Genomic DNA, 57,671 nt, shown 5'->3' on the forward strand with positions numbered 1-57,671 from the left:
GAGTAACCGCTGCGGTACACCAGGCCCTTGACGGCGGAGTTGTCGGAGGGCTTGAGCGTCGCCGTCGTGCCGTCGGCGATCAGGCTCTTGGTGACGGTGCCGAAGGAGCCGTTCAGCACGGCGTCGCTGCTGTCGCTGATGGCGGCCGGGTAGCCGGAGCTGATGTCGAGCGAGTCGATGGAGAAGCCGAACGGGTCGGTCGAGTCCACGCTGTTGTTCGTCATCAGGTCGTTGAGGATCTCGACCGCGTCCTCACCGTCGCTGTTGCGGTCGGCGCCGGTGTGGTCCGAGATCATGAAGAGACCGCCGCCGTTCTTCACGAAGTTCATGATCGCCGTCTTCTCGGCGGTCGTGAACAGCGTGTTCGGCTCGGGCAGCACCAGCGCGTCGAAGTTCGACAGGTCGGTCGTCGACGAACCGCCGTAGCTGAGCGCGCTGGTCGCCGTCTTCATGCTGTAGCTGCCGGTCTTCTGGAGGGCCACGCCCCACGAGGAGAGCGCGCCGGTCCAGTCGGTCTCCGAGGACGGGGAGGAGTCCTGGGAGAGCGGGTCGGGCTTGCTGGTGGAGATGATCCAGTCCGCGTTGCCGGCCTCCTCGGCGTGGCCGTCGTCGAACAGGACACGGTAGGTGGTGGCCGCGTGGGCGGGGGCGGCCGCGGTGCCGACCTGGAGGGCGGCTCCCGTGACGAGCAGTCCGAACCCGGCCAGGGCGGTGGTGAGTCTGTGGCGGGATCTGCTGGATCCAAGCATCCGGCGAACCTCCGTGAGGGGGTGGGGTAGAGGCGGTGCGGGCGCCAACTCTGCGCGCGTAGAACGTGCTTGAGATTTCTACACGCGTCGACTCATTGAAAGGTACATGGCATGTCAGGTCGGTGAACAGAAAACCGCTGTAACAACCGGACGGGACTGCCGCCGGATTCAGCGGGCAGATTGGACAGCAGCGGGGTACAGACGAAGAGGGGCGGACATGGAGATCTCGGGCATCATCAGCGCCATCGTCATCGGACTCATCATCGGTGTGCTGGGGCGCCTGGTCGTCCCGGGCCGCCAGCACATCGGCATCCTGTGGACCATCGTCGTCGGCATCGTGGCGGCGCTGCTGGGTTCGGCGCTCGCGGCGGGCTTCGGCGTGGCCGACACCAAGGGCCCCGACTGGATCGAGTGGTTCATCCAGATCGCCCTGGCGGCGCTGGGGATCGCGGCACTGGACCGCACCAAGGGACGCCGGTGACCTGAGCGCGCCCCGGGCGCGGCGGGGCCGCACCGAGGAGTGGTGCGGCCCCGCCGCGCCGGCGGCGCCCGGTGGCGGTCAGCCGACCGAGCGTCGGCCGACGGCCTTGCCGCCTACGCCGGAGAGAGGTACGGCGTGGTCGTGGTCAGGGCATGGAAACCGAGCCGTTCCAGGATCGGCCGGCTCGTGGGCAACGCGTCCACCTGCAGGTACCGGCAACCGTGAGCGGCGGCGACCCGGGCCCGATGGGCGACGAGGGCACGGTACACACCGCGCCCGCGCCAGCCCTCCACCGTGCCGCCGCCCCACAGGCCGGCGAACCCGGCCCCGGGCACCAGCTCGACCCGGGCGGCGCTGACCGGCTCGTCCCCGGCCAGCGCGACGATCGCGACCACGCTGTCCGGCTGCTCGGCGAGCCGCGTCAGCAGCCGGTGCCGCAGCCGCGAACCGTCGGTGCCGAAGGCCTTCTCGTGCACGTCCACCACGAGTTCGATGCCCGCCCGGTCCGTGGCGGGCACCACGCGTACGCCGTCGGGCAGCCCGGCGTCGAGGCTCAGCCGGGCGACCTCGCCGACCATCAGGGTCTCCTGCGGCTCCGGCGTGAACCCGGCCGCGGTCAGCCGGTCACCGAGGTCCGACGGCTGGTCGTGGCCGTAGACCTTCCACTCGAACTCCCGCCCCTGGGCGGCGAAGAAGTCGATCTGCCCGGCGATCGCACGATCCGCGGTCGCCTCGTCCAGGTCCGACCAGAGGATGCCGTTCCATCCCTCGGCGTCCGCCACCTGGCGCACCACCGCGCCCACGCGCTCGATCCGGGCGCCGGGTTCGTCGGGCCGGGCGCCCTCGCGCATGTCACGGTCGTACAGAGCGAGCACGGCTTGATGATCCATCCGAGCACTCCACCATCCGGGCGCGACGGCGGCAACACCATTTCCCGTGGCCGCCGGATGCCCGGGGCCGAAGGTCAGCCCAGTTCGAGCGTCGTCACCCCGAAGACCCGCTCGCGGGCGTGGTCGCGGACCGGGCCGGTGTACATGCGGGCGGTCTCGAACGAGGGGGCGAAGCCGGCCGCCTCGGCGAGGGCGACCCCCGCCGTACTGGTCTCCGGTACGTCGATGGCGACCTGGTCGCCCGCCGCCTCGGCGGTGAGGGCGGTGAACAGGGCGCGGGCGTCCTCGGCGGTGTCGGCGAAGAGGGGGCCGATGCGCAGGGTGTCGCGGCCGGGGCGGATCACGCCGTAACCGGTGAGGCGGTCCCCGTCGTGGCGGACGAGGGCCGTGTGCCCGGTGGTGGTCAGCCACGCGGCCACGAAGCGCGGCCGGTCGGCCGGGCAGCAGGCGCTGTCGTACGCCGTGATGGCGGCCAGGTCGGCGGCGCGGGCGGGCCGGACGCCGGCCGGGGTCTCGGCGGCGGGGGCCTCGCCCACGAACCGGGCGGTGCGGTAGGCGAGTTCGAAGCCGGACTGGCGGTAGTTGTCCTGCTGGGCCACCACGCCGTCCAGGCCGACGGTGCGGTTGCCGGCGTGGGCGAGTGCGGTCTTCCAGGTGGTGAGGCCGTGGCCCTGGCCGCGCAGGTCGGGGCGGACCAGGTACCAGCCCAGGAAGGCGTAGTCGGCGCCGTAGTTGACGACGGAGACGGCCGACACCGGTTCGCCGTCGACCCGGCCGACGAAGAACCCGTCGGGGTCCTGGGCGAAGAAGGCGGCGGTGTCCGACAGCCCGGGGTTCCAGCCCTCGTCGGCCGCCCAGCCGACGATCACCGGCCAGTCGTCGGGGGTGGCCCGGGTGACGACGAGGTCCTGGGGGGCCGGAGAGGTCATCGATGCGCTCCATTCCGTAACGGGGTCCGACAGCGCGGCGACCGGCGCCGCGCGCCCGCAGCATCCTTCCCGATCACCGGGGGCCGTGCCACGACGGGATCAAGCCGTTGACGTGCCACGTGCCGTTCCGGTCCACCGGCCGGCCGCTCGGCGCCGGGCGACCCGCGGGCACGGCGGAGGCCCCACCGGTCGGGCCGGTGGGGCCTGCCGATGCGCGGCGTGTCAGCCCGCCCCGGTATCACGCCGGCCGGTCAGCGCGTCCGGCCCGGGCGGAAGCGCCGGTGCAGGGCGGTCCCGGTGAGCAGCAGCGCCGCGCTGCCCGCCACGGCGGCGCCGGTGAGGTCCGTGCCGGTGTGGGCGAGGGTCGCCCGGGCCGGTGGCGCGGCGGGGTCGTGCGCCTTGGGCTCGTGGTGGGCCTTCGGCGGGGCCGGCGGCTTGACGGTGGGCGGCTCCGGGGTGGTGGTCTTCGGCGGGCTCGGGTGGTCGCCTGAGGCGTTCACCGAGGTGTTGCCGGTGGCCGGGTTCAGGACGCCGACCACGTTGACGCTGTTGCCGCTGACGTTCACCGGGAGGTCGACCGGCAGCTGGATGCCGTTGCCGGAGACCACCCCGGGCGAGCCCTCCTCGGCGCCCTGCGCGGACGCGCCACCGGACGTGGCCGAGCCGCCGGGCGCGCCGTCGGTGGCGTCGCCGCCGCCCTCGTTCACGCAGGTGTTGCCGGCCGCCGGGTTCAGCAGCCCCACCACGTTCACGGTGTTCCCGCACACGTTCACGGGGAGGTCGACCGGCAACTGGATGCCGTTGCCGGAGACCACCCCGGGCGAACCGGCCGCCGTACCGTCCGCGCCCGCGTCGGCCCAGGCCGGAACCGCCACGGCCATCGCACCGGAGGCGGCAGCGACGGCGATCACACCGTTTCGGGTAACCCGTTTCATAGGTTCCCTGCCTTCCAGACATGATTGCGGGCGCTCGCCCGCAGCGGTTAAAACGCAGACGAACCATGTGAGTTATGGCTTATCCACATTTCACCCCACCGAGTGACACTGGTATCGAACCGGCGGCAAAAGTATGCAAGGGCTCCGAAAGGTGATGGTCGCGCGCACGGTAAGGCGCCCCGGCCCGCCCCGCCCGCCGGGAGGCGGGCCTCACGGAGCCCGCCTATGGTGAGCGAAAGCCCTGTATCCGGTCCGCCACGGAGCGTCCCTGGAGGCCCTCGATGCCTGCCGTGCCCCGTACCCGGCCCGCCCTGCGGCGCTGCGCCGGCGCCGGTGCCGTAGCGCTGGCGCTGCTGGGCGCCGGGCTGCCCGCGACCGCGACGGCCGAGGGCGGGGACCAGCCGGACCTGACCCGGTTCTACCGGCAGAAGGTCGGGTGGACGGCGTGCAAGGACGTGGCGCTGCCCAAGGACATGCAGTGCGCCAAGGTCACCGTCCCCCTCGACTACGCACGGCCGGCCGAGGGCACCCTCGACCTGGCGCTGTCCCGCTACCGGGCGACCGGGACGTCGCGGGGCTCGGTGCTGCTGAACTTCGGCGGCCCGGGCGGCTCGGGCGTCAGCCAGCTCGGGCAGGACGGCAAGAAGTTCATGGGCCTGACCAACGGCTACGACGTGGTCGGCTTCGACCCGCGCGGGGTCGGCCGCTCCTCCCCCGTCAGCTGCGGCGAGGGCACCGGCGGCGCCCCGGACGACGCGGGTGTCGACGAGCCGCCCGACGTCGCGCGTCCGCAGGCCCTGATGAAGGCGCTGAAGCAGCTCACGCTGCGGTGCACCAGGAACTCCGGGCCGGTACTGTCCCACATAGGCACCGTGAACGCCTCCCGGGACCTGGACGTCATCCGCCAGGCGCTCGGCGACAAGAAGCTGAACTACCTGGGCTTCTCCTACGGCACCAGGCTCGGCGCGGTCTACGCGGCGCAGTTCCCGCACAACGTCGGCCGGATGGCCCTGGACGGCGTGGACACGCTGACCGAGTCGCTGGCCGAGCAGGGGGTGGCCGGGGCCCGCGGGCAGCAGACGGCGCTGGACGACTTCCTGGACTGGTGCGTCGCCGACCGGGGGTGCCCGTTCGGGCAGGACCGGCGCAAGGCCGGCGAGGCGGTCCTGAAGCTGGTGCGCTCCCTCGACGAGGACCCGGTGCCCTCCGACTTCGGCGGCCCGTTCACCGGCCAGGACCTGGTGGACGCCCTCGGGCAGGGGCTCTACGGCAGGGAACTGTGGCCGCTGATGGAGCGGGCGCTGGCCTCACTGACCGAGGACGGAGACACCCGGGGGGTGCAGAACCTCGCGTCCGGCGGCTACGCGCTGCCGCACGGGCACAGGCCGGCCGGCGGGCTCGTGGACAGCGCGGACATCCCCGTGGACAACCTGTCGGCCGCGCTGATGGCGATCAACTGCGCCGACGACCCGGACCGGCCGAGCGCCCTGCGGCTCACCCAGGATGTCGCCCGGCTGCAGAAGGAGTACCAGCAGGCGTCCCCGGTGTTCGGCCGGTACCGGCTGACGCAGGTGCTGCTGTGCTACGGCCGGCCGCGCGGCACGGACTTCATCCGCGACGAGGTGAAGGACGTGCCTTCCGCGCCGATGCTCCTGGTGGGCACCCGTGGTGACCCGGCGACGCCGTACAGCTGGACGGTCGAGACGGCGAAGCGGCTCGGTCCGTCGGCCGTGGTGCTGGACAACAGGGGCGACGGCCACACCGGGTACACGTCGTCCACGTGCGTGCACGGCAAGGTCGACGACTTCCTGCTGTACGGCACGCTGCCGCCCGACGGCAGTTCCTGCCCGGCGGACGGTGACGGCCGCGCCGTCACCGACTCGCCGGGCTGAGACCCAGAGCTCAGAACCCAGAGCCCAGAGCTCAGGACAGGGTGAGCTCCGGGTCGTAGAGGTCGATCCAGTGGGCCAGGTCGAGGGTGCGCTCCAGGCCGCGCCGGTCCGCCTGGGTGCTCAGCTCGGCCCGGTGGGCCGCCCGGTCGGCCTTCTCCCGGTCGACGAGGTCGAACACCCGGTGGTCGGGCCGGGCCACCAGGTCCTTGACCTGCTCCTGGAGGGCGCGGCCGTACTCCGGGTCCTGGGTGGACGGGTAGGGGCTCTTGACCCGGTCGTACACGGACTGCGGGAGCACGTCCCGGGTGGCCTCGCGGAGGAGGGTCTTCTCGCGGCCGTCGAAGGACTTGAGGGCCCAGGGCGCGTTGTAGACGTACTCGACGAGCCGGTGGTCGCAGAACGGTACCCGGACCTCCAGGCCGACGGCCATGCTCATCCGGTCCTTGCGGTCGAGCAGGGCGCGGACGAACCGGGTGAGGTGCAGGTGGCTCATGCGGCGCATCCGGTACTCGAAGTCGCTCTCGCCGTCCAGGCGCTGGATGGCGGCGACGGCGGAGTGGTAGGCGTCGGCGATGTAGTTCTCCAGGTCGAGGGACTTGGCGAGGTCCGTGCGCAGGACGCCGGCGTCGTCGCCGAAGTGCCGGGCGAACTGGAAGAGCCAGGGGAAGGTGTCGGCGGTGCGGGCCCCCTCGTCGAAGAACTGCAGGTAGCCGCCGAACACCTCGTCGGCGGACTCGCCTGACAGCGCGACGGTGGACTGGTCGCGGACGGCCCGGAACAGCAGCAGGAGCGAGGTGTCCATGTCGCCGAACCCGGCCGGCAGGTCGCGGGCCCGGATCACCCGCTCGCGGACCGCGGGGTCGGCGAGGCTGGCCACGTCGAGGACGATGTCCTGGTGGTCGGTGCGGGCCAGGCGGGCCACGTCGTGCACGAAGGGCGTGTCGGGGGTGGTGCGCAGTTCGTCGGCGACGAAGTTGTCGGTCCGGCCGACGAAGTCGACGGCGAAGCTGCGGACCTTCTCGCCCTGCACGGCGAGCTGCCGGGCCGCGAGGGCGGTCATGGCGGAGGAGTCGAGGCCGCCGGAGAGCAGGGTGCAGCGGGGCACGTCGGCGACCAGCTGGCGGCGCACGATGTCGTCGAGGAGCTCGCGGACGGTGGCGACGGTGGTGTCCCGGTCGTCGGGGTGCGGACGGGTCTCCAGCCGCCAGTAGACCCGGGTGCGCAGGCCGTGGCGGTCGACGGTGACGACGGTGCCGGGTTCCACCTCGCGCATGCCTTCCCACACGGCCTGCCCGGGGGTCTTCACCATGGTGAACAGCTCGCGCAGACCGTCCAGGCCGACGCGGGGGCGGACCAGCGGGTTGGCCAGGATCGCCTTGGGTTCGGAGCCGAACAGGACGCCGTCCGGGGTCGGGTACATGTAGAAGGGCTTGATGCCCATGCGGTCGCGGATCATCACGAGCTTGTCGTGGCGGCCGTCCCAGACGGCGAAGGCGTACATGCCGTTGAGCCGCTCGGCGATGGCGTCGCCCCACTCGACGTAGCCGCGGAGCACGACCTCGGTGTCGGAGTCGGTGGCGAACTCGTGGCCGCGGGCGGCGAGTTCGCGGCGCAGCTCGGTGAAGTTGTAGGCCTCGCCGGAGTAGACCATCGCGACGGTGCCGTCCGGGGTGCGGACGGTCATCGGCTGGCGGCCGCCGGGCAGGTCGATGATCGCGAGCCGGCGGTGCCCCAGGGCGGCGGGGCCCTCGCTCCAGGTACCCCGGTCGTCGGGGCCACGGCAGGCCATGGTCTCCGTCATTGCATCCAATGCGCGCTTCTCGGTGGTGAGGTCACGGTCGAAGGAGACCCAGCCGGTGATGCCACACATGCGCTACCTCCTGCTGCCGGTCAGCCGGGCAATGCGCGCCACCTGCGGTTCCGTGGCGCCGGCAATTGCCCGAGCGAACCACTTGTATTCAGCACCTATATGACGAGCGTGCGCCCGGGAACTCGGCCGGTCAACCTGGCCGTAACACGAACGGAGTACCCCACCCCCTCTTTCGGACGCCTTTTGCCCGCGCGAGGCCCGCAAACCCGCCTCACACCGGGCTCCGTCCGGCCCGAACAGGCCAAGCGCAAAAAGTTCCCCAAACGGGTCGGCGCCTCGGCTTTCGCCGGGCGCCGGTCACCTGGTGCTGTCGTGGGTTCGCGCTACGCGGCCGGCGTCAGGAACCGGTCCAGCACCGCCGTCAGCTCGGCCGGCCGCTCCACCGGGAGCTCGTGGCCCGCGTCGACGATCCGGACCTCGGCGTCCGGGTAGGCCTTGGCCATCCGCAGCATCTGCCCCACCGGCAGCTGGATGTCGTGGTAGCCGTGCACCATCAGGGTGGGCGCGGTGATCTCGCCGGCCCGGTCGAGGACGTCGAACGCCCGCATGGCGCCGTACAGCGTCATGACGACCTCGCGCGGGGTGCCGGCGGACGCCCGGACGTACTCCCGGATCTGCTCGCGCGGGTAGCCCGGGGCGAAGGCGCGCTGGATGTTGGCGGCGACGAACAGCTTGAACGGCACCAGGGTCGAGGCCGCCATCAGCAGCCCGCGGCCGCGGCTGTACGTCATCCGGCCGATGGAATTGACCAGGACCATCCGCTCGACCCGCTCGGGGTGGGCCAGTGCGAGGGTCTGGGAGATCATGCCGCCCATGGAGTGACCGACGGGGACGAAACGGTCCACCTCCAGGTGATCGAGGAGCGCGACCACGTCCTGGGCCAGTTCGGCGACCGTCTTCACGCCGGCCCCGGTGCTCTCGCCGTGGCCGCGCAGGTCGAGCCGGATCACCCGGCGTTCCTGGGCGAAGTGCGCCACCTGGTGGTCCCAGCGGTGCCGGTTCGCGGTCCAGCCGTGGATGAACACCAGGGGTGCGACGCCGCCGTCGCGAGGGCCCTCGTCGTCGTACGCCAGTGCCGCTCCGTCGACTTCGAACTGCGGCATGGGGGCCTCCTGGGGCGTGATCCGGTTACTGCCGGGTACGGTAACCGGCCGTCCGGCCCGCCGTCACCGGCTGCCGGGCCTCAACACGGTTACGGCGCACCCCGGATCCGACGGCGTCCGAGAATTACCCCAAATGCCGCAATGGCGAATCGGTCCTATGGTGCTGATATGGAGCACGCACTCAGTCCTTCGACCCTTGCCGAGCTGCGCCGCCCGCGCCCCTATCCCGCTGTCTCCGTGCTGACGCCGACACACCGTCGTGAGCCGGACAACGCCCAGGATTCCGTCCGGCTGCGCAATGTCGTGGCCGAGGCGAAGAAGCAGCTGGAGTCCGATCCCTCGGTCACCCGGGACCGCCGCTCCGATGTCGTCAGGCAGCTCGAACAGGCTCTCGCCGAGGTCGACCTGACGTACACCGAGGACGGTCTGGTGATCTTCGCCGCGCCGGGTGAGCACCAGGTGTGGTCGCTGGCCCGCAGCGTGCCCGAGCGCGTGGTGCTCTCGGACACCTTCCTGACCCGCAACCTGGTCTCGGCGCACGCCGCCGAGCGGCCGTTCTGGGTGCTGTCGATCTCGGCCGACCGCGTCGCCCTGTGGAACGGCGGCGTAGACCGGGTCACCGAGAGCCGGGCCGGTGGTTTCCCGCTCAACCGAAGCCAGGAGAACTTCGACGCCGAGCGCCGGGAACAGATCGGCGACATGCCCAGCACCTTCCGCGACGAGGACACCAAGCACTTCCTGCGGGAGGCGAACACCGCGATGGCAGCGCTGCTGCGTGAAGAGCCGCGGCCGCTGTACGTCACCGGCGAGCAGGCCGCCCTCTCCCTGTGGGAGGAGCTCGGCAACGTCGCCAGGCACAGCATCCCCGTGCAGCACGGCGGTCTCGCGCACGCCGGCCCGGAAGCCGTGTGGCAGGCGATCACCCCGCTTCTCCAGGCGGAGAACCGCCGGAGCACCGCGTCGGTGACCCGGGAACTCGAGTCCGCGCGCGGTCACAAGACGTTCGCGGCCGGTGTCGACGAGGTCTGGCAGAACGCCCGCGAGGGCCGGGTCCGGCTGCTCGCCGTCGAGGAGAACTACCGCACCACGGTCCGCGACGACGGCGACCACCTGATCCCGGCCGTCAGCGGTGACCTCGACGCCCGCGACGACATCGTGGACGAGATCGTCGAGCAGTGCCTGGAGACCGGCGCCGACGTCCGCTTCGTCCCGGACGGCACCCTGGGCGACGAGAACGGCATCGCCGGCGTGCTGCGCTACTGACGAGCCCCTCATCCGGCCGACGTAGGCTCTGGAGCGTGATCGTCGGCCGAGAGGGAGTGCGTGGGCGTGGCTGAGTTGCTGGGCGTCGCGGTGCTGGGTGCCGGACACATGGGGGCCGACCACATACGGCGTCTGGACCAGGTGGTGAGCGGCGCGCGGGTGGCCGCGGTGGCCGACCCCGACCTCGACCGCGCCAAGGAGGCGGCGGCCGGTCTGGACGGCGTCACCGTGCACGCGGATCCGCTGGCCGCCCTGGCCGCGCCGGGTGTCGACGCCGTCCTGATCGCCTCTCCGGGCCCGGCGCACGAGGAGCCGCTGCTCGCGTCCTTCGAGCGCGGGCTCCCGGTGCTGTGCGAGAAGCCCATGGTGCCGGACTCCACCGGTGCGCTGCGGGTGGTGGAGGCCGAGGCGAGGCTCGGGCGCAGGCTGGCGCAGATCGGCTTCATGCGCCGCTACGACGCCGAGTACGGGCGCCTGAAGTCGCTGCTGGACGGCGGAAGCCTGGGCCGGCCGCTGATGCTGCACTGCACCCACCGCAACGTTTCCTCGCCGCCCGGCTTCACCAGCGCCATGCTGATCAACAGCTCGGTGTCGCACGAGATCGACGCGGCCCGCTGGCTGCTCGGCCAGGAACTGACCGCGGTGACCGTACTGCGGCCCCGGCCCTCCTCGGGCGCCCCCGAGGGGCTGCTCGACCCGCAGCTGGTCCTCTTCGAGACCGACGGGGGCGCCCTCGTCGACGTCGAGGTGTTCGTGAACTGCGGCTTCGGCTACCAGGTGCGCTGCGAGGCCGTGTGTGAGAAGGGCAGCGCCCGGATCGGCGAGGACCACACCATGCTGGTCACCGCGGCCGGCGGCGCCCGCGAGGAGGTGGCCCAGGACTACCTGGTGCGGTTCGCCGACGCCTACGACCGCGAGGTGCAGGCCTGGGTGGACGCCACCCGGCAGGGCCGGGTCACCGGACCGGGCGCCTGGGACGGCTACGCCTCCTCCGTGGTCGCCGAGGCCGGGGTCCGGGCACTGGAGAGCGGCGGCCGTACGGCCGTCGAGCTCGCCCCGCGCCCGGACCTGTACGCGGACCTCAGCCGCTGACGGAGGCGGCGCCCGTCTCCAGGTGGCCGGTGAACCGGCGCGACCAGGTCGTGTCGGAGTCCACCGTGATCGTGAAGTCGTACCAGCCGCCCTGGTACGCGACGGCGTTGAAGTAGTCCTCGGTGGAGGATCCGGCGGCGACCGTGTACGTCCAGGGGCCGTCGGTGCGGTAGTTGTTCGAGGTGATCGTGAACTTCACCGACGTGGAGCCGGTGTTGGCCATCTTGAACCAGACGGCGAGCTTGCCGGTACCGGACTCCACGGCGTAACGGGTGCTCACCTCGGCCGACTTGCCGGCCTTGGTGGCGTCACCCTGGAAACGGCGCAGGAAGCGGTTGGGGCCGACCATGGTGATGTCGTACTTGCCGGCGCCGTACCCGGTGCCGATGTTGAAGTAGTCGGAGGCGGTGGAGCCGGCGTCCACCGTGTACTGCCAGGGGGTGGTGTCCCGGTAGGCGTTCGGGTGGATGGAGAAGTGGGCCGGCCGGGTCGCCGGAGTGCCCTGGTTGGCCATGGTGAACCAGGCGCGGATCGTGCCGCTCGTCCCGAACTCCAGGTGGTCCAGGTAGCCGTTCGGCTGGTAGGGCAGCGCGCGGGCCGGGCGGGTGCCGGTCTCCTGGGCGGGCAGGGCGTTGGTGGTGGGCACCGGGTTGGGCAGCGGGCCGCAGGTGGAGTAGCCGATGACACTGGTCGCGGGCAGGGACACGGCGCCGTAGACCGGGTTGGCGAAGTCGAAGACGCCGGTCAGGTCGCCGCTCACGGCGCGCCGCCAGGCGCTGATGTTGGGGCTGTTCGCGGGCTTGCCGAGGGCCGCCGTCCAGGTCTCCAGGAAGCGCAGCACCGAGGTGTGCTCGAAGACCTCGGAGGAGACCCAGCCGCCCCGGGTCCAGGGCGAGATGACGATCATCGGGACCCGGAAGCCGAAGCCGTAGGGCACACCGTTCAGGAACTCACCGACCGTGCCCGCGGGCGCGGCCGGCGGCGGGACGTGGTCGAAGTAGCCGTCGTTCTCGTCGTAGTTGAGGAACAGGACGGTGGAGTCGAAGACGTCCGCGTCGGCGGCGAGGGCCTGGTAGACCAGGTTGACGAAGTGGGCGCCGTCGCCGGGCGGGGCGTAGGGGTGCTCGGAGAACGCCTGGTTGGCGACCACCCAGGAGACCTGCGGGAGGGTGCCGGCCACGACGTCGGCCTTGATCGCGGCGGCGATGTCGTCGGGGGTGGAGCCGGTCACCGCGGGGACGGAGGACATGCCCCGGTCGTACAGCGGGTTGCCCGCTTTGGCGTTCGCGAAGTTCTTGAAGTACGCGCAGCCGTTGTCCCCGTAGTTGTCCTGGGCGTTCTGGTAGACCTTCCAGGTCACTCCGGCGCTCTGCAGGGCCTCGGCGTAGTTCTGCCAGGTCAGGCCCGACTCGTCGCCGCCGTCGTAGCTGGCGGAGTCGACCTTGCCGCTCCACAGGTAGGTGCGGTTGGGGCCGGTGGCGCTGAGGGTGGAGCAGAAGTAGGCGTCGCAGATCGTGTAGTTGTCGGCGAGCGCGTAGTGGAAGGGGATGTCGGCGCGGTCCAGGTAGCCGAGGGAGCGCACGTTGCCGACGCCCGCGACCCAGTTGTCGAGCCGGCCCTTGTTCCACGCGGAGTGCTGGGAGGACCAGGAGTGCGGGAGGTCGCCGTTGCACTGGGCGAGGGTCTCGCCGTCCTTGCCGCCCGCGTCGGGGGTGGCGCTGAGCTTCCACGGGTACTGGCGGCCCGTGCCGTTCGGCTGGTTGAAGACCGGATAGCCGCCGCTCAGGGTGATGCCGCTGCGGTCGGCGAAGCCGCGGACGCCCTTGAGGCGCCCGAAGTAGTGGTCGAAGCTGCGGTTCTCCTGCATGAGGATCACCACGTGCCTGACGTCCGAGATCGTGCCGGTCGCCGTGCTCCGGGCCGCGGCCGCGGCCACGGTCCGTGGACCGGCGGCGCCCACCGTCATGCCCGCCGCAACGGAAGCGCCCAGTCCCACGAAGCCTCTTCGGCTGATCGGTGTCATTCGCCCCGTCCTCGTCACCGGTGCGCCCGTGCGGCACACCGCGCGCCAGGGTGCACGGGGCGGTCGGCAGGCTCCGGTCCGGATCGGTGAGGCGGGAGTGAACAAAAGTCAAAGTACGGGTCGGTAGCGCCCCGTGCGCCTCACACGCCCCCGAACAGCGTGCTCAGACCTCGTTCCACGACGGCCTCGACGTCCTCCCGCCCCGGGGCCACCACCTCGTGGGTGCGCTGCAGGAACCGGAACAGCGCCTGGGTGTCGAACTGGAGCAGGGCGAGGCCGTGCGGCGAGTGGAACTCCACGGCCGTACGGCCCGGGCCGCAGGGCCAGATGTGGACGTCCCCGCGCCCGGCCGGCGCGCTGAGCCCCTGGTCCAACAGCGAGCGGGCGAAGGTCCAGGTGACCTCCTCGCCGCCGAGGGTGACCTCGGCCGGGAAGTCGACGAAGACGGCCAGCGGATCACCGGAGGTGTACCGGAGCGTGGCGGGCACCGGGACCTCCTCGTCCTCGGCGGTGATCAGCCGGGCCCGGGCGGCTTGCTCGAAAGTGATGTCCATGCCTGTAGGACTCCGGGAATGCCCCTCGCATGACGCGAAATCCGGACAGAGTTGCCGCGGTTGGCCGAGACCGCGACACTGTGAACACAGAGGCGTCGAACAACCGCCCGAGCGCGACACCGAGATCCCGCGAAGTCCACCAAGTCACGTAGCGGTACTACGACTTGCGCCACCGATCGCGTACACCATTCATGGGTGCCGACCAGCCCATGAAGACTCTGGCATATGCCAGAAGCACCACCGTATCGTGTGTTGCCAAATCCCTTACAGGGCGTCGCAGGCTGTGCAACAGTCGTAACCGGTCCCACCGTCCGCCTTGGCCGTTCAGTCCCCGCATCGGAGTGCGTCATGCCGTCCCATGTCTCCGCGGACCGCCCCGCAGCCCAGCCGCCCGGGCGCGGCTCGGTCGAGGCGTTGATATCGCAGACGCGGCGGCTGAAGGGCGACGTGGACGCGGTGCGGCGGGACACCCCGAGCTCGGGTTCGGACCCCGAGGAGCGCTGGCAGCGGGCCCTGTACGACCTGGCACTCCATCAGCTCAACGACTTGGACGAGCACTTGGCCCAGCTGCGGGACGGACCGGCACCCCTGCCGGCCGGTGTGGAGGCGGCACCCGCCCGCAGCTCCGCGCCCGCGCCGGGCTCACTGCTCAGCCGGGTCGGCAGCGCGGAGTGGAACCTCCTGACGGACGAGGCCAGTTGGTCCGGCGAGCTCTTCCAGATCCTCGGCCGCGACCCGGCCGCGCCCGCGCTCACCCTCGACGAACTGCCCGCCCTGGTACTGGACGAGGACCGGCCCTGGCTGACCGCGATGGTCACCGCCTGCCTGGTCGACGCCAAGCCGATCGACGGCGAGTTCCGCGTCCTGCGGCCCGACGGGAACGTGCGGACCGTCCACATGATGGGCGAGCCGGTGCTCGACGGCGACGGCAGCACCGCCTCGATGTGGGCCGTACTGCGGGACGTCAGCGAACTGCGGCTCAGCCAGCGGACGGTGCGCGAGAGCCGGGACACGATGCAGCGGCACCGCCGGCGGGCCGAGACCGAACAGCGGCTCGCCGTCGAACTCCAGGAGGCCGTGCTGCCGCCCGGGCGCGGTGCCCTGCGGCTGCCGCGCCGGGGACCGGGCACGCTCGACGTCGCCGCCCACCACCTGCCGTCCGGGACCGGAACCCTGCTGGGCGGCGACTGGTACGACGCGCTGGAGCTGCCCGACGGCGACACCCTGCTGAGCGTCGGCGACCTCACCGGACACGGCGTCGCCGTCGCCTCGGGCATGACGATGCTGCTGGGCGCCGTACGCGGGATGGCGATGGCCGGCACCCGGCCGGGGCAGCTCATGTCCCTGCTGAACGGGTTACTCGACGCCACCGTGCAACCCGCGCTGGGCAGTGCGGTCTGCTGCCGCTACCACCCGGCCACCCGCACCCTGACCTGGGCACAGGCAGGACACCCCGCCCCACTGCTGTTCCGCGGCGGGACGGGGTGCGCGCTCAGCGCGCCGGACGGCGTGCTGCTCGGAGTCACCTCGGGAGCCGGTTACGGGCAGGCCGAAGTGACCCTGGAACCGGGCGATCTGCTCCTGCTGCACACCGACGGGGTGGTGCCCGGGCACAGCGGAGCCGACTCTCTGGGCGCGCTCCTCGGCCTGGCCCCCCGGTTCGGGGCGGCACGCACCGCCCAGGACTGTGTCAGGGCCGTGGTCGAGGAGTTCGGCGAGAGCGAGCGCGAGGACGAGGCCTGCGTGCTCGTCGCCAAGGTGGGTGAATAGGCAGACCGCAGAACGCAGCACAGGGACGGGCAACGGTTGCCGCCCTGATGCGATCAGCCGGCTCGTGTCGAGCGCACCGGCCCCCTATGCCTGTGCGCTGTTGTGGTTCCCCTTGCTCCTGGCCTTGGGCAGGGCCAGCTTGATCTCCTCCCGCAGCTCCTGGATCCTCGGGTAGCCGGCGTACTCGGCGGTGAGCCGGTACATCTCGCGCAGCCGGTCCCAGGTGCGGTGGGAGGAGTTCGACCCCATCGACATCAGGGCCAGCCGGGCGTAACGGTCCGCCTGCTCGGGGTCGTCCGCGATGAAGCAGGCGGAGGCCATGGACAGGAAGTCGAAGATCTTCGACCGCTGGCGGCCGTCGATCCGCAGGGCCAGGGCCTTCTCCGCATAGTGCTGGGCGTGCACGGCCGCGGCCGGGTCGTGCTCGGCCAGCGTGCGGTAGGCGAGGGCCTGCATGCCGTACAGGTCCTCTTCCCTGAACATCTGCATCCAGCTCGGCGGCGGCACGTCGCCCCGGTCGGAGACGAACAGGTCCTCCGCGTGGCCGAGGGTGCGGCGCATCGCCTGGCCCTTGCCCATCGACGCCTGAGCCCAGGCCTCGATGGTGTAGAGCATCGCCCGGGTGCGCGGCAGCACCTCGTCGCCCGAGCCGGACTTGGCGAGCTTCATCAGGTCGAGTGCGTCGTCGGGCCGGCCGAGGTGCACCATCTGGCGAGCCGCCCTGGAGAGCGCCTCCCCGGCACGCGGCCGGTCGCCGCCCTCACGGGCCGCGTGGGCGGCGATGACGAAGTACTTCTGGGCCGTGGGCTCCAGGCCGACGTCGTGCGACATCCAGCCCGCGAGGACGGCGAGGTTGGCGGCGACGCCCCACAGGCGCCGCTGGAGATGCTCGGGGTGGCGGTAGGCGAGCATGCCGCCCACCTCGTTGAGCTGTCCCACCACTGCCTTGCGCTGCAGCCCGCCGCCGCGGGCCGCGTCCCAGGCGCGGAACACCTCGACGGAGCGCTCCAGTTCCTCCATCTCCTCGGACCCGATGGGGGCGGCCTCGTAGCGGTCGAACCCAGCGGGGTCGGCGTGCAGAGGATCGTCGAGGACGGGGGCGTCGGCCTTGAGTGTGGGGTCGGTGTGCAGCCACTCGTACATGGCGCTGCTGAGTACGGATCCCGCGGTGAGCGCGGCACCCGCACCCACCAAGCCGCGTCGGTTGAGCATGAGGTCCATTCCCGTGAATTCGGTGAGGACCGCGGCGGTTCGTTCGGGCGCCCACGGCATGCCGTCGGGATGTTCCACGTTCCCGTCGTCCGGCCGTTTTCCCGTACGCCCGTGCCGTACCAGACCGAGGTCCTCGATGGTCACGACACGGCCGAGACGCTCGGTGAACAGAGCCGCCAGCACCCGCGGCACCGGATCGCGCGGGATCTCTCCCGTGTCGATCCACCGCCGCACCCGGGAGGTGTCGGTCGCCAGCTGGGGGTGGCCCATGGCCGCCGCCTGCCGGTTGACCAGCCTCGCGAGTTCGCCCTTGGACCAGCCGGCCAGGCCGAACAGGTCCGAGAGGCGGGTGTTGGGTTCTCCGGTCACGTCAAGCCCCCAGGTTCTCGGCTGAGTTGACAGTAGCCCGGTGCCAGTTGCCGGGCGACTATTCGCCACGGTTCGCCAGGGTGCGCCAGATGGTGTGCCACTGGGCAACGGGTGTCAGGTAGGAACGCGCCACCCCGACCCGGTCGCCACTCGACGGGCACACTCCCCAGGGTGTGCCCGGGCGGCCGGGACGGGTTGGGCGCGAGAACCCCTCACAGGACTTCTCAGGCAGGCACCGCAGGTACACGAAGGGATCTGTATCGCCCATGTACGCAGCATCGTCCTCCGTGTCCGCTCCGCCCCGGTCGCTGCGCCCCCGCCCGGCGGGCGGCGGACCGTATCTCGACCCCGCGCGTCCGGGGGCCGCCGTACCGGTCGTGGGCCGGCAGCGGCGCGCCGCGGGACCCGGCACCCAGCCCCTCAGCGGAAGACTCGACCTGTCCGGCCCCCAGGGTGCGCAGCTGCGCACCGCGATCGCGTCGGTGCACCGGATCTGCCCGGAGTTCGCTCCGGTGCAGGTGCTGCGCCGCACCGGGCGGTCCGTGATCCTCGTCGGGACGACGGGGCGCAGCACGGCCGTGGCGAAGTGTCTACTGGACCACTCCCCCGCCTGGGCGGAGCGGACCCGCCACGAAATAGCCGCATACCGCTCGTTCGTCCGGCACCGGCCGCCGGTCCGGGTGCCGAGGCTGATCGCGGCGGATCCGGACAACTGCACGCTGGTGATCGAGCGGATGCCCGGCCGGGTGGCGGCGGTCCACCGCCACCCGGCGGAGGCTCCGCCCCGGGCGGACATCCGGGCCGCACTGGGCGCGATCTGCCGGCTGAACGCGTGGCGGCCCCCGGCGGGCACCTTCGACGCCCCGGTGGACTACCCGGCCCGGATCGCCCGGTACCACGAGCTGGGTCTGCTCACCGACCGGGACATGGGTGACCTGCAGAAGCTGCTGCACGGCATCGCGGTCGCGGCGGGCCGTCAGGGGATGGGCCAGTTCTGCCACGGCGACGCCCTGCTCTCGAACATCCTGCTGTCCCCGGCCGGTCCAGTGCTGGTGGACTGGGAGCACGCGGGCTGGTATCTGCCGGGGTACGACCTGGCCACGCTCTGGTCGGTCCTCGGCGACGCTCCGGTGGCGCGCCGTCAGATCAGCCAGATCGCCCAGTCGGCGGGACCCGCGTCCCGGGACGCCTTCCTGGTGAACCTGATGCTGGTCCTCACCCGGGAGATCCGGACCTACGAGACCGCCGTGCAGCGTTCGATGCACGACGCGACCCCGGCGGCACCGGGTACGGCCCACCCGGGCGCCGCGCCGACCGGCGAGGAACAGCGGCTGCTGCTCCGGCGGCTGCACGACGACTGCCAGTTGGCCCGCCGGGCCGTGCGCGCGGCGGTCGGCACTCGCTGACGGGGACGAGGATCCGCGGTGCGCTCGGGGCAACTGCGCACCGCGGATCCTCGCATGTCCGGGGATCTCTCCTGGGGTGCAGGGGACGCCCACTGGTGTACGCCACTGACGCCCCGCAGGCCTGCGGGCCGCCACCGCGAAACTCCCACGATCTTCGTATGACATGGGAATTCCGGCCTCTCTGGGCATGATTGACGGATCGTCGGCAAGCCGGTACCACTGAGCCACGCTCAGCCCCGCACGCCCCGTCGCGCCCCATCGCCCCAGGAGGCTGCATTGCGAGGATCCGTCACCGAGCCCGCACCCCCGCACCGCGGCAGACGTACGCGCAGGACGGCCGGAGCCGTCGTCGCCGCGGCTCTGCTGCTGCCGTTGCTGGGCGCGGCACCGCCCCCGGACACGAGCGAGTCGTCCGCCGGACTGCTCCAGCGGGCGTTCGCGTCCGCCGCCACCGAGTACCACGTGCCGCAGAGCGTGCTGCTCGCCGTCTCCTACCTCCAGTCCCGCTGGGACACGCACGACGGCGCGCCCAGCGTGACCGGCGGCTACGGCCCGATGCACCTCACCGACGCGCACACCGCGCTGGCGACGGCCACCGAGCACTTCGCGGACGGTACCGAGGACGCCCGCGGCGACAGCGCCCGCCCCGCCCTCCACCCCAGCGTGCAGGTCCCGCGGAACTCCGTGCTCCCGGCCCGCCTCAAGACCCTCCCGAAGGCCGCCGCGCTGACCGGGATCCCGGCCGAGCGACTGCGCACCGACGCCGCGGCGAACGTGGCCGGCGGCGCCGCCCTGCTCGCGGCCGCCCAGCGGGACCTGCACCAGCCGCTCAGCGCCGATCCGGGGAACTGGTACGGCGCGATCGCCCGCTTCTCCGGCGCCGACGACACGGCGACCGCGGGGGCGTACGCCAACGACGTGTTCGACGTCCTCCACACGGGCGAGGAGCGCACCACCGACGCGGGGCAGTTCGTCGCCCTCGCCGCCCAGCCGGAGCTGCGGGCCGACACCGCGCAGCTGAAGCTGACCGGGCTGCGCACGACGGCTGCGGACGACGAGACGGAATGCCCGACAACGGTGTCGTGCGAGTGGATCCCCGCGCCCTACGCGCAGTTCGGGGACAACGACTACGGCAACCACGACCTCGGCGACCGGCCGGCCTCGCAGAGCATCAGGTACATCGTCATCCACGACACCGAGGGCTCCTGGGACACCACCATCGGCCTGGTCCAGGACCCGACCTATGTGTCCTGGAACTACACCATCCGTTCCACCGACGGTCTGATCGCCCAGCACGTCAAGGCGAAGGACGTGGCCTGGCACGCGGGCAACTGGTACATCAACGCCAAGTCGATCGGCATCGAGCACGAGGGCTTCCTCGCCTCGCCGGACGCCTGGTACACGGAGGCGATGTACCGCTCCTCGGCACGGCTGGTGAAGTACCTCTCCGAGCAGTACGGCGTCCCGCTGGACCGGCAGCACATCCTCGGCCACGACACCGTGCCCGGCCCGACCACGTCCACGATCCCCGGGATGCACACCGACCCCGGCCCCTACTGGGACTGGCGGCACTACTTCGAGCTGCTGGACCACCCCTTCAAGCACAAGGCGGGCAAGAAACACCGGGTGGTGACGGGCGGTGTGGTCACCGTCCTGCCGGACTACGCCACGAACCAGCCGACGTACACCGGCTGCGTCACCAAGGGCCAGCCCTGCGCCGCGCACGGGTCCGGCGAGGTACGGCTGTACTCCGACCACGACGAGAACTCGGCCCTGATCAAGGACATCGGCATGGGCACGACACCGACGACCGACGTGAACGACCTCTCCTCACGGGCCTCCACCGGCCAGCAGTACACGGTGGCGGACACCTGGGGGGACTGGACGGCGATCTGGTACCTCGGGCAGAAGGCGTGGTTCAAGAACCCGGCGAGCGCCCCGGCGGCGGTGAGCGCGGCCGGGGTGGTGATCATGCCGAAGGCGGGCCTGACCAGCATTCCGGTGTACGGCCGCGCCTATCCGGAGGCGTCCGCGTACCCCTCCGGGGTACCGGCCCAGTCGATCTCCCCGCTGCCGTACACGATCCCGGCGGGCCAGAAGTACGTGGCCGGCGACGAGGTGCCGGGCGAGTACTACTACGCCGTCACCTTCGACACCGCCTCGCACAGGGTCGTGGTCGGCAAGGATCTGTACTACGAGATCCAGTACGGCCACCGGGTCGAGTTCGTCCGCGCGGCCGACGTCGACGTGGTGCCGGCCGCGAAGACCGGGCGGCACCACGGCCACGGCCACGGGAAGTAGCCGGCCTCAGCCCTGCTGGAAAAGCTCCGCCGGGAGCGGCTTCAGCAGGGCGTACAGGTCGTCGGTGATCGGACGGTCCCAGGCCGCGATGGTCACCAGGACGCCGTCGCTGCGGTCGAACTGGACGCAGGAGATCCGGCTCTCGGAGAGCTTGAGCCGCCGCACGATCAGCAGGTTGTCGCCCTGCAGGACCGGCATGTCCTCGGTGCCGACGACGGTGACGTCCTCGTCGTTCTCTAGTGCGAGGAGGAGCTGGCCGACCTCGAAGGGGATCTCGTCCTCCTCCACCTCGCGGGCCGGGGAGCCCTCGGGGAGGTTGCCGATGATCATCGCGGGGCCGCGGCCGCCGAAGAGGTCGTAGCGCAGGAAGACGCCCTGGCAGGTGCCGTCGGGGGCGGGCAGCAGCCCGGCTCCGAGGTTGCCGGGCCAGTCACCCGGGTCCATGGCCAGAACGTCGAAGTCGGGGCCGGCGGGAGTGGCGCTGCGGCGACGGAGGAACGACATGCGCTCCATGGTACGGGGCCGGGGTTGTGGGGTGGGGATCAGTGCGGGGTGCGGGTCGCCCGGCCCTTGTACGCTCCTGCTCCGCCGGCTCTCCTGCTCGGCCGGCCCTCTTGATCCGCCGCAGCGGTGACCAGCCACGACGGTGGTGATCGGCGGTGCCGTGCCGGGCGGTGTTCGCCGTGGTGGGTGCCGGTCCTGCGCCAGGTGCGGCGCCGTCGTGGCTGGTCGCGCAGTTCCTCCCCCAGCGCCCCTAGGGGGTTGCGCCCTCGGTCTGCTCCATCGCTGCGGTCAGCTCCGCACGGGCCTGTACCGCCAAGGCGTCCGCTTCACACTGCACGGCGGTGTCCAGACCCCTGCGAAGCAGTCCGGCGTCGCGGAGTTCCGTGCCCAGGGACACCAGGGCACAGGCCAGCTCGTAGGCCGCCGGGGAGCGCTCCAGGTGGGCCACCGACTCGCGCAGGTACGCCAGGCGGGCCTCGCCCGTCGAGACCTCTGCCGCGGTGCGCAGAGCCTGGCCGATCACCGACGGAGCGCCGAAGCGGCGGGCGCGGGTCAGCGCGGCCAGGGCCGTGGTGAGGGCGCGTTCCGGGGCGTCGTGGGCTTCGGCGCGGGCCAGGTGGAGCTGCCAGGGGCACCAGGAGGGGTTGCGGATGCCGCGGGGTTCGAGGCGACGGCCGGCCGCGGAGAGCTCGGCCGCCGCGTCCTTCGTGAGGCCGCGGGCGAGCAGCAGTTCGCCGTAGACCGTCTGGGCGTCGGGGAAGACCACGGCCGCCGGGAAGGGCTCCCGGAAGGCATGGTCCTCGGCGAGGCGGGTGGCCTCGTCGGTGCGGCCGCGGGCCAGCAGGGTCTGGATGAGGATGCCGACGGCGTACCAGTGGGCCGGGGTGCCGGGTCCGACGCGTTCGGCGAGGCGGAGGCCGGAGCGGACGTGCTCCTCGGCCTCGGCGAGGCGGCCGCGGCGGTAGCGGACGTAGCCGAGGAGGGTGTACGCGAAGGAGAGGTGGGCGCCGCGCCAGCCCTGGCGTTCGAAGTCGGCGATCCCGGCGGCGAAGAGTTCCTCCGTGCGGTCGGGCCGGTCGGCGTACATGAAGGCGAGGGCGACGAGGACGGGGACCTCGAACCCGCGGTCGGCCTCGGCCCAGCCGAGGCCGCCGGCCAGGGCGCGTTCGGCGTGGTGGAGGGCGACGTCGGCGGGTTCGCCGCGCTGGACGGCGTCCCAGGTGCGCAGCCCGATGACGTACCGCTCGGTGAGGTCGCGGCCGCGGAGCCGGTCGGCGAGCCGGGTCAGGCGGCGGGAGCGGGAGGGGTGGTCGGGTTCGTCGGCGCGGAAGGCGTCCCACATGAACTGTTCGGAGAGCATCCGGAGCCGTACCCGGGCGTCGCCGGTCACGTGGATCTCGCGGGCGAGGGTCTCGGAGGCCTCGGCGAGGCGGTCGCTGTGGGCGAGGACCTGGGAGAGGCGGTAGACGATGTGGTGGCGCAGGGCGGGCTCGGCGATGGGCTCCTGGAGGGCCGCGCGCAGGTGGTTGACGGTGGTGGCGGGCTCGGTGAGGAGGGACGCGCTGCCCAGTTCGTGGAGGACGGCGGCGCGCTCCTTGGCGGGCGGGGGTTCGCGCAGGGCGCGGGCGAGGTAGGCGCGGGCCGTGTCGGGGGCGCCGGCCCGGAGGGTCTCGCCGGCGGCGGCGCGCAGTTGCCGGACGACCCAGGTGTCGCCTTCGGGATGGGTCTCCAGGAGATGGCGGGCGGCGGCGGTGGCGCCCTGGCCGTCGTCGGTCACGCACCAGGCGGCCTGGCCGTGCAGGGCGACCCGGGTGGCGGGCGGGATGGCCCGGTAGACGGCGGTGGCGATCAGCGGGTGGACGAACTCCAGGGTCTCGGCGCCGGTGAGGACACGGGCGCCGCGCAGGGCGTCGGCGGCGTCGGCGGCCTCCTCGTGGCCGAGGCCGGCGACGGCGGCGGCGAGCGCCGGATGGATCTCGGTGCCGAGGACCGCGCAGGCCCAGGCGAACCGGACGGCGGAGGGGCCCAGGCGTTCGAGGCGGGCGAGGAGACCGCTGCCCTTGACGGCGGCGGCGAGGTCGCGCAGCAGGGGTGCGCCGGCCTCGGTGGGGTCGAGGCCCCGGTCGTGGACCTTGGCGGTCAGCTCGACGGCCTCGAAGGGGTTGCCGGCGGTGACGGCCCAGCACTCGTGGCAGAAGGCGTCGTCGGCGTGGTCGCCGAGGCTCTCGCGGACCAGGCCGGCGACGGCGTCGGAGCTGAGTGGTTCGAGGCCGTGGGGGCGGCCGCCGGCCCGTCCGGGCAGGCCGCGGAACGCGTCGGCGTGCTCGGGGAGTTCGTCGGGCCGGTACGCGACGACGACGAGCAGCGGGAGTTGCTCGGCCCGCGGTGCGAACGCGGCGAGCCAGCCGAGGGATTCGGGGTCGGCCCAGTGGGCGTCGTCGAGGACGAGGACCATCGGGGCCTGGCGCACGGCGAGATGGGTGAGCACCCAGTCGAGGCCGTCGCGCAGGCCCTGCTGGTCGGGCGGGGCGCCCTCGGTCGGGGCGCACAGGCCGAGGGCCGGGCCGACGATGTCGTACCAACTGCCCAGCGAGGCGCGGAGTTCGGCCTCCGGTGCGCCGGCGAGGCGGGGTTGCAGGAGCTGGCGGGCGACGTGGAAGGCGACGCGCTGTTCCTGGTCGCCGCCGCGCGCGGAGAGCACGGTGCAGCCCTGGGCGGCGGCCCGGCGGCGGACCTCGGCGAGCAGGGTGGTCTTGCCTATGCCGGCCCGGCCGGCGAAGGCGAGCAGGGCGCCGAGCGGCCGGTCGCCCGGTGCCGCGCGGTCCGCGCCCAGGCCGGTGAGTTCGGCCAACGCCTCGTCGACGGCGGCGAGTTCGCTGTCGCGCTCGTAGAGCGTCCGTCGGTTCCGCAGGACCCGCTGTCCCATGACCACCCCCCGCCACGGTGGTACGCGAGCGCGGGGGGCGGGCGCGCACCGTGGCTTGCAGGCAGCTCAGCGTACGCTTCGCGGCGGTGATCCGCCCCCTACTGACGGTAACTGGGCGAAGGGACTTGACATCACTCCTGCGGTGGCGACGGCGGGACCACCGCGATCGGGGCGGCCGCGTGCAGCAGCACGGCGTGGGTGACCGAGCCCATCATGCGGGCCGGGGCGAGCAGCCGTCGGCGGTGGCGGCCGACGACGACCAGCGCGGCGTCCTTCGAGGCGGACACCAGCAGGCCGGCCGCGTCGCCGGGCAGCGCGAGGACGTCGGCGCGCAGGTTCGGGCGGTCCTTGAGGTGCGGGGCGAGGAAGCCCTCGGCCAGGGTGCGGGTCTCCTGTTCCACCTCGTCCTGGTCGACGGCCGGCGGGACGAGTTCCCCGGCCGCGAACCAGCTCTGCACCGGCCACGGGTAGGCGGCGATCACCTGGAGCCGGGCGCCGCGCCGGTCGGTCTCCGCGAAGGCGAAGGCGAGGGTGGCGTCGTCGGGGCTGTCCACGTCCAGGCCGACGACGACCCGGGGCCCGGGCTCGGCGGGCAGTTCCTCGTGCACCTCCCGCCCGGGCCGGGGTACGACGACCACCGGGCATGCGGCGTCGCGGGCGGCGGCCATGCCGTTGGAGCCGAGCAGCAGGCTGGCGAAGCCGCCGCGGCCCCGGGAGCCGAGCACCAACAGCTGGGCGTCGGCGCCCAGTTCGGGCAGCAGCGCGCTCGGCACGCCTTCCATGGCGACGTACTCGACGGTCAGCCCCACGCCACCGGTGGACAGCCGGTCCCGGACCTCGTCGAGCACGGGGTCACCTCCCTCGTCCGGTTCCCCGGCGACCAGGACGTCGGGCTGCCCCCAGGCGGCGTACTGGCGGACATGGACCACCCGCAGTGGTGCGTCCCGCTGCCGGGCCGCCTGCACGGCCCAGTCCAGGGCCCGCAGGCTGTCGTCCGAACCGTCCGCCGCGGCGATGACCGGCGCAGCGCTCATCGTTCCTCACCTCCGGAATACGACCTTCCCCGTCCGGGGCCAGCCTGTCTCAGGCGGCGGCCCCGGAAGGGCGCTGCTGGTCACGTGTCCGGAAATCCTTGCGGAACACCCCCCGGTTCACCTCTCTGCCGCAACGGCAGGACCGGGGGAGGTGCTCAGGTGAGGTCGAACTCGCCCTCCCGGGCCCCCGACACGAAGGCACCCCATTCGGCGGGGGTGAAGATCAGGGAAGGGCTCTCCGGGCTGCCGCTGTTGCGCATCGCGATGAATCCCTCGACAAAGGCGATCTGGACATCCCCCAGGCCCCGGCTGCTGGACTGCCAATCGGCCCCGCTGAGGTCCAGCTCCGGCTTCTCCCAGCCCAGTACCGGCTGCTGCTGGATGGTGCTCTCGGCCACGTCCGTGCTCCTCCCGAATTCGTCGTCCGCGGCCAGCCTAGCTTTCGGTTCCGGCACTCGACAGGCCACGTGAACGGGTCCTTTCAGTTGTCGGGGGCCGCGGCGCCGACGAGCCACATGGAGAAGAACTGGGAGCCGCCGCCGTAGGCGTGCCCGAGCACCTTCCGGGCGCCGTCCACCTGGTGTTCTCCGGCCTGGCCGCGCACCTGGAGGGCGGCTTCGGCGAACCGGATCATCCCGGAGGCGCCGATCGGATTGGTGGACAGGACACCGCCCGACATGTTGACGGGGAGGTCACCGTCGAGTTCGGTGACCCCCGATTCGGTGAGTTTCCAGCCCTCGCCCTCCTCGGCGAAGCCGAGGTTCTCCAGCCACATGGGCTCGTACCAGGAGAAGGGCACGTACATCTCGACGGCGTCGATGTCCCGGCGCGGGTCGGCGATCCCCGCCTGCCGGTAGACGTCGGCGGCGCAGTCCTTCCCGGCCTGCGGCGACACCGCGTCCTTGCCGGCGAACAGGGTGGGCTCGCTGCGCATGGCCCCGCCGAGCATCCAGGCCGGCGGCTTCCCGGAACGGGCGGCTCCGGCGCGGTCGGTGAGGACCATGGCGCAGGCGCCGTCGGAGGAGGGGCAGGTCTCCGAGTAGCGGATGGGGTCCCACAACATGGGGGACGCCTGGACCTTCTCCAGGGTGATGTCGTGCTCGTGGAGGTGGGCGTAGGGGTTCTTGAGCGCGTTGCGCCGGTCCTTGTAGGCGACCAGCGAGCCGACGGTGTCCGGGGCGCCGCTGCGCCGCATGTAGGCGCGCACATGGGGTGCGAAGAAGCCGCCCGCGCCGGCCAGCAGTGGCTGCTGGAAAGGGATCGGCAGGGACAGCCCCCACATGGCGTTGGACTCGGACTGCTTTTCGAAGGCGAGGGTCAGCACGGTGGGGTGGACCCGGGCGGCGACCAGGTTGGCCGCGACGAGCGCGGTCGACCCGCCCACCGAGCCCGCCGTGTGGACCCGCAGCATGGGTTTGCCGACCGCCCCCAGCGCGTCCGCCAGGTAGAGCTCCGGCATCATCACGCCCTCGAAGAAGTCGGGCGCCTTGCCGATGACGACGGCGTCGATGTCGGCCCAGCCCAACTCGGCGTCGTCGAGCGCACGTCGCGCGGCCTCGCGGACGAGCCCCGCGATGGACACGTCCCGCCGGGCCGCCACGTGCTTGGTCTGGCCGATCCCTACGACGGCCACGGGCTCCTTGCTCATCGCGGATCCCCTTCGAGTACGGCGACCAGGTTCTGCTGCAGGCAGGGCCCGGAGGTGGCGTGGGCGAGGGCGCGGTCGGACTCGCCGCGGTGGATGCGGGCGGCGGCCTCGCCGATGCGGATCAGCCCGGCGGCCATGATCGGGTTGGCGGCGAGGGCCCCGCCGGACGGGTTCACGCGTACGTCGTCGCCGAGCCGCAGCGCCCTGCGCAGTACGACCTCCTGCGAGCTGAACGGCGCGTGCAGCTCGGCGGTGTCCACAGGCCGTTCGAAGGCACCGGCCTTCTCGGCGGCGAGCCGGGCGGACGGCGAGTCGGTCAGGTCGCGGACGCCCAGGCCGTGCGCCTCGATGCGGTGGTCGATGCCCCGGATCCAGGCGGGCCGGGCACACAGCTCCCGGGCCCGCTCCCCCGCCGCGAGGATCACGGCGGCGGCGCCGTCGCCGATGGGTGGGCAGTCGCCGGTGCGCAGCGGCTGTACGACGTAGTCCCCCTGCGGTACCGATCCCCTGAGCTGTGCGTGGGAGTTGGCTGCCGCGTCCGCCCTGCTGCGGGCTCCGACGGCGGCCAGCGCGGGCTCGTCGGTCTCCCCCGCGTCGATGAGGGCCTGGGCCTGGAGGGCGGCGAGGGCGACGGAGTCGGGCCAGAGGGGGGCCAGGTAGTAGGGGTCGAGCTGGCGGGTCAGCACGTCGCGTACGGAGCCGGGTGAGGACTTGCCGTACGAGTAGACGAGCGCGGTGTCCGCGTCCCCGGTGAGCAGCTTGGTCCAGGCCTCGTACAGGGCCCAGGCGCCGTCCATCTCGACGTGCGACTCGGAGATGGGCGGCCAGGCGCCGACGCCGTCGAGGGCGAGGGTGAAGGAGAAGGCGCGGCCGGCCAGGTAGTCGCTGGAGCCGGAGCAGGTGAACCCGATGTCGGCGGTCTTCAGGCCGGTCTGCCCGAGCACGTCGTGCAGCACCGGCATGAGCATCTCGACCTCGGAGAGGTCCTCGGTGGTGCGGCGGTGGTCGGTCTGTGCGAAGGCGACCAGTGCTATGTCACGCATCACAGCAGCTCCTTGTACGTCTCATAGTCCGCGTCGGGTTCGCCGGTGGGCCGGTAGTGGTCGGCGAAGCGGGCCCCGTCGGTCCACACCGGTTCGACCCTGAGCCCCATCCGCACCTGGTCGTAGGGGATCCCGCCGATCCGGCCGTGCAGGGCGAGGCCGGCGCCGTCGAGGGCGATGTGGGCGTAGACGTACGGCACCTCGATGTCGAGGTTCTTCGCCTTGATGTTGACGATGCAGAAGGTGGTGACGGTGCCGCCGGGCCCCACCTCGACCTGTTCCGATGTGGCCACCCCACATGTGGGGCACGCACCCCTGGGCGGGACGTACACCTTCCGGCAGGAGGGACAACGCTCCCCGAAGGTCCGCCGGGACGACAGCGCCTCGATGTAGGCGGACTGGGCACGGCCGGGCGAGTAGGTGTAGTCGAGGCGGGCGTGGGCGACGATGCCGTGGATGGCGTCCTCGAACTCGCCGCCGTGCCCGGTCACTTCGGCAGGTTCACCGTCGTACGGCTCGAAGCAGGCGATGTCGGTGACGGCCCCCGACCGCTCCTCGGCCCAGCGGACCCGGACCCGCATGCCGGTGTGCACGGCGTCGGGCCCCGGTGCGTCGAGGGCGTGCAGCAGGGCGGTGTCGGCACCGTCGAGCCGGACCAGGACCCAGGCGAAGGGGGTGCCGAGGGGCTGCCCGCGGCGGGGCTCGTGGTTCCACGCCCAGGTGGTGACGGTCCCGGTGGGGGCGACCTCGACGAGGTCACGGATCTCCTCGGCGGTGCCGGGGTCGTACTCGACGGGCGGGACGAGGGTGCGGCCGTCGGCGGTCTTCACGCCGAGGACGACGCGTTCCCGCAGTCCGGTGAGGAAGGCGCTCTGGACGGGGCCGAGGGACCGGGTGAAGGGGAACTCGACGACGAGGGGGGCTTTGAGGACTTCGGGCATCGGGGCTGCCTCCTGGACAAAGTAGGTGTGTAGCGCCCCGCAAGGGACGCTGGGGGTACCCCCGGCCGAAGGCTGGGGGAGGCACTACGCGACAAACCCCCACCGGCCCGCGGCTTCCGGACCGGCCCAGGCCGGCGCAGCGCTACGCCCGCTTGTAAACAGGCGCCCGCTTCTCCGCGAACGCACGCGCACCTTCCTTCGCATCGGCCGTGTCGAAGATCGGCCACCCACGCTTCAGCTCCGCCGCCAGCCCGTCCGCCTCCGTCATCTCCGCGGTCTCGTACACCGACGCCTTGACCGCCTCGACCGCCAGCGGCCCGCACGCGTTGATCTGTTCGGCGATCTCCAGCGCCTTGTCGAGCGCGGTGCCGTCCGGGACGACGTGACCGACGAGCCCGATGTCCGCGGCCTCGCGGGCGGTGTACGGCCGCCCGGTGAGCAGCATCTCCAGAGCGTGCGTGCGCGGAATCTGCCGTTGGAGCCGTACCGTGGAGCCACCGATCGGAAAGAGCCCCCGCCGCACCTCGAAGAGCCCGAACGTCGCGGACTCGCCAGCCACCCGGATGTCGGTCCCCTGCAGGATCTCGGTGCCGCCCGCGACGCAGTACCCCTCGACGGCGGCGATCACCGGTTTGCGCGGGCGATGATGGCGGAGCATCGCCTTCCAGTGCAGGTCGGGGTCGGCCTGCAGCCGGTCGCGCAGATGCTCCCCCGCCATGCCCTGTCCGGCCAGCGCCTTGAGGTCCATCCCGGCACAGAAGGCACCCCCGGCCCCGGTGAGCACGATCGAGCGGACGGCGTCGTCCTCGTCGGCCTCGATCCAGCCGTCGTACAGGCCGACGAGCATGGCGATCGAGAGCGCGTTCTTCGCTTCGGGCCTGTTCAGCGTGAGCACGAGTGTGGCGCCCTCGCGCCGCACGGTGAGGTGTTCCGTCCCACCCATGGACCGTCTCCCCTCCGGAAGGGATCGTCCCCCCTCCATCAGAACGAGAACAGGTTGCAGTAGCCGGGGAGGCACTTCAAGGGTTTTCTGACAGGCAGTCAGATTTCTTCGCGTGAACCCTTCACACTTGCCGCGCCCTTTGCTCTGATGACCGGCGAACGGACAGGTGCGCCTTTCTTCGTCACGGTTGCCGGGGTCAGGAGGAGCGGTGGAGTACAACCTTGCCGATCTGTTCGAGTCGGTCGTCGATGTGGCTGCCGACCGCGAGGCACTCGTGTACATCGACCACCCCGGCACGGGTGCGGAACGCCGGCTGACCTACGCGGAGCTGGACGCCGCCGCCAACCGCGTCGGCCACCATCTGATCGACAGCGGCATCCGCCCGGGCGAACATCTCGGCCTGCACCTCTACAACGGGGTCGAGTATCTGCAGACGGTGCTCGGCTGCCTGAAGGCGCGGATCGTGCCGGTCAACGTCAACTACCGGTACGTGGAAGAGGAGTTGGTGTACCTCTACCGGGACGCCGATCTGGTCGCGCTGGTCTTCGACGCGGAGTTCGACGACCGGGTGGCGGCGGCCCTGCCCCGGGCGCCGGGGCTGCGGCATCTGGTGCGGGTGGGGGAGCCGGTGGACGCGGGGCTCAAGGCGCTCGCCTTCACGGAGGCCGAGGCCGCCGGGTCGCCGGGGCGGGGGTTCCCCGCGCGCTCGGCGGACGACCAGTTCATCATCTACACCGGCGGCACGACCGGGATGCCGAAGGGTGTGATGTGGCGTCAGGAGGACCTGTTCTTCGCGGGGTTGGGTGGTGGCGCGCCGACCGGTGAGCCGGTGGAGCGACCGGAGGAGCTGGCCGAGCGGGTCGCGGCGGGCGGCAGCGGGATCACCTTCTTCCCCACGCCTCCGCTGATGCACGGCACGTCCACCCTCACCACCTTCATCGGCTTCAACTTCGGGCAACGGGTGGTGATCCACCGCAAGTTCGTGCCCGAGGAGGTGCTGCGGACCGTCGAGAAGGAGAAGGTCACCAGCATGTCGCTGGTCGGCGACGCGATGCTGCGCCCGCTGGTCGACGCGCTCAACGGGCCGCTGAAGGGCACCGACTGCTCCGCCCTGTTCAGCGTCTCCTCCTCCGGTGCGATCCTCTCCGAGACCGTGCGCCGGCAGTTCAGCGAACTCGTCCCGAACGCCGTGCTGCTGAACAACTTCGGGTCCTCCGAGTCCGGTTTCAACGGCACCGCGACCAATGACTCGGGGGCCGGCAGCGGCTTCCGCGTCCGCGTCAACTCCCGTACCCAGGTGGTCGATCCGGCGACCCACGAGCCGGTGGCGGTGGGCGAGATCGGCCGGGTCGCGCAGAGCGGGCACGTGCCGCTCGGCTACTACAACGACCCGGTGAAGACCGCCGAGACGTTCTTCGAGAAGGACGGCCGGAGGTGGGTGCTCCTCGGCGACATGGCGACGGTCGACGAGGAGGGCGTGGTGACCGTGCTCGGCAGGGGCTCGCAGTGCATCAACACCGGGGGCGAGAAGGTGTACCCGGAGGAGGTCGAACAGGCGCTGAAATCGCACCCGGACGTGTACGACGCGCTCGTCGCCGGGGTCCCTGACGCCACCTGGGGCAACCACGTGGCGGCGGTCGTGCAACTGCGCGCGGGTGCCGAGCCGCCCTCGCTCACGGACATCCAGACCCACTGCCGCAGCCGGCTGGCCGGGTACAAGGTCCCCCGTCAGCTGGTGATCGCCGAGGCCATCCAGCGGTCGCCGAGCGGCAAGGCGGACTACCGGTGGGCGCGGGAGGTGGCGGTGGCCGCCGACCGGTAGCACGTGCGGGTGTGCCACCCGCGCGGGACGGTCCACGGGCCGTACTCTGTGCGCACGATCCGACGTCGATCATGCACACAGTGTCACGACGGCCGCACGGAAGGACCCCCGGTGTCGCACCCCACGCCCGCCCGGCCGCCGGAGACCGTGCCCGCACCGGCGGGTCCGAGCGCGGACGAGGGCCGGCGGCGGAGGCATCCACGCACCGCCCGCGGCATCACGGTCGGGACGACCGCCGGCTCCGCCCTCCTGCTCCTGGCCGCGCTGCTGCTGCCGAACCGGCTGGACCTGCTCACGCCCACGGCGTTCCTGCGCCTCCCGGTCGAGGGGATCGTCCTCGCGGCCGTGCTGCTGATTCTGCCCGGGCGGGCGCGGCGCGTCACGGCGGTGCTCGCGGGCGCGGTGCTGGGGACGCTGACGCTGGTGAAGTGCCTGGACATGGGCTTCTACTCGGTCCTGCAACGGCCGTTCGACCTGGTGCTCGACTGGATCCTGCTGGACGACGCGGCGGACTACGTGCGGGAGTCGTTCGGCCGGACCAGTGAGATCCTCGCGATCGCCGGGGCCCTGCTCCTCGCGGCGAGCGTGCCGGCCCTGACCGTCCTCGCCCTGGTGCGGGTCACCGAGCGGATGGCGCGTCGGCGGCCGCGCGCAGGTCGTACGACCCTTGTCCTGGCCGTCGCCTGGGTCACCTGTGCCACCTTCGGTTTCCAGGCCGGTGGCGCTCCCGTCGCCTCGACGCTCGACACCCAGCTGGTGGACGACCGGGTGCGGGCGGTCCGTGCCGGTCTTGCGGACGCGCGGGTCTTCGCGGCGGAGGCCTCCGTCGACGCCTTCGAGAACACTCCGCCGGACCGCCTGTTGACGGGCCTGCGCGGCAAGGACGTGCTGTTCACGTTCGTCGAGAGCTACGGCCGTACGGCGATCGAGGACCCGGCGATGGCGCGGCAGGTCGGCGCGGTCCTCCAGGAGGGCGCCGCCTCCCTCGGGGCGGCCGGTTTCGCGGCGCGCAGCGGCTGGCTGCGGTCCCCGGTGCTCGGGGCGGGCAGCTGGATGTGCCACGCCACGCTGCTGTCCGGGCTGTGGATCAACAACCAGCAGCGTTACCGCCATCTCGTCTCGGGCGACCGGATGACCCTCAACAAGTACTTCCGCAAGACGGGCGCGTGGCGCACGGTCGGTGTCGTCCCGGGCGTCCGCAAGACATGGCCGGAGGCCCGGTTCTTCGGCCTCGACCGCTCCTACGACTCCACGCACCTCGGCTACCACGGCCCGTACTTCAGCTGGACGCCCGTCCCCGACCAGTTCACGCTGGAGGCCTTCGAGCGCCTGGAGTACGGGAAGCGGAACCGCCGCCCGGTGATGGCGGAGATCATCCTCGCCTCCAGCCACCAGCCCTGGGCGCCCCTCCCCCGCCTGATCGACTGGAGAGACCTCGGCGACGGCTCGGTCTTCGGGCCGATCCAGAAGGCGGGCAAGGATCCGGCGGAGGTCTGGAAGGACACGGAGCGCGTACGGACCGAGTACCGGGTCTCGATCGAGTACTCGCTGCGCAGCCTGTTCGGATTCATGCGGCGCTACGCCCACCGGGACACGGTCCTGGTCTTCCTCGGCGACCACCAGCCCCGCCCGGAGGTCGTCGCCGGCAGCCCGCGCCGGGACGTGCCGATCACGATCGTCGCCCACGACCCGGCGGTCCTGGACCGGGTCGCCGGCTGGGGCTGGACGCCGGGCCCGAAGCCCGCCGCCGACGCGCCGATCTGGGCGATGAACCAGTTCCGCAACCGCTTCCTGAAGGCGTTCGGGCCGCAGGATCCGAGTGCTGCTCAGGCGTCCAGGAAGGCGACGGTACGGCGGACGAACCACTCGGGGTCGTCGAGCCAGGGGTAGTGACCGGCGCCGGGCTGCACGACGACCTCGGCGACCGGGAAGGCCTCGGCGGCGCGCCGGGCCAGGGCGGGGCCGGGGCTGCCGTCGAGTTCCCCGGCGTACACCAGGACGGGGCCGGCGAGGGTGCGCAGGGCGGCTCGGGTGGCGTCCGGGGTGAAGGCGCCCTCGGCGAAGTAGCGGTCGCCTGCCTCGAAGTTGCTCTGCTTCTCGGTGGCCGCGACATGAGCCCGGGCGGCGTCGTCCCAGCGGCCGTGGAAGAAGGGCATGAACACCTCGTCGAACTCCGCGGTGCCGGTCAGCCACGCCTCCAGGGCGGGGAACGCCTCCTCGAACCAGGGCTCGCCCGCCCGCAGTCGGGCCGCCGCCAGCCGGTCCTCGGGAGTGACGCGCAGGCCCAGGGCCGCGGGGTTGCCGGTGATCAGCGCGAGCCGCCGCACCCGCTGCGGATGCGCCGCCGCGTACAGGACGGCAAGGCTCGCGCCGGCCGAGTGCGCCAGTACGTCCATGTGGTCGAGCCCCATGTGGGCGCGCAACATCTCCACGTCGTCGACCAGTCGGTCGCAGCGGTACGACGCCGGGTCGGCGGGCACCGCGGAGTCGCCGGTCCCCCGCAGGTCGAGGAGGATCAGCCGGCGGTGGGCGGTCAGCCCGCCGAGGTCCCCCAGGTAGCCGGAGGCCCGCATGGGGCCGCCCGGCAGCACGACGAGAGGTTCGCCCTCCCCTCTGACGTGGTAGGCGAGGCGGGTCCCGTCGGCTGCGGTGAAGGTGGGCATGGCGCCGATCCTCGGGGACCGCGGCGCGGTGTCGCAACGAATTTCTGCGGACGGCCCCCGGCGTCAGGCAGGCGGAGCCGGCTTGCTCACCCGGAACGCGAACTGGCCACAGAACGTGAGCTTGCGGAGGTTCACCAGGGCGGTGTGCCGCTTGCTCTTGCGGGCCCAGGCGTCGATCTCCGTGTTGAGCGGCGACTCCGTCCGCCAGAACCTGCCGTACTCCTGCCTCCGCGCGCTGCCGTGGTAGGTGCGCATGATCAGTGTCACGCCGTCGAGCGAGGGCCGGATCTCCTCCAGGGCGAGCCCGGCCTCCTCGACCAGCACCCGGAATCCGTAGGGCGTGTAGTTCCACAGGCTGAAGGAGTGGTAGGGCTCGAACTGGGAGGTGCTGCCGATGAACAGCCCGCCCGGGCGGAGCACTCTGCTCACCTCCGCGAGCAGTTCCCTGGGCCGGGCCACGTGCTCGAAGACCTGGTGCGAGTAGACGAGCGGTACCGCGTCGGAGCGGAACGGCAGGTGGACGCCGTCGAAGTACACCACGCTGTCGTCCCCGGGCCTGCGCTGGGCGGCCTCCGGCGAATCGCGGATGTCGACTCCCACCCAGCGGACGCCGGAGTCGTGCTTGCGGAAGAGCTCGGCCGACGTGCCCCGCCCGCAGCCCAGGTCGACCACCCGGTCCGGTGCCCGCGGCGAGCTCATGGCTTCGTCGAGGTAGTAGCGGGAGGTGACCTGACGAGCGTGGTCGTCAGGGATGCAGTCGCGCATGAGTTCCCACAGGGTCGACATGTGCCCACGCTACGGAGATGCCCCTCGCTAGGCCACATCCAGGCGGGGGTTCGGGACGGCCGTCATCCCTTGGGGCGAACGGGACTGGGCGGACGGGGGCACGAGGCGGCCGATGCCGGAGAGGTCGCGGGCGGCCACACTGTTGCGGTCGGCGACCGTACGGCCGAGCGCGTGGTACGGCCAGAGTCCCCCGGCCTGCCGGCGGCTGCGCTCGTTCCACTCCAGGGCCTCGGCGGCGCGCGCCCGGAAGAAGTTGAGCGCGTAGCCGCCGCTGTGGATCCGCAGCAGGAAGAAGCCGCCGGGGTACTCCTTGGCGGCCCCGACCTCCTGCTGGGTCACCTGCGGGGCGAGGGGCACATGGGTGCGCTTGTTGCGGTGGGTGTGGCCCACATGGTGGAGGAACACACCCGGGGCGGTGGCGTAGGCCCGGAGGATCGCGCGGGCCTGGCGGCGCCCGAGACGCTGCGCCGGGCTCACCGGGAAGAGGGCCTCCCGGACGGTCAGCGGATGGTGGCCGAAGACGACGGTGGGCTGTTCCCGGTGGGCCCGCAGGCGGCGCCGGAACCAGGAGAGCTGCTCGGCGCCGAGGCCGCCCGCGTCACCGCCGTTCCCGCGCTTGTCGTAGGTGTCGAGGCCGATGATCCGCAGTCCGGCCACGTCGTGCTCGAACCAGCCGGGCCCGTCCGGAACGCCGAACTCGCGGTGGAAGGCATCGCCCTCGGCCGCGGCGCGGTCGTGGTTGCCCCGGACGACGAAGTAGTCCCGCCGGTGGGTACCGAAGCCGTCGAGGATCCGTCTGGCCTCCGCCAGGTCGCGCGGTCCGCCGCCGGCGGAGATGTCACCGGCGGCCAGCAGCAGTTGGGCGCCGCGGCGGCGGGCCTCGTCCACCACGGCGCGGCTCATGAGTTCGGGGTAGGGGGTCTGTCCCGTCCCCTGAGCCACTCCGCGCAGGAAGGGGACGCCGGCCACGAGACCGGCGACGGTCTCGCCGATGTGCAGGTCGTTGCAGAGGGCGAGGGAGAACAGGTGGCGGCCGGGCGGAGGCTGCGGAGTGGTGAAGGAGTAGGGGCCGCCCGGTGTGTCGAGGCCGTGGCGGGAGGTGCCGGCCGCGTTGCCGCGCACCAGGTGCAGCGCGGTGGGCGTGGCGGGGACGCCCCGGGAACGGGCCTGGTAGTAGTACGTCTGTCCCGGCTCCAGGCCGGTGAGTTCGACGTGGTGGTGCGCGGTGGGCCGGTCCTCGCCGGCGGTGCGGTTGAGGCGGGCCGGGTGGGTGCCGTAGACGACCTCGCCCTCGGTGACGGCGGGCAGCATCCGGCCGGTGCCGTCGTCGGTACCGGGCAGGGCGGTGTGCCAGGTGATGACGGCGCGGTCCTCGGTGAGGGTGACCAGTTCCAGGTGGACGGCGGCGAGGGAACGGGGGTGCCGGGGGCGGGGGGCGGTGGCCGACCGGAGCAGGGCAGGTGCCAGCAGGAAGCCGGAGCGCAGCATCTCGCAGGGGCCGGGGATGCCCGCGAGTGCGCCGAGGGGGACGGGGAGGCAGCAGCGCATGTCTGCTATGTGCACGCCACCGGTGAACGGCGGACGTGGTGCCGGAAGCCGCGCAAGGTATGGAACCAGACTTCTTGGGTCCTCACGGGTACGGCCTCCCGGGTTCTCACGAGGCGGGGCCGAACCGTTCCCGCAGTTCCCGCTTCAGGATCTTTCCGCTGGCGTTGCGGGGCAGCGCGTCCACGAACAGGATCCGCTTGGGTGCCTTGAAGGCGGGCAGCTTCTCCTTCACGTGGGCGATCAGCCCCGCCTCGTCGATCTCGCCGCGCGGTACGACGACCGCGGTGACCGCCTCGATCCACCGCTCGTCGGGCAGGCCGATCACGGCGGCCTCGGCGACCGCCTCGTGGGTGTAGAGGGCGTCCTCGACCTGCCGTGAAGCCACCAGCACGCCACCGGAGTTGATGACGTCCTTCACGCGGTCGACGATCGTGTAGTAGCCGTCGGCGTCGCGCACCGCGAGGTCGCCGGAGTGGAACCAGCCGTCCCGGAAGGCCTCCTCGGTCTCCTCGGGCTTGTCCCAGTAGCCCTCGCACAGCTGCGGTGAGCGGTAGACGATCTCGCCGGGGGTGCCGTCGGGGACGTCCGCGCCGTCCTCGCCGACCACGCGTGCCTCGACGAACAGGACGGTGCGGCCGCAGGAGTCCAGCCGCCCCTTGTGCTCCTCGGGGGCGAGCACGGTGGCGAGCGGTCCGATCTCGCTCTGCCCGAAGCAGTTGAACAGGGCGAGTTTCGGCAGCCGTTCGCGCAGTCGCTCCAGGACGGGCACCGGCATGATCGACGCCCCGTAGTAGGCCTTGCGCAGTCCGCCAAGGTCGCGGGTGGCGAAGTCGGGCCGGTTGGAGAGTCCGATCCACACGGTGGGCGGCGCGAACAGGCTGTCCACGTCCCCGGCCTCGACGAGGTCGAAGAGGGTGTCGCCGTCGGGTCCGTCGAGGATGATGTTGGTCGCGCCCACCGCCAGGTAGGGCAGCAGGAACACGTGCATCTGGGCGGAGTGGTAGAGCGGCAGCGCGTGTGCCGGCCGGTCCCCGGCGCTCAGGTCGAGGGCGGCGATCGCGCTCAGGTACTCGTGCACCAGCGCCCGGTGGGTCATCATCGCGCCCTTGGGCAGCGCCGTGGTCCCCGAGGTGTACAGCAGCTGCACCAGGTCCTCGGTACGCGGTTCGGGCCCGTCGTACGGTGCGGCGTCCGCGAGCCGGGCCAGCAGCGAGCCGTCGGCGTCCCGCAGCGGCAGCGCCGGTACGCCGTCGGGGAGCCGGCCGGTGAGGTCGGGGTCGGCGAGGACCAGCGAACTTCCCGACTGACCGACGATGTACGCGAGGTCGTCGCCGGTCAGGTTCTGGTTGACCGGGACGTGGACCAGGCCGGCGCGGGCGCAGGCGAGGAAGGCGATCAGGTAGGCGTCGGAGTTGTGTCCGTAGGAGCCGACCCGGTCACCACGGTCGAGGCCCTGGCCGAGCAGGACGCTCGCCGCACGCGAGACGGCGTCGTCGAGTTCCTCGTACGTCCACCGTCGCTCGCCGTACCGCACCGCCACCCGTGCGGGGGTGCGGCGGGCGCTGCGCCGCAGTACCCCGTCCACCGTGCTGCCCTGTCCCTGCGTCATGGCTCATGATCCTCGGCCCGTAGCCGGGACAGGTCAAGCGACCGCGAAGGCCGATGCCGAAATCCCGCGGGTCCGCTCGGCCGCTTCCTCTTTGCCACCGATCGCGGTCGGACGGCCGGACGGGATGGGACCGCACTGGAGTGACAAAAGGAATCACAGTCGATGCGCCATGCATCAAGAGGCGTTCATCCGATGCGCTTTTTGCTTCAACGTGCCCCTGTGCGCCCCTTTGGAGAAAGGTTTCCGGAAACCCGCACATGATTGAACTGGGCAGGACTTGTCTCGGGCTGTCAGCCTCGAAGCAGGTTCGCTCATTTCACGTGTCGTACTGGGCAGGAGGTTTCCATGAACGGTGTTGTGCCCGAACAGAAACGAACATGGACGGCAGGTACTGCTCCCGGCATATTCCCAATCCTCGGTCACGGTATCGCCTTATACCGTCGCCCGCTGGCGTTTCTCAATTCTTTGCCCGCGCACGGGGATCTGGTCGAGATACGGCTGGGCCCCCAGCGTGCCTGGATGGTGTGCCACCCGGAGCTGGCCCACGAGGTGCTCATGGACCCGCACACCTTCGACAAGGGGGGCCCTCTGTACGACAGGCTGGGCAAGCTGATGGGGGACGGACTGGTCACCTGCCGTCAGGCCGCGCACCGGGACAAGCGCAGGCTGCTGCAGCCGGCTTTCCGTCCGTCCCACGCCGCCGCGTACACGGAACTCCTCGCCGAGGAGGCCGAGTCGGTGTGCGAGGGGTGGCAGGCGGGCCGGGCGGTTCCCGTCACCGAGGCGATGATGACCCTCACGACCCGCGTGATCAGCCGGGTCCTGCTCTCCGACTCGCTGGACGACACGACCGCCGCCCAGGTCCGGGACTGTCTCGCCGACGTCGTCCGCGGCCTCTTCGTCCGCACGGTCGTGCCGATCGACGCGCTGTTCCGGCTCCCGACCCCGGCCAACCGCCGCTACCGGCGGGCGCTCGCCCGGCTGCACGCCGTCATCGACGCGGTGATCGCCGAACGCCGCCGGGGCACCGCGCGTGACGACGTCCTGGGAACCCTGCTGGCGGCCCCCCACGGCGACGGCGAGGCCCCCGCCCGCACCGACCAGGAGATCCACGACCACCTGATCACCCTGCTGCTCACGGGCGCCGAGACCTCGGCCCTGTCCCTGGCCGCGGCCTTCAGTCTGCTGGCCCGCCATCCCGAGGCCGAACAGCGCCTGCACGCCGAGCTCGACACCGTCCTGCCCGGCGGCCGCCGGCCCGGCCCCGACGATCTGCCGGACCTCGTCCAGACCCGGTGCGTCGTCTCCGAGACGCTGCGGCACTCCTCCCCCGGCTGGCTCTTCACCCGCGTCGCCACCCGGGAGACGGAACTCGCCGGATGCCGGCTGCCCGCCGGAGCCACCGTGCTCTACAGCCCCTACCTCCTCCACCACGATCCGTCGTCGTTCCCCGACCCCGAACGCTTCGACCCCGACCGCTGGCTGCCGGGCCGGCCCACCGCCGCACAGCGGCGCGCGATGATGCCGTTCTCCGCGGGCAACCGCAAGTGCCTCGGCGACGAGTTCGCCATGGTGGAGATCACCGTGGCGCTCGCGACCATCGCCGGCCGCGTGCGCCTGCGTCACCTGCCCGGGTACGCCGCGCGGACACCGCGTCCCGCGATCACCCTGGGGCCGCGCTCGCTGGTCATGATCCGCGAAGCACGTTCGCACGGGCCGTCAGAGGCGTCGTCGTCCCGCGCTCCGCTCCCGCGCCGCACGGTCTGCACCCGACAGGCACCGGACTCCCGATCGGCAGGTGACCACAGTGTCGACAACGCATGAGGAAGTCACGGTCGGTGTACCGGACGGACAGGCGGCAGCCAGTCTCAAGGACCTCATCGACACCCACCTGCACATGCCCTTTCCGTTCCGGCGCAACCCCCATGAACGGGAGGCCTCGGCCGGCGTGGACGCCTGGCTGCGTACGTGGGGGCTGACCGCCGAACCGGGCGTGGCGGCGATGATCGCCCGCACTCGCCCCGCCCAGCTCGCATCCTTCACCAGCCCCGCCGTGGACCCCGGGATCCTGCGCATCGTCGCCCACCAGATCGCCTATCAGTTCGTCTTCGACGACCGGGCGGAGGACGTCGGCCGGCGCTCCCCGGCCGGGCTCGTGCCCATGCTGTGCGAGAGCATCGCCATTCTGCGGGACGACTGTGCGCCCAGCACACCGCTCGGAGCGGCGCTGACCGACCTGTACCGGCAGGTCCGGGAACGGTGCACACCCGATCAGGCCGCACGGTGGGCCTGGAGGAGCAGGGAGTACGTACACGGTCTGCTGTACGAAGCGGTGGCTCAGGCCCACCCCGTCGTCCTGCGCACCGGGGACTGCACCTCCATACGATCGCTGACCGCAGGCGTCGAGCCGTTCTACCCGCTCTACGAGGCCGCGGCGTCGGACGAGTTGTCCCCCGCGGAACTCCACCATCCAGCCATAGGACGACTCAGCCGGCTCTCGGCCGACGCCGCGGTCTGGACAGCCGATCTGTTCTCCGCCGTGAAAGAACAGCGCGCGGGTGAAATGATCAACCTGGCCCTGGCCCACCAGCGCGAACACCACTGCTCCCTGCAGGCCGCCGTCATCCTGGCCATCCAGCAGGTCAACAGCACGATCCGCGAGTTCCAGAGGCTCCACGCCGAGGTCGAACCGGAGTTGAGCCCCGCGGGCCTCGTATACGTGGAGGGTATGGTCGGCTGGATCCGCGGGTGTTACCACTGGTCCCGAACCGTACCCCGGTATGCGGACGTGGCGTCGGTGCCCGCCGTGACGTAGAGGCACCTGACACGCTCCCGCGATCGCGCCCGAGGGAGGTGGCGATCAGGGTCACTTACCCGGAAGGCGGTCATTATCCCTTCTGCAGTTCATGATTCACCCGATAGTACTCAGTCCGGCCTGCCCACACCGCGACAAGGCGTACGCTCGGCTCTCCCCGGGCCGAACGAAAGAAAGCGGTACGGCAATATGGCGATGGAACCGCGGCAACCGATCACGGACCAAGAGACCTTGATCGAGCGCCGACGGGAACTTCAGGCCCTCGACGTGGCGTTCCGGGAATTGCGGCGCACCACGGGCGGCGTGCCACGAGCACGAAGCAAAGGGCTGCTCGCCTTCTCCGGGTCGGCCGGACTGGGCAAGACCGCACTCGTCGCGGAAGCACGCGCCCGGGCCGCGGCACACAAGTTCACGGTGTTGTCGGGCAGGGGCAGCGAGACGGAACAGGGCTCGGCGTTCCGCGTGGTACGCCAGTTGATGCAGCCCTCGTTGGCACGGATGGACGAGGCAGAACTCCGCGTCTTCCTGGGCAGCTGGTACGACACGGTCGCCGCCGTCCTCGGACTCGAAGCGACCGGACCTGCCCCTGCGCCGGACCCGATCGGAGTCCGCGAGGGTCTCGACTGGGTCATGACGCGCCTCACGGTGAAGAAGGCTCCCATCGTCCTGATCGTGGACGACCTCCACTGGACGGACCCGGAGTCCCTGAGCTGGCTCACCTCCTTCGCACCACGGGTCGACGACCTTCCCCTGCTGTTCGTCGCCACCTATCGGCCCGACGAACTGCCCCCCGAGGCCGGCGAGTTCCGGACACTCGTAGGAGACCACGGGAACCGCCCCCACAACCTGGCCCTGCTCACCCCGGAAGGCGTCGCGCAGATCGTCAGGAACGAGATCGGGGAGGCAGCCGGGGACCGGTTCTGCAAGGAATGCTGGTCGGCCACCGGCGGAAGCCCCTTCGAGGCGGTGGAACTGGCCATCGGACTCGCGGAGCGGAAACTGAGCGGCACCGACGACGACCTGCCCGCGATGCGTGAGCTGGCCGCCGCGATCAAGGGCCCAGGGCTGATCGAACGCCTGGAACGGCTCGGCACCACGACCGTGCGCTTCGCGCAGACCGCGGCCGTACTGGGTTCGCCGTTCTCGCCGGAGCTCGCCGCGGCCATCGCCGTGCTCGGTGACGAGGCCGTCGCCGAGGCGATCGGGAAGTTGCGCTCGGCGCGGATCCTGGCAGACGGGCACGGCCACGAGGGCGAGCTGGAGTTCGTGCACCCGCTGATCGCCACGACGATCTACCGGTCCATCCGCACGGGCTTCCGGACCGGTCTGCACAACACCGCGGCGCAGGCCGTCCTCGCCGCGGGTTACGGACCCACCAAGGCCGCCCGGCACCTGCTGGAGGTGCCCTGCGAAGACCGTCCCGAGACCGTCGCGTGTCTGCGCGAGGCCGCTCGCGAATACCTTCGCGCCGGAGCCACCGAGGCGGCGCGCCGCCTGCTGACCCGCGCGCTGCAGGAACCGCCCCTGCCCGAGGACCGTGCCGCGGTCCTTCACGAACTCGCGTGCGCCACCTTCCTGATCGAACCCACGGCCACGGTGCGGCATCTCCGTCAGGCGCTGGCCCAGCCGCACGTCGATCCCGATCTGCGCGCCTCCATCGTCTATCGGCTGACCACGGCCATGGCCCACACCGATCAGCTGGCCGAGGCCGTGCAGGTGGCCGCCGAGGAGGCGCGGCAGGCCACGAATCCACGCGTCAAACTCCGCATGCAGGCCGATCAGTTCGTCTGGAGCATGGTGCGGCCGGACGACCACGACTCGCCCACCCGCTCCCGGACGCTGGCGCGTCTGGCCGAGAAACTGCCCGGCCGCAGCCTGGAGGAACGTTACATTCTGGGACTGCGGGCCTGGGACGCGGCCATGCGCGGCGAACCGAGAGAGACCTCCCTCGCGTACGCCGACAAGGCCCTGGACGGCGGTATGAGCTGGACCGACGAGAACCGGGGGTTCGAGGTACCCCTGTCCGTCGCCCTGGTGTTCATGTACGGCGACCAGCCGCGGCGGGCCGAGGAGCTGTTCAGCAGAGGGATCGCCGAATGTGTGGCCAAGGGCTGGCACGGTTCCCACCTGGCGTTCGGCCAGACCATCGCCGGGTACGTCCGCTACCGCCGCGGCAGCCTGGCCGAAGCCGAGGACGCGGTACGGGAGGGGCTGCGGATCGCCGACAAGGTGGACGGGGTCGTGGCCGCCCAGTGGTTCGGCGTGAGCATTCTCATCAAGACCCTGCTGGCCCGCGGGCGCATCACCGAGGCGCGCGCATTCGCCGACGATCACCATTTCGGCGCGGCCCCGGTCAACGCCGTCATCTATCCCGACCCCCGCACCGTCTACGCCGAACTGCTCCTCGCCGAGGGGCGGCACGCCGAGGCGGCGCGGCTGTTGTCCTCGGTCGGGGAGTGGCTGGACGCGCGGGGCTGGCGGAACCCGGCCTGGTGTCCGTGGCAGCTGCGGCTCGCGACCGCGCTCGCCCCCACCGCGCCCGAGGAAGCGGTGGGTCATGCCGAGGAGGCCGTGCGCAGGGCCCGGGAGTTCGGTGCCGCGTCGGCCGTCGGGCAGGCCCTGCACACGCTCGCCGAGGTGAGCTGCGGGCCGGCGGCGGTGGACCTGTACGCGCAGGCCGTCGAACAGCTGGAGCAGTCGCCGGCCGCCTACGAACTGGCCCGCGCCCAGATCGGCCACGGCGCCGCGCTGTCCCTGAGCGGCCGGCTCCAGGAGGCTGCCGACCGGCTCTACCAGGGGCTGGAGGGAGCCGTCCACTGCGGGGCCGAGGCGCTCGCCGCCCGGGCCAGGGAGGAGCTGTCGGCGGCCGGGCTGCGGCCGTTGCCGTTGCGCTACGCACAGGTGGACACGCTCACCGCGCCGGAACTGCGGACGGCCGAACTGACCGTCCAGGGACACTCGGTGGGCGTGGTCGCCAAGGAGCTGCACCTCACCGAGCAGGGTGTGCGGCAGCTGCTGTCCAGCGTCTACCGCAAGCTCGGCACCGATGCCGCCGGCCTCGCCGGGTTCCTCGAGGCCCGGCACCGGCCGCGCTCCTGACGCGCGGGTCCCGGTCGGTTACACCGGCCTGGTGCGGCCCTCCCAGTACGGGTCCCGCAGCCGCCGCTTGTACAGCTTGCCGTTGGGGTCGCGGGGCATCTCGGCGATGAAGTCGACGGTCTTGGGGCACTTGTAGCCGGCGAGCTGTCCGGCGCAGTGGGCGAGGAGGTCGGCGGCGAGGTCCGGGCCGGGTTCGTGTCCGGGGGCGGGTTCGACGACGGCCTTGACCTCCTCGCCCCAGTCGTCGTGCGGGATGCCGAAGGCGGCGGCGTCGGCGACGGCGGGGTGGGAGAGGAGCACGGACTCGATCTCGGCGGGGTAGATGTTGACCCCGCCCGAGATGATCATGTCGATCTTGCGGTCGCGGAGGAACAGGTAGCCGTCCTCGTCGAGGTAGCCGAGGTCGCCGACGGTGAAGAAGTCGCCGATGCGGTTCTTCTGTGTCTTGGCCTCGTCCTTGTGGTAGGCGAAGCCGCCGGTGTTCATCTTCATGTAGACGGTGCCGAGTTCGCCGGGCGGGAGCCGGTTGCCGTCGTCGTCGAAGACCGCGAGTTCGCTGATGGGCCAGGCCTTGCCGACCGTGCCGGGTTTCTTCAGCCAGTCCTCGGCGGTGGCGAAGGCGCCGCCGCCCTCGCTTGCCGCGTAGTACTCCTCCACGCTGGGGCCCCACCAGTCGAGCATGGCCCGCTTGACGTGGTCCGGGCAGGGGGCGGCGCCGTGGATGGCGTGCCGCATGGAGGAGACGTCATGGCGTGCGCGCACCTCCTCGGGGAGGGCGAGCAGGCGGTGGAACTGGGTCGGGACCATATGGGTGTGGGTGCACTTGTGTGCGTCGATCAGGCGGAGCATCTCCTCGGGGATCCACTTGTCCATGAGGACCAGGCGGTGGCCGATGTGGAGGGACGCGCCCGCGAACTGGAGGACGGCCGTGTGGTAGAGCGGCGAGCAGACCAGGTGGACGTTGTCGCCGAAGGGGCGGATGCCGAAGATACCGAGGAAGCCGCCGAGGTACGCCTCCTCGGGGAGTTTGCCGGGCAGCGGGCGGCGGATTCCGCGGGGGCGGCCCGTCGTACCCGAGGTGTAGTTCATGACCCAGCCGAGTTCGCGGTCCGCGGGCGCCGACTCCGGCTGCCCGTCGAGGAGTTCGGCGTACGGGCGGAAGCCCTCGACCTCGCCGACCGCGTACCGGTGGGTGGCGGGGAGGCCGGCCTCGTCGGCGGCGTGGCGGGCCGGGCCGGCGAACCGTTCGTGGGCGAGGAGCACCTTGGCGCCGGAGTCGGCGACGATCCAGGCGATCTCCGGGCCGACGAAGTGGTGGTTGACCGGGACGAGGTAGAGGCCGGCCTGGGTGGCGGCGAGGTAGGCGGTGAAGAACTCGGGCCCGTTGGGCAGGACGACCGCGAAGGCGTCGCCGCGTTCCAGGCCCGCGGCCCGGAGTCCGTGGACGAGCTGGTTGACGGCCGCGTGCAGGCGGCCGGCGGTCCATTCCTCGCCGTCGGGTGCGACGAGCACCTTGCGGTCGGGATCGCTCGTGGCCTGGGCCCAGAATCCGGCGGGGGGCGTGCTGGTCACTTGCCGCTCCTTCCGGCGATGCGGTTGATGCGGTCGACGGCCTGTTCGAAGCCGCGAGTGAGGTCGTCGAAGACGGCCTGGACGCTGCGTTCGCTGGTCATACGGCCGACGATCTGGCCGACGGGGGTGCCGAGCAGGGGCTCGACCTCGTACTTCTGGATGCGGGTCAGTGCCTCGGCGACGAGCAGGCCCTGGAGGGGCATGGGGAGGGTGCCGGGGCCGTTCGCGTCGTCCCAGGCGTCGGTCCACTCGGTGCGCAGCTGGCGGGCCGGTTTGCCGGTCAGGGCGCGGGAGCGGACGGTGTCGCCGGAGCCGGCGGCGAGCAGTTTGCGGGTCACGGCGGTCGAGGAGAGGTCCGCCTCTGTGACGGTCAGCCACATGGAGCCCAGCCACACTCCCTGAGCGCCGAGGCTGAGCGCGGCGGCCACCTGCCGGCCGCTGCCGATCCCGCCCGCCGCCAGGACGGGCAGTGGCCCGACGGCGTCGACGACCTCCGGGGTGAGCACCATGGTGGCGATCTCGCCGGTGTGGCCGCCGGCCTCGTAGCCCTGGGCCACGACGATGTCGATGCCCGCGTCCTTGTGCTTGATCGCGTGCCGGGCGCTGCCGGCGAGCGCGGCGACGAGGATGTCCTGGTCGTGGGCGCGGTCGACGACGTCGGCGGGCGGGGAGCCGAGGGCGTTGGCGAGCAGCCGGATCGGGTAGTCGAAGGCGACGTCGAGCTGGGTGCGGGCGACCTGTTCCATCCACCCGGTGATGCGCCAGCCGGACGCCTCGCCGTCGGCCAGCTCGGGCACGCCGTACTTGGCGAGGGTGTCCCTGACGAACTGCCGGTGCCCCTCCGGGATCATCGCCTCGACGTCGGCCTCGGTGACGCCCTCCACCTTCTTGGCCGGCATCACGACATCGAGCCCGTAGGGCTTCCCGTCGACATGCTCCTCGATCCAGTCGAGGTCGCGCCTGAGGTCGTCGGGGGCGGTGTAGCGGACCGCGCCGAGCACTCCGAATCCGCCGGCCCGGCTGATGGCCGCGGCCACGGCGGGAAACGGCGTGAAGCCGAAGACGGCGTGCTCGACTCCCAGGGTCTTGCTCAGCTCCGTCTGCATGGGCGCAGGATGCCGCAGTCGTGCGGCCGACGGAAGAGGTTTTCTGATGCTCCGTCAGATTCGCTGTGAGATTCCCTGTGAGATCCCCTGTCGGAGTCTCCGTCGGATTCCTTCGGCGCCCAGCGGGATTCTCACGGTCGACGGGGTTCCGAACGCGCCGCTCGGTCAGGCCTGTTCCAGGACCGCCATCGCCGCGTTGTGCCCCGGTACCCCGCTCACCCCTCCCCCGCGTACCGCGCCCGCCCCGCACAGCAGGACGTTGGCATGCCGGGTCTCCACGCCCCAGCGGCCGGTGCCGTCCTGGGCGTAGGGCCAGGAGAGGTCGCGGTGGAAGATGTTGCCGCCGGGGAGACGCAGGTCGCGTTCGAGGTCGAGGGGGGTCTTCGCCTCGATGCAGGGGCGTCCGTCGGCGTCGAGGGCCAGGCAGTCGGCGATCGGCTCGGCGAGGTGGGCGTCGAGCTGGGCGAGGGTGGACTTGAGGAGTTCGTCGCGTACGGCGTCGTTGTCGGCGGCGAAGAGCCGGGCCGGGGTGTGCAGGCCGAAGAGGGTCAGCGTCTGGTAGCCGCGTTCGGCAAGGTCACGGCCGAGGATCGTGGGGTCGGTCAGGGAGTGGCAGTAGATCTCGGAGGGCGGGGCCGCGGGCAGCCGGCCGGCCGCAGCCTGGGCGTGGGCGGTGGCCAGTTGCCCGTAGCCCTCGGCGATGTGGAAGGTGCCGGAGAACGCCTCGCGCGGGTCGACGGCGGTGTCGCGCAGCCTGGGCAGCCGCTTGAGCAGCATGTTCACCTTGAGCTGGGCACCCTCGGCGGGCTCCGGGGCCGGATCGCCGGTGAGCGCGGCGAGTTCCTGCGGGGAGGCGCCCACCAGGACGTGCCGGGCGGCGGCGACGCCCTCCCCGTCCGCGGTGCGGTAGGCGACCTCGGCGGTCCGGCCGTCCGTCTCGATCCGTACCACCTCGTGCCCGGTGGCGAGCACCGCGCCCGCCGAGCGCGCGGCGGCGGCCAGCGCGTCGGTGAGGGCGCCCATGCCGCCGACCGGTACGTCCCAGGCGCCGGTGCCGCCGCCGATGACGTGGTAGAGGAAACAGCGGTTCTGGCGCAGCGAGGTGTCGTGGGCGTCGGCGAAGGTGCCGATCAGCGCGTCCGTGAGGACGACCCCGCGCACCAGGTCGTCCGTGAAGTTCTCCTCGATCGCGACCCCGATCGGCTCCTCGAACAGCGCCCGCCAGGCCGCCTCGTCGTCGATCCGGCGGCGGAGTTCCTCGCGCGAGGGCAGCGGGTCGGTGAGCGTCGGGAAGACGCGTTCGGCGACCCGGCCGGTCGTACCGTAGAACCGTTGCCAGGCCTGGTACTCCGCCTTGCCCCCGGTCAGCCGTTCGAACGCCTCGCGAATCCGCCGCTCGCCGCCGCCGACCAGCAGCCCGGTGGGCCGGCCGTCGCGTTCCACGGGTGTGTACGAGGAGATGGTGCGGCCGCGGACGCGGAAGTCCAGGCCGAGGTCGCGGACGATCTTCCTGGGCAGCAGGCTGACCAGGTAGGAGTAACGGGACAGCCGCGCGTCGACGCCGGCGAAGGGGCGGGTGGAGACCGCGGCGCCGCCGGTGCGGCCCAGCCGCTCCAGCACCAGCACGGTGCGGCCGGCCCGGGCCAGGTAGGCCGCCGCGACGAGGCCGTTGTGGCCGCCGCCGACGATGATGGCGTCGTAGGTGCGGGAGGGTTCCGTGGCAGCGGGCATAGCTCTTCGTAACACATGATGATCTAGGGAAGTAAGAGGCGTGCCGGTTCGCTGCGCGAGGAGGCCCGTTTCCATGTGCGGGTCGTGTGGGGCTGGTCGCGCCCACGCGGCGGAGCCGCATATGTGTCACAGCCCCGCGCCCCTACGGGGCGCTGCCCCTCACGGGGCGCTTCACAGGCGGCCTCCTGATGCGCGCTGTTGGCGGAGGACCGCCACCCTCCGGTACAGCTCCACCGCTTCCGCGCCCCGCCCCAACTGCTCCAGGCAGTGTGCCTCGTCGTTGCGGCTGGCCAGGGTGTCCGGGTGGTCGGAGCCGAGGACCCGTTCCCGCGCGGCGGCGACGCGTCCGTACTCGGTCAGTGCGTCCGACCAGCGGCCCAGCCAGCCGAGGCTCACCGCGACCTCGCGGCGGCTGACCAGGGTGTCGAGGTGGTCCGGACCCAGGACCCGGTCGCGGATCGCGCACACGTCGCGGGACTCCGCCAGGGCCTCCTCCCAGCGGCCGAGGCGGCCGAGGTTGACGCCGAGGCCGTGGCGGGCGCGCAGGGTCTCGGGGTGGGCGGGGCCCTGGACGCGGGTGCGGTCGTCGATCAGGGCGCGGTAGAGGGTGAGCGCGTCGGCGCTGCGGCCCAGGCGGCCGAGGCTGATGCCGACCTCGTAGCGGGCGGCGAGGGTGTCGGGGTGGTCGGCGCCGAGGGCACGGCCGCGGGCCTCGGCGACCTCGCGATAGGTCTGCAGGGCCTCCTCCCAGCGGCCCAACTGGCCTAACGCATAGGCGACTTCGTAGCGGGTGACCAGGGTGTCGGGGTGCTGCGGTCCGAGCACCCGGGCGCGGGCCGCGGCCACGTCGTGGGCCATGCGGTACGAGTCCTCCAGGCGGCCCAGCCTGCTGAGGTTGAAGGCGAGGTTGTGGCGGCAGCGCAGGGTGTCCGGATGGTCGGGGCCGGTCAGCCGCTGCCGGGCGGCGAGGACGGCCGTGTACACCTGGTGGGCGTCGAAGTGGCGGCCCAACTGGCCCAGCACGTAGGCCGTTTCCTGACGGGTGGCGAGGGTGTCGGGATGGTCGGCGCCCAGGGTGCGCTCCCGGGCGGTGGCGACCTCGGTGTACTCGCGCAGCGCGTCGGCGGCGCGGCCGGTGCGGCTGAGGGTGAAGGCGATCTCGTAGCGGCTGGCGAGGGTGTCGGGGTGGTCGGGGCCGAGGAGGTGGGCACGTTCGGCGGCGACGGCGCGGTGCACCTCGCCGGCCTCGGCCCAGCGGCCGAGCCGTCCCAGGCTGAGCCCGGCGTTGTGCCGGCCGGCGAGGGCGGCGAGGGTCTCCGGAGAGGGGGCGGTGACCGCCGGGAGCGGTTCCGCGACGCCGGTGGCCGGGCGGGCGGTCCACTCGCCGGTGAGTCCGGCGCCGGGGTCGGGCGGGGTGGTGCCCAGGGCGGCGCCGGTCGCCTTGTGGCCGGTGGTCATGCCCCGGGTCCAGGACGGCAGCCGGGGCTCGCGGGCGGCCGGCTCCGGGGGCCGGAGCCCGGGCTGCCCGGTGACGACGGTGGGGACGTACGTGGGGGTCGTCCGCCCGGAGGTGATCCGGCGGCCCAGCTCCCTGGCGTCGTACGGTCGTTGCTCGGGCCGTTTGGCCAGCAGGTCGAGGACGACCTTCTCGAACCAGCCGGGCAGTTCGGGTCGGTGGCTGCGCGGCGGGGCGGGCGGGGTGTCGCGGTGGCCGACGAGGATCGCCCAGGCGTCGTCGAGGTCGAACGGCGGTGCCCCGGTGGCGATCTCGTAGAGGACGCAGCCCAGCGAGTACAGGTCGCTGCGCTGGTCGACCTCGGTGCCGCCGATCTGCTCCGGGGACATGTAGTGCGGGGTGCCCATGGCGATGCCGGTGCCGGTCAGCCGGGAGGTGAAGCCGATGTCGTGGCCGAGGCGGGCGATGCCGAAGTCGCAGATCTTCACCGTGCCGTCGGTGAGCCGCATGATGTTCGCCGGTTTCAGGTCCCGGTGCACGATGCCCTGCTGGTGGGTGTAGGCGAGGGCGGCGGCGACCTGCTCGGCGATGTCGACGACGTCGCCGACGGGCAGCGGGTGGTGCTTGTCGTCCTCCATGAGCTGGCTGAGGTTGCGGCCGTTCAGCAGCTCCATCACCAGGTAGAGGATGCCGTCGTACTCGCCGAAGTCGTGGACGACGGTGACCCCGCGGTGGGAGAGGGCGGCGGCCACTCTCGCCTCACGGCGGAACCGTTCGCGCAGGACGCGGGTGAACGCCTGGTCGTGGTGCGGGCCCAGTGGTTTGAGGCACTTCACGGCGACCTGCCGGCCGAGTGACTCGTCGCGGGCCCGCCACACCTCGCCCATCCCGCCCCGCCCGATCAGGTCGAGCAGCCGGTACCGCCCCTGGACCAGCCTGCTGTCAGCCATCGCGCGCCGTCGCCCCCCCGTCGCGGTCCGTGACACCCCCCTGCTCGCCCAGTATGGCTGTCTATCGCCCGACTTTGTACGGTGCGGGGCGTGCGTCCGGGCCGAGCCTCGCGATGGCGTCCAGGATGTGTTTCGGCGGGAGTTGCCAGCGCAGACGTGCGGGAACACAGCGCAGCAGGGTGCCGGTGGCGCGCAGTCGGCGGGTGACGACGGCGGGCTCCGGGCCCGGCCTGCCGTACAGCGTGTGGGCGTACGGCGGCAGAGAGGCGTACGCGAGGTGGGCCACGCGCCGCCACAGCACCTCGCGCGCCGGTACCAGGAGGGGGTGCGTCGACGGCCGGAGCAGGAACTCGTCCACCGCGCGTGCGTCGGCCCCGAGGGCGAGCACGGGCCGTACCGACTCGAAGTAGGCGGCCAGCGCAGCCCGGTCGCCGGGTACGGCGTCGGTGTCGAGGCCCACCAGCCGGGCGCGGGCGCGCTGTTCGGCGAAGTACCGGTCGGCCTGGGCGTCGGTGAGGGGGATGCCGGAGCGGCGGGCGACGTGCAGGTAGGAGTCGATCTCGGCGCAGTGCACCCACAGCAGCAGGTCGGGTTCGTCCACGCCGTACCGTTCGCCGGTGTCGGGGTCGGTGGCGCCCAGCATGCTGTGGATCTTCCGTACCCTGGCCCCGGCCCGCTCGGCGTCCTCGGTGGTGCCGTAGATGGTGGTCCGCACGTAGTTCGCGGTCCGCATCAGGCGGCCCCAGGCGTCGCTGCGGAAGTCCGAGTTCTCCATGACGCCGCGCACGGCGCGCGGGTGCAGCGCCTGGAGGTAGAGCGCCCGGATGCCGGCGATCCACATGATGGGGTCGCCGTGCAGGTGCCAGGTCACGGAGTCGGGGGTGAAGAGCCCGGCGTCACCGTCCATACCGGCAGGCTAACGCCGTACCCGTGGCATCCCCAGTCCGATCCACGAGATGATCTCCCGCTGGATCTCGTTGTTGCCGCCGCCGAAGGTGAAGATGACCGCCGAGCGGTAGCCGCGTTCCAGGTCGCCGTGGAGGACCGCGCCCGCCGAGCCCTCCTTGAGCGGCCCGGCCGCGCCGGCGACCTCCATCAGCCAGGCGTAGGCGTCGCGGCGGGCCTCGGAGCCGTAGACCTTGACGGCGGAGGCGTCCTGCGGGGTGAGGGTGCCCTCCTGGACGGCGCTCACCATCTGCCAGTTCAGGAGTTTCATGGCGTCGAGGCGGGTGTGGGTCCGGGCGAGGTTGCGTCGTACCCAGGGCAGGTCGACGACCCGGCGGCCGTCGGCGAGCTTGGTCTCCATGGCCCAGCGCTGCACGTCGTGCAGGGCGCGGATGGCCATGGTGCCGTGGGCGGCGAGGGTGACGCGCTCGTGGTTGAGCTGGTTGGTGATCAGCCGCCAGCCGCGGTTCTCCTCGCCGACCCGGCGGGCGACGGGGACGCGGATGTTCTCGTAGTAGCTGGCCGTGGTGTCGTGCGAGGCGAGGGTGTTGATGACGGTGCAGGAGTAGCCGGGGTCGGTGGTCGGCACCAGGAGCATGGTGATGCCCTTGTGCGGCGGGGCCTCGGGGTCGGTGCGGGTGGCGAGCCAGACCCAGTCGGCGGTGTCGCCGTTCGTCGTCCAGATCTTCTGGCCGTTGACGACGTACTCGTCGCCGTCGCGGACGGCCCGGGTCTTCAGGGCGGCGAGGTCGGTGCCGGCGTCGGGCTCGCTGTAGCCGATGGCGAAGTCGATCTCGCCGGAGAGGATGCGGGGCAGGAAGTACGACCTCTGCTCGTCGGTGCCGTACTGCATGATCGTCGGGCCGACGGTGTTCAGCGCCATGAGCGGGAGCGGTACGCCGGCCTGGGCGGCCTCGTCGAAGAAGATGAACTGTTCCATCGCGGTCAGGCCGCGGCCGCCGTACTCCTTCGGCCAGCCCACGCCGAGCCAGCCGTCGGTGCCCAGCCGGCGGACGGTCTCCCGGTAGAAGCGTTTCTGCGCGACCGGGTCGGCGTAGCGGGCGTACGCGTTCTCCGGCACCAGGCCGGCGAAGTAGGCGCGCAGTTCGGTGCGCAGCCGCTGCTGCTCGGGCGTGTGGTCGAGGTGCATGGCGCCTCCAGGCTCCCCAAGGGCGGTCCTGACGGCGCACACCGTAGAACGTGTTCCAGAAATAGGGAATGGCGGCGGCCCCTCGCGACCGGGGTCAGGACTGGCCGGGCGCCAGCGGACTGCCGTGCAGGGAGCCGAGCACCTCGGGGCCCAGGACCTTCAGCAGCGGCTCGGTGAAGACGCCGTCCACCAGGACGAACGCCATCCGGGCCGCCGTGTCCGTGCGGTTCTCCCAGCGGTGGTCGGTGCCGCGCTGGATCACCACGTCCCCGGCGCGCAGCACCCGCTCGGAGTCGTCGAGGACGAGGACGACCTCGCCGGCCAGGACGATGCCGTAGTCCACGGTCTGGGTCCGGTGCGTCGGGGAGACACAGCCCGGCGGGAACTCGTTGACGCGGATCTTGGTGCCGCCGGGGGCCGGCGGCACGGTCAGGTCGCGCTCCGTGGGCTCGGGCTCGTCGGCCGCGACGGGTGCCGGGACCGAGTCGGTGTTCCACATCTCGTAGAAGGCGGCGCCGTCGGGCGCGGTCCGGATGACGGGCGGCTCACCGTCGGAGAGGAACACGGAGGTGCCCGTCTCGTCGTGACCGGTGACGATCCGGCGGGGCGGCTGGCTCATGGAAGTGCTCCTCTTGTGGCACACGGGAGGCTTGCGGAGACCGGGGCGGTACTCAGGTCACGCTAGGCAGCCCGGCGGTGCGGCGGAAACGCGTATCGGCGATGCCAGCCATCGGGTCAGCGGTTCGCGCCGGCCCGGCCCGCCTCGGTGCGGATCTCCTTCGGTGCCAGGGCGAGCACGGTGACCGCGACCGCCAGTAGCACCGCGGCGAACTGGGCCGGCCGGATTCCGATGGTGGCCGCGAGCGGGCCCGCGAGCAGCGCCCCGAACGGTGTGGCCACCACCGAGCCGAGCATGTCGTACGAGCCGACCCGGGCGAGCCGGTCCGCCGGGATGGTCCGGGCCATGGCCACGTTCCACTGGACCATCATCAGTTCCACCAGCACTCCGGTCCCGAACGAGAACGCACAGATCAGCCAGAGCGGCAGGAGCAGCGCCAGGGCCAGCGTGGGGGCGGCGACCGCCGCTCCGCACAGCGCGACGAACAGCATCGGCCGCCGGGTGGTGAAGCGGGTCGCGGCGCAGGCTCCGACGACCAGTCCGAGCGACTCGGCGACCAGGATCTCGCCCCAGGCCGCCGGGCCGCCCAGGCTGTCCCGGGCGACCACGGGACCGAGCACGCCGTACCCCCACGAGCAGGCCATGAAGACGAGCGAGTACTGCAGGACGATGACCCACAGCCAGGTGTGGGAGCGGAACTCCTGCCAGCCCTCGCGCACTTCGCCGAACAGGTCGGAAGCGGGGCGGGCGGCTTTCGGGGCGGTGCGGATCAGGAGGTTGGGGGCGGTCGCGGCGAGCATCGCGGCCGCGTCCGCGGCCAGCGCCCAGCCGGGGCCGAAGGAGGCCACGGCCGCCCCGGCGAACGCGCCGCCGCCGACGCTCGCCCCGTTCGTCACCAGCCGGCTGATCGCGTTTGCCCGCTGGAGCTCCGCGTCCGGCACGAGGCGGGGAAGGAGCGCCGTCGAGGCCGGGAGGAACATCGCCAGGGCCGCCCCGGTGCCGGCCTCCAGCAGCATGATCTGCTCCATCCGGGGGTGCCCCGTCAGCAGCAGGAACGCGAGGGTGCCCTCGCAGCACGCGGTGAGCAGGCAGGCCGCGGCGATGACGTACTGGGCGCCGAACCGGTCCGCGAGCACTCCGCTGACCGGCATGAGCAGCAGCGCCGGGGCGACCTGGGCGGCCAGCACGTGCGACAGGTCGGCGACGGAACCGGTGAGGCCGAGGACGGCGAAGGAGACGGCGACCGTCGAGACGGCCGTCGCGGCCGGGGCGAGCAGCCGGTCGAGGAGCAGCAGACGGAAGCCGTGCAGGTGCAACACGCCCCGTGGTGCGGCCAGTTGGACGGACATGGCGATGTGGATCCCCAGGCCCTCAGGTGCCGGCCGGCGGGAAGGCCACGGCGCGGACCGGGGCTCCGGTGGCACCGCGCAGCGGGACGGGGAAGCCTGCGAACCAGAAGCGGCGGCCCGCGACGCTGCCGAGGTTCGCCAGGTTCTCGTAGATCAGGATCCCGGCGGCGACGAACGTCGTGTGCGCCGGGGAGACCGAGTCGTCCGGGTCGTCGGGGCTGGGCTGGTCCACCCCCAGGGCCTTCACCCGGTGCCCGGCGACCCAGCGGCAGGCGTCCTCGTCCAGGCCCCGGTAGTCGGTGAGATACGCGTCGGTGCCGCCCAGCCGGTCCTGTACGCCTGTACGGAGCAGCAGGACGTCGCCGGGCAGCAGGGGCAGGCCGCTCACGGCCAGGGCAGCCGCCAGCCGGGGCCGGGTGACCGGGCCGGTGTCCGCGGCGAGGTCCAGGCAGATCCCCGCGCCGCAGAACGCAGTCAGCGGCAGCGCGTCGATTCCGGCGGCGCCGGCGGCCGGGTCGATGTGGTTCGGGGCGTCGACATGGGTGCCGGCGTGGTCGCTGAAGGTCACCCCGTACGACGCGTACGACGTGCCGTCCGGGAGCCGGGTCTGCGCGTGGGTCTGGTGCGGCCGGATCCGGGTCGGCACCAGGCCCGGGTAGACCGGCATCCCGTCGTGGAACTCCTGGGTGAGGTCCACCGGTCGGGTCAGGTCGGGCCGCACGGTCGCGGGGTCGGGTGCGGGTGCTGTCATCGGTGGGGCTCCGGTTCCAGGGACGCGGCCGCGTCGGCGTAGGAGGCGCGTGCCGTCGGCAGCCACTCGGGCAGGAAACGCCGGGCGTACAGCACCTCCCCCGCGGCCTTCTCCAGCTCCAGCAGCGGCAGCCAGGCCGTCCAGCCGGCCGGCAGACCGCCGCTCGCCACGGCGTACGCGTCCGTCAGGTCCGCCAGGGCACGGTCGTAGCCGGCGCGGGCGGCCGGCGGGTCGCCGTGCTCGGCCCGCCGCCACAGATGCGCCAGCAGGACCGAGCGGCGCAGCGACGCCAGGTCCCGCAGCGGGGTGTCCGGCCGGCTCCGCTCGTGCGGCCGCTCCGTCGGGTCGCCCTCCAGGTCGGCCATGTGCACCCGGCCGTCGGCGACGAGGAACTGGCCGAGGTGGACGTCGCCGTGCACGTCCTGCGCCGTCAGGTCCGCGGTGAACAGGGGCAGTTCGGGTACCGGCAGGTCACCGCGGCAGGCCGCCCGCGCGGCCGCGATCCGGGCCGTGATCCGGGCCAGGCGGGTGGCGGAGCCGAGCCGGCCGCGCGGTAAGGGGGCCAGGGCGGTGTGCAGTTCGGCGAGGACGGTGCCGAAGGACCGGCACAGGGCGCGTAGTTCGTCCTCCGCGTGCAGCGGGTCGAGGTGCTCCAGGAGTGTCCAGCCGTCCGTGGTGCCGGGGAGGTAGGCGGTGACCACGGCCAGGGTGGTGGGCGGTCCGTCCGCATGCCAGGTGAGCGCGCCGGCCGCGGCGGGGGTGACCCGGCAGTCGGCGCGGGTGAGCCGTGTCAGGAGTTGCTGCTCGCGTGTCGTGCCGAGGGCGGGTTCGGCGTACCACTTCACGGCGTACCGCTCGTCGACGATGTCGAGGGTGTTGGTGTGCCCGGCGGAGAGGCGGCGGCTGCCGGTGACCGGCGGCAACGGCAGGTCCGGCGCGTACAGGGTGGCCGTGCCGCGGTCGCAGCGGACCTCCGTGCCGTGCCGCAGGGCGGTGAGGAGCGCGAGCGCGCCCGTTCCGGCCGGGGCGGCGGCGAGGTCCAGGCGCAGATGGCCGGGGTCGGCGGCCCGGTACAGGGGCAGCGCCGCCGCGCCGAGGTGGAGGACGTCCACCGGCGCGTCCGCGCTCACGGCAGGCTCCGGCCCGGGCTCGCGGCGTGCTCGCCCCATTCGGGGTCGAGCGGGAGGTCGCGGACCTTCCGGCCGACGAACAGGTAGTAGAACAGCGGTTCCCCGTCGATCGAGTAGCGGTGCCGGTAGCGCTCCATCCGGTGGACGCGCAGCGCGCCGCTCCCCGTGATGCCGGACACCAGCCGGGCGAAGCCGGTCCGGTCGTCGTCGGCGACGAAGGTGTCCTTCACGGTGAACACGACCCAGGCGCCGTCGGCGACGACGTTGTAGGCGTTGACGAACGCGGCCACCGGGATGTCGCCGAAGCCGAGTGCCGAGACGCACACCAACGCGTCCAGGCCCCACTGGTCGAGCTGTTTCAGCAGATCCTCGCCGGGTTCGGTCATGTCGGCGACGTAGTAGGCGTCGTAGGCGTGCGGGCGGTCGCGTACGCAGGCGTCGCGGGCCGCCTCGCTGATGTCCAGGCCGACGACCCGGGCGGCCGCCAGCAGTTCGCCGACCATGCCGTTGCCGGCGCCGAGGTCGAGCACGCGCAGCGCGTGGATGTCGGCGCCGTGGTCGCGCAGTTCCGACAGCAGTGCGTCGCGGGCCGTCTGCGGGGAGGCGCAGCGCAGCCGCTCGTGGAACAGCTGCTCGTACAGGCCGGGGCGGCGGAAGATCTCGGTGTAGTCGTGGGCGCGGATACTGGTCCG

General features: G+C 72.2%; 43 protein-coding genes and 1 pseudogene (1 of these 44 running past the window's edge). 12 read left to right on the forward strand and 32 right to left on the reverse strand.

The genetic code is table 11. From position 1 onward, the window contains the following. A pseudogene (locus ABT137_RS38030) lies at positions 1 to 749 on the reverse strand (hydrolase); the annotation flags it as partial. A 217-nt stretch (positions 750 to 966) separates the two neighbouring features. Between ABT137_RS38030 and ABT137_RS38035 the strand changes: the two are divergent. Continuing rightward, positions 967 to 1,230: a GlsB/YeaQ/YmgE family stress response membrane protein gene (locus ABT137_RS38035; protein ID WP_351715950.1), complete on the forward strand. Its 264-nt coding sequence runs from the start codon at positions 967 to 969 to the stop codon at positions 1,228 to 1,230. A gap of 113 nt (positions 1,231 to 1,343) precedes the next feature. On the opposite strand, the gene ABT137_RS38040 is transcribed toward ABT137_RS38035, so the two are convergent. The 3 genes from ABT137_RS38040 to ABT137_RS38050 all read right to left on the reverse strand — a co-directional run bounded on the left by ABT137_RS38040 (position 1,344) and on the right by ABT137_RS38050 (position 3,984). Beyond that, the gene (locus ABT137_RS38040; protein ID WP_351715951.1) at positions 1,344 to 2,120 is read right to left on the reverse strand and encodes a GNAT family N-acetyltransferase; all 777 of its coding nucleotides are present in this window, start codon (positions 2,118 to 2,120) and stop codon (positions 1,344 to 1,346) included. A gap of 74 nt (positions 2,121 to 2,194) precedes the next feature. Beyond that, complete coding sequence (locus ABT137_RS38045) at positions 2,195 to 3,049, reverse strand: GNAT family N-acetyltransferase (RefSeq protein ID WP_351715953.1); 855 nt, start codon at positions 3,047 to 3,049, stop codon at positions 2,195 to 2,197. A gap of 251 nt (positions 3,050 to 3,300) precedes the next feature. After that, complete coding sequence (locus ABT137_RS38050) at positions 3,301 to 3,984, reverse strand: chaplin (RefSeq protein ID WP_351715954.1); 684 nt, start codon at positions 3,982 to 3,984, stop codon at positions 3,301 to 3,303. Positions 3,985 to 4,265: 281 nt separating this feature from the next. Here ABT137_RS38050 and ABT137_RS38055 point away from each other — a divergent pair, with 281 nt between their 5' ends. Then, positions 4,266 to 5,876 (forward strand): alpha/beta hydrolase, encoded by a 1,611-nt coding sequence (locus ABT137_RS38055; protein WP_351715955.1) that lies wholly within the window; start codon positions 4,266 to 4,268, stop codon positions 5,874 to 5,876. A gap of 31 nt (positions 5,877 to 5,907) precedes the next feature. On the opposite strand, the gene asnB is transcribed toward ABT137_RS38055, so the two are convergent. Further along, complete coding sequence (asnB, locus tag ABT137_RS38060; protein WP_351715957.1) at positions 5,908 to 7,746, reverse strand: asparagine synthase (glutamine-hydrolyzing); 1,839 nt, start codon at positions 7,744 to 7,746, stop codon at positions 5,908 to 5,910. A gap of 323 nt (positions 7,747 to 8,069) precedes the next feature. Continuing rightward, positions 8,070 to 8,849 (reverse strand): alpha/beta fold hydrolase, encoded by a 780-nt coding sequence (locus ABT137_RS38065; protein ID WP_351715959.1) that lies wholly within the window; start codon positions 8,847 to 8,849, stop codon positions 8,070 to 8,072. A 168-nt stretch (positions 8,850 to 9,017) separates the two neighbouring features. Here ABT137_RS38065 and ABT137_RS38070 point away from each other — a divergent pair, with 168 nt between their 5' ends. Both ABT137_RS38070 and ABT137_RS38075 read left to right on the forward strand, forming a co-directional pair. Further along, positions 9,018 to 10,112: a baeRF3 domain-containing protein gene (locus ABT137_RS38070; RefSeq protein ID WP_351715961.1), complete on the forward strand. Its 1,095-nt coding sequence runs from the start codon at positions 9,018 to 9,020 to the stop codon at positions 10,110 to 10,112. A gap of 66 nt (positions 10,113 to 10,178) precedes the next feature. Continuing rightward, complete coding sequence (locus tag ABT137_RS38075; RefSeq protein WP_351715962.1) at positions 10,179 to 11,204, forward strand: Gfo/Idh/MocA family protein; 1,026 nt, start codon at positions 10,179 to 10,181, stop codon at positions 11,202 to 11,204. On the opposite strand, the gene ABT137_RS38080 is transcribed toward ABT137_RS38075, so the two are convergent. Both ABT137_RS38080 and ABT137_RS38085 read right to left on the reverse strand, forming a co-directional pair. Then, complete coding sequence (locus tag ABT137_RS38080) at positions 11,194 to 13,227, reverse strand: phosphocholine-specific phospholipase C (RefSeq protein ID WP_351715964.1); 2,034 nt, start codon at positions 13,225 to 13,227, stop codon at positions 11,194 to 11,196. The genes ABT137_RS38075 and ABT137_RS38080 overlap by 11 nt on opposite strands. Before the next feature lie 140 nt (positions 13,228 to 13,367). After that, entirely contained in the window at positions 13,368 to 13,781 is a 414-nt protein-coding gene (locus ABT137_RS38085) for an SsgA family sporulation/cell division regulator (protein ID WP_351715967.1), read from the reverse strand. Positions 13,782 to 14,129: 348 nt separating this feature from the next. Here ABT137_RS38085 and ABT137_RS38090 point away from each other — a divergent pair, with 348 nt between their 5' ends. After that, a complete protein-coding gene (locus ABT137_RS38090) occupies positions 14,130 to 15,551 on the forward strand; it encodes a PP2C family protein-serine/threonine phosphatase (RefSeq protein WP_351715969.1) in 1,422 nt (473 codons plus the stop codon). 84 nt (positions 15,552 to 15,635) lie between these two features. Here ABT137_RS38090 and ABT137_RS38095 read toward each other — a convergent pair whose 3' ends face one another. Then, positions 15,636 to 17,132: a DNA-binding protein NsdB gene (locus ABT137_RS38095; RefSeq protein ID WP_351715971.1), complete on the reverse strand. Its 1,497-nt coding sequence runs from the start codon at positions 17,130 to 17,132 to the stop codon at positions 15,636 to 15,638. 266 nt (positions 17,133 to 17,398) lie between these two features. Here ABT137_RS38095 and ABT137_RS38100 point away from each other — a divergent pair, with 266 nt between their 5' ends. Both ABT137_RS38100 and ABT137_RS38105 read left to right on the forward strand, forming a co-directional pair. Next, positions 17,399 to 18,538 (forward strand): aminoglycoside phosphotransferase family protein, encoded by a 1,140-nt coding sequence (locus ABT137_RS38100; protein ID WP_351715973.1) that lies wholly within the window; start codon positions 17,399 to 17,401, stop codon positions 18,536 to 18,538. A 276-nt stretch (positions 18,539 to 18,814) separates the two neighbouring features. Further along, positions 18,815 to 20,839: an N-acetylmuramoyl-L-alanine amidase gene (locus ABT137_RS38105; RefSeq protein WP_351715974.1), complete on the forward strand. Its 2,025-nt coding sequence runs from the start codon at positions 18,815 to 18,817 to the stop codon at positions 20,837 to 20,839. A gap of 6 nt (positions 20,840 to 20,845) precedes the next feature. On the opposite strand, the gene ABT137_RS38110 is transcribed toward ABT137_RS38105, so the two are convergent. From ABT137_RS38110 to ABT137_RS38145, 8 genes are all read right to left on the reverse strand, one after another. Beyond that, the gene (locus ABT137_RS38110; protein ID WP_217551936.1) at positions 20,846 to 21,343 is read right to left on the reverse strand and encodes a hypothetical protein; all 498 of its coding nucleotides are present in this window, start codon (positions 21,341 to 21,343) and stop codon (positions 20,846 to 20,848) included. Between the two features lie 250 nt (positions 21,344 to 21,593). Further along, the gene (locus ABT137_RS38115; RefSeq protein WP_351715976.1) at positions 21,594 to 24,269 is read right to left on the reverse strand and encodes an ATP-binding protein; all 2,676 of its coding nucleotides are present in this window, start codon (positions 24,267 to 24,269) and stop codon (positions 21,594 to 21,596) included. A gap of 131 nt (positions 24,270 to 24,400) precedes the next feature. After that, positions 24,401 to 25,303, reverse strand: coding sequence for a universal stress protein (locus ABT137_RS38120; protein WP_351715978.1), 903 nt, complete (start codon positions 25,301 to 25,303; stop codon positions 24,401 to 24,403). A 155-nt stretch (positions 25,304 to 25,458) separates the two neighbouring features. Continuing rightward, positions 25,459 to 25,701 (reverse strand): DUF397 domain-containing protein, encoded by a 243-nt coding sequence (locus tag ABT137_RS38125; protein WP_351715979.1) that lies wholly within the window; start codon positions 25,699 to 25,701, stop codon positions 25,459 to 25,461. Between the two features lie 83 nt (positions 25,702 to 25,784). Beyond that, the gene (locus ABT137_RS38130; RefSeq protein ID WP_351715981.1) at positions 25,785 to 26,951 is read right to left on the reverse strand and encodes a thiolase family protein; all 1,167 of its coding nucleotides are present in this window, start codon (positions 26,949 to 26,951) and stop codon (positions 25,785 to 25,787) included. Beyond that, positions 26,948 to 27,994 (reverse strand): thiolase family protein, encoded by a 1,047-nt coding sequence (locus ABT137_RS38135; protein ID WP_351715983.1) that lies wholly within the window; start codon positions 27,992 to 27,994, stop codon positions 26,948 to 26,950. Before ABT137_RS38135 ends, ABT137_RS38130 begins: the two co-directional genes overlap by 4 nt. Next, positions 27,994 to 28,935, reverse strand: coding sequence for a Zn-ribbon domain-containing OB-fold protein (locus ABT137_RS38140; RefSeq protein WP_351715985.1), 942 nt, complete (start codon positions 28,933 to 28,935; stop codon positions 27,994 to 27,996). The genes ABT137_RS38135 and ABT137_RS38140 overlap by 1 nt, the downstream gene beginning before the upstream one ends. Before the next feature lie 142 nt (positions 28,936 to 29,077). Beyond that, positions 29,078 to 29,878, reverse strand: a complete 801-nt coding sequence (locus ABT137_RS38145) for a crotonase/enoyl-CoA hydratase family protein (RefSeq protein ID WP_351715987.1) — start codon at positions 29,876 to 29,878, stop codon at positions 29,078 to 29,080. 208 nt (positions 29,879 to 30,086) lie between these two features. On the opposite strand from ABT137_RS38145, the gene ABT137_RS38150 reads away from it, so the two are divergent. Next, positions 30,087 to 31,700, forward strand: coding sequence for an acyl-CoA synthetase (locus ABT137_RS38150; protein WP_351715989.1), 1,614 nt, complete (start codon positions 30,087 to 30,089; stop codon positions 31,698 to 31,700). Positions 31,701 to 31,811: 111 nt separating this feature from the next. Beyond that, complete coding sequence (locus ABT137_RS38155) at positions 31,812 to 33,590, forward strand: alkaline phosphatase family protein (protein WP_502984644.1); 1,779 nt, start codon at positions 31,812 to 31,814, stop codon at positions 33,588 to 33,590. On the opposite strand, the gene ABT137_RS38160 is transcribed toward ABT137_RS38155, so the two are convergent. From ABT137_RS38160 to ABT137_RS38175, 4 genes are all read right to left on the reverse strand, one after another. Further along, complete coding sequence (locus ABT137_RS38160; RefSeq protein WP_351715991.1) at positions 33,527 to 34,363, reverse strand: alpha/beta fold hydrolase; 837 nt, start codon at positions 34,361 to 34,363, stop codon at positions 33,527 to 33,529. The genes ABT137_RS38155 and ABT137_RS38160 overlap by 64 nt on opposite strands. A gap of 63 nt (positions 34,364 to 34,426) precedes the next feature. Then, entirely contained in the window at positions 34,427 to 35,149 is a 723-nt protein-coding gene (locus ABT137_RS38165; protein ID WP_351715993.1) for a class I SAM-dependent methyltransferase, read from the reverse strand. A 27-nt stretch (positions 35,150 to 35,176) separates the two neighbouring features. Next, positions 35,177 to 36,712, reverse strand: a complete 1,536-nt coding sequence (locus tag ABT137_RS38170; RefSeq protein ID WP_351715994.1) for a purple acid phosphatase family protein — start codon at positions 36,710 to 36,712, stop codon at positions 35,177 to 35,179. Between the two features lie 91 nt (positions 36,713 to 36,803). Next, a complete protein-coding gene (locus tag ABT137_RS38175; protein WP_351715995.1) occupies positions 36,804 to 38,306 on the reverse strand; it encodes an acyl-CoA synthetase in 1,503 nt (500 codons plus the stop codon). Positions 38,307 to 38,651: 345 nt separating this feature from the next. Between ABT137_RS38175 and ABT137_RS38180 the strand changes: the two genes are divergently transcribed. The 3 genes from ABT137_RS38180 (at position 38,652) to ABT137_RS38190 (ending at position 44,220) form a co-directional block, all read left to right on the forward strand. Then, positions 38,652 to 40,130, forward strand: a complete 1,479-nt coding sequence (locus ABT137_RS38180; protein ID WP_351715997.1) for a cytochrome P450 — start codon at positions 38,652 to 38,654, stop codon at positions 40,128 to 40,130. Beyond that, positions 40,114 to 41,121: a (-)-alpha-amorphene synthase gene (locus ABT137_RS38185; RefSeq protein ID WP_351715999.1), complete on the forward strand. Its 1,008-nt coding sequence runs from the start codon at positions 40,114 to 40,116 to the stop codon at positions 41,119 to 41,121. The genes ABT137_RS38180 and ABT137_RS38185 overlap by 17 nt, the downstream gene beginning before the upstream one ends. A 189-nt stretch (positions 41,122 to 41,310) precedes the next feature. After that, positions 41,311 to 44,220: an ATP-binding protein gene (locus ABT137_RS38190; protein WP_351716000.1), complete on the forward strand. Its 2,910-nt coding sequence runs from the start codon at positions 41,311 to 41,313 to the stop codon at positions 44,218 to 44,220. Positions 44,221 to 44,238: 18 nt separating this feature from the next. Here the strand turns inward: ABT137_RS38190 and ABT137_RS38195 are convergent, their stop codons facing one another. The 11 genes from ABT137_RS38195 to ABT137_RS38245 form a co-directional block, all read right to left on the reverse strand. Then, the gene (locus tag ABT137_RS38195; protein WP_351716002.1) at positions 44,239 to 45,792 is read right to left on the reverse strand and encodes an acyl-CoA synthetase; all 1,554 of its coding nucleotides are present in this window, start codon (positions 45,790 to 45,792) and stop codon (positions 44,239 to 44,241) included. Beyond that, the gene (locus tag ABT137_RS38200) at positions 45,789 to 46,898 is read right to left on the reverse strand and encodes a nitronate monooxygenase (RefSeq protein WP_351716004.1); all 1,110 of its coding nucleotides are present in this window, start codon (positions 46,896 to 46,898) and stop codon (positions 45,789 to 45,791) included. The genes ABT137_RS38195 and ABT137_RS38200 overlap by 4 nt, the downstream gene beginning before the upstream one ends. Positions 46,899 to 47,063: 165 nt before the next feature. Then, positions 47,064 to 48,629 carry a phytoene desaturase family protein gene (locus ABT137_RS38205; RefSeq protein ID WP_351716005.1) on the reverse strand — a complete coding sequence of 522 codons (1,566 nt, stop codon included), beginning with the start codon at positions 48,627 to 48,629 and terminating at the stop codon, positions 47,064 to 47,066. Positions 48,630 to 48,800: 171 nt separating this feature from the next. Then, complete coding sequence (locus tag ABT137_RS38210) at positions 48,801 to 51,035, reverse strand: serine/threonine-protein kinase (protein WP_351716007.1); 2,235 nt, start codon at positions 51,033 to 51,035, stop codon at positions 48,801 to 48,803. A 61-nt stretch (positions 51,036 to 51,096) separates the two neighbouring features. Further along, positions 51,097 to 51,942, reverse strand: a complete 846-nt coding sequence (locus ABT137_RS38215; protein ID WP_351716009.1) for an oxygenase MpaB family protein — start codon at positions 51,940 to 51,942, stop codon at positions 51,097 to 51,099. A 9-nt stretch (positions 51,943 to 51,951) separates the two neighbouring features. Further along, positions 51,952 to 53,130: an acyl-CoA dehydrogenase family protein gene (locus ABT137_RS38220; protein ID WP_351716011.1), complete on the reverse strand. Its 1,179-nt coding sequence runs from the start codon at positions 53,128 to 53,130 to the stop codon at positions 51,952 to 51,954. A gap of 94 nt (positions 53,131 to 53,224) precedes the next feature. Continuing rightward, a complete protein-coding gene (locus tag ABT137_RS38225) occupies positions 53,225 to 53,749 on the reverse strand; it encodes a cupin domain-containing protein (RefSeq protein ID WP_351716012.1) in 525 nt (174 codons plus the stop codon). Positions 53,750 to 53,865: 116 nt separating this feature from the next. Then, positions 53,866 to 55,098 carry an MFS transporter gene (locus tag ABT137_RS38230; RefSeq protein WP_351716014.1) on the reverse strand — a complete coding sequence of 411 codons (1,233 nt, stop codon included), beginning with the start codon at positions 55,096 to 55,098 and terminating at the stop codon, positions 53,866 to 53,868. 22 nt (positions 55,099 to 55,120) lie between these two features. After that, entirely contained in the window at positions 55,121 to 55,849 is a 729-nt protein-coding gene (locus tag ABT137_RS38235; RefSeq protein ID WP_351716016.1) for a cyclase family protein, read from the reverse strand. Next, positions 55,846 to 56,979 carry a hypothetical protein gene (locus ABT137_RS38240; RefSeq protein ID WP_351716018.1) on the reverse strand — a complete coding sequence of 378 codons (1,134 nt, stop codon included), beginning with the start codon at positions 56,977 to 56,979 and terminating at the stop codon, positions 55,846 to 55,848. Before ABT137_RS38240 ends, ABT137_RS38235 begins: the two co-directional genes overlap by 4 nt. Beyond that, positions 56,976 to 57,671: the 3' portion of a class I SAM-dependent DNA methyltransferase gene (locus ABT137_RS38245; protein WP_351716020.1), read on the reverse strand. It continues 114 nt past the right edge of the window; the window shows 696 of its 810 coding nt (coding positions 115-810); its start codon lies off the right edge, out of view; it ends in the stop codon at positions 56,976 to 56,978. Before ABT137_RS38245 ends, ABT137_RS38240 begins: the two co-directional genes overlap by 4 nt.

Origin of the sequence: Streptomyces sp. NPDC001980, assembly GCF_040296885.1 — a bacterium.
Classification (GTDB): domain Bacteria; phylum Actinomycetota; class Actinomycetes; order Streptomycetales; family Streptomycetaceae; genus Streptomyces.

What these genes read in the sequence shown, in the direction of transcription:
- ABT137_RS38160 (WP_351715991.1), bottom strand. Translation starts at nt 34,363, where the DNA reads ATGCCCACCTTCACCGCAGCCGACGGGACCCGCCTCGCCTACCACGTC.
- ABT137_RS38070 (WP_351715961.1), top strand. Translation starts at nt 9,018, where the DNA reads ATGGAGCACGCACTCAGTCCTTCGACCCTTGCCGAGCTGCGCCGCCCG.
- ABT137_RS38050 (WP_351715954.1), bottom strand. Translation starts at nt 3,984, where the DNA reads ATGAAACGGGTTACCCGAAACGGTGTGATCGCCGTCGCTGCCGCCTCC.
- ABT137_RS38140 (WP_351715985.1), bottom strand. Translation starts at nt 28,935, where the DNA reads ATGCCCGAAGTCCTCAAAGCCCCCCTCGTCGTCGAGTTCCCCTTCACC.
- ABT137_RS38230 (WP_351716014.1), bottom strand. Translation starts at nt 55,098, where the DNA reads ATGTCCGTCCAACTGGCCGCACCACGGGGCGTGTTGCACCTGCACGGC.
- ABT137_RS38220 (WP_351716011.1), bottom strand. Translation starts at nt 53,130, where the DNA reads ATGCACCTCGACCACACGCCCGAGCAGCAGCGGCTGCGCACCGAACTG.
- asnB (WP_351715957.1), bottom strand. Translation starts at nt 7,746, where the DNA reads ATGTGTGGCATCACCGGCTGGGTCTCCTTCGACCGTGACCTCACCACC.
- ABT137_RS38080 (WP_351715964.1), bottom strand. Translation starts at nt 13,227, where the DNA reads ATGACACCGATCAGCCGAAGAGGCTTCGTGGGACTGGGCGCTTCCGTT.
- ABT137_RS38040 (WP_351715951.1), bottom strand. Translation starts at nt 2,120, where the DNA reads ATGGATCATCAAGCCGTGCTCGCTCTGTACGACCGTGACATGCGCGAG.
- ABT137_RS38085 (WP_351715967.1), bottom strand. Translation starts at nt 13,781, where the DNA reads ATGGACATCACTTTCGAGCAAGCCGCCCGGGCCCGGCTGATCACCGCC.
- ABT137_RS38210 (WP_351716007.1), bottom strand. Translation starts at nt 51,035, where the DNA reads ATGGCTGACAGCAGGCTGGTCCAGGGGCGGTACCGGCTGCTCGACCTG.
- ABT137_RS38045 (WP_351715953.1), bottom strand. Translation starts at nt 3,049, where the DNA reads ATGACCTCTCCGGCCCCCCAGGACCTCGTCGTCACCCGGGCCACCCCC.
- ABT137_RS38110 (WP_217551936.1), bottom strand. Translation starts at nt 21,343, where the DNA reads ATGTCGTTCCTCCGTCGCCGCAGCGCCACTCCCGCCGGCCCCGACTTC.
- ABT137_RS38145 (WP_351715987.1), bottom strand. Translation starts at nt 29,878, where the DNA reads ATGGGTGGGACGGAACACCTCACCGTGCGGCGCGAGGGCGCCACACTC.
- ABT137_RS38065 (WP_351715959.1), bottom strand. Translation starts at nt 8,849, where the DNA reads ATGCCGCAGTTCGAAGTCGACGGAGCGGCACTGGCGTACGACGACGAG.
- ABT137_RS38215 (WP_351716009.1), bottom strand. Translation starts at nt 51,942, where the DNA reads ATGGACGGTGACGCCGGGCTCTTCACCCCCGACTCCGTGACCTGGCAC.
- ABT137_RS38205 (WP_351716005.1), bottom strand. Translation starts at nt 48,629, where the DNA reads ATGCCCGCTGCCACGGAACCCTCCCGCACCTACGACGCCATCATCGTC.
- ABT137_RS38190 (WP_351716000.1), top strand. Translation starts at nt 41,311, where the DNA reads ATGGCGATGGAACCGCGGCAACCGATCACGGACCAAGAGACCTTGATC.
- ABT137_RS38120 (WP_351715978.1), bottom strand. Translation starts at nt 25,303, where the DNA reads ATGAGCGCTGCGCCGGTCATCGCCGCGGCGGACGGTTCGGACGACAGC.
- ABT137_RS38135 (WP_351715983.1), bottom strand. Translation starts at nt 27,994, where the DNA reads ATGCGTGACATAGCACTGGTCGCCTTCGCACAGACCGACCACCGCCGC.
- ABT137_RS38235 (WP_351716016.1), bottom strand. Translation starts at nt 55,849, where the DNA reads ATGACAGCACCCGCACCCGACCCCGCGACCGTGCGGCCCGACCTGACC.
- ABT137_RS38055 (WP_351715955.1), top strand. Translation starts at nt 4,266, where the DNA reads ATGCCTGCCGTGCCCCGTACCCGGCCCGCCCTGCGGCGCTGCGCCGGC.
- ABT137_RS38180 (WP_351715997.1), top strand. Translation starts at nt 38,652, where the DNA reads ATGAACGGTGTTGTGCCCGAACAGAAACGAACATGGACGGCAGGTACT.
- ABT137_RS38130 (WP_351715981.1), bottom strand. Translation starts at nt 26,951, where the DNA reads ATGAGCAAGGAGCCCGTGGCCGTCGTAGGGATCGGCCAGACCAAGCAC.
- ABT137_RS38035 (WP_351715950.1), top strand. Translation starts at nt 967, where the DNA reads ATGGAGATCTCGGGCATCATCAGCGCCATCGTCATCGGACTCATCATC.
- ABT137_RS38200 (WP_351716004.1), bottom strand. Translation starts at nt 46,898, where the DNA reads ATGCAGACGGAGCTGAGCAAGACCCTGGGAGTCGAGCACGCCGTCTTC.
- ABT137_RS38165 (WP_351715993.1), bottom strand. Translation starts at nt 35,149, where the DNA reads ATGTCGACCCTGTGGGAACTCATGCGCGACTGCATCCCTGACGACCAC.
- ABT137_RS38225 (WP_351716012.1), bottom strand. Translation starts at nt 53,749, where the DNA reads ATGAGCCAGCCGCCCCGCCGGATCGTCACCGGTCACGACGAGACGGGC.
- ABT137_RS38090 (WP_351715969.1), top strand. Translation starts at nt 14,130, where the DNA reads ATGCCGTCCCATGTCTCCGCGGACCGCCCCGCAGCCCAGCCGCCCGGG.
- ABT137_RS38100 (WP_351715973.1), top strand. Translation starts at nt 17,399, where the DNA reads ATGTACGCAGCATCGTCCTCCGTGTCCGCTCCGCCCCGGTCGCTGCGC.
- ABT137_RS38115 (WP_351715976.1), bottom strand. Translation starts at nt 24,269, where the DNA reads ATGGGACAGCGGGTCCTGCGGAACCGACGGACGCTCTACGAGCGCGAC.
- ABT137_RS38175 (WP_351715995.1), bottom strand. Translation starts at nt 38,306, where the DNA reads ATGACGCAGGGACAGGGCAGCACGGTGGACGGGGTACTGCGGCGCAGC.